This is a genomic window from Halobacillus trueperi, from assembly GCF_003386945.1.
GTDB lineage: Bacteria > Bacillota > Bacilli > Bacillales > Halobacillaceae > Halobacillus > Halobacillus aidingensis.
The window spans coordinates 1-57,516 of the sequence record NZ_QUAE01000010.1; the positions used below are offsets into that span (position 1 = coordinate 1).

General features: G+C 43.3%; 61 protein-coding genes, 1 tRNA gene, 1 rRNA gene, 1 riboswitch and 1 other annotated feature (1 of these 65 only partly in view). Of the genes, 23 read left to right on the forward strand and 40 right to left on the reverse strand.

What is annotated here, in order from left to right; genetic code table 11:
• Positions 1-78, reverse strand: a 16S ribosomal RNA gene (locus DYE48_RS12855); the annotation flags it as partial.
• Positions 79-492: 414 nt separating this feature from the next.
• The gene (locus DYE48_RS12860) at positions 493-1,377 is read right to left on the reverse strand and encodes a nucleotidyltransferase-like protein (RefSeq protein WP_089653767.1); all 885 of its coding nucleotides are present in this window, start codon (positions 1,375-1,377) and stop codon (positions 493-495) included.
• 133 nt (positions 1,378-1,510) lie between these two features.
• Here DYE48_RS12860 and DYE48_RS12865 point away from each other — a divergent pair, with 133 nt between their 5' ends.
• Positions 1,511-1,882 carry a YgzB family protein gene (locus DYE48_RS12865; RefSeq protein ID WP_115823994.1) on the forward strand — a complete coding sequence of 124 codons (372 nt, stop codon included), beginning with the start codon at positions 1,511-1,513 and terminating at the stop codon, positions 1,880-1,882.
• Positions 1,883-1,997: 115 nt separating this feature from the next.
• Here the strand turns inward: DYE48_RS12865 and perR are convergent, their stop codons facing one another.
• The 5 genes from perR to DYE48_RS12890 all read right to left on the reverse strand — a co-directional run bounded on the left by perR (position 1,998) and on the right by DYE48_RS12890 (position 5,102).
• A complete protein-coding gene (perR, locus tag DYE48_RS12870) occupies positions 1,998-2,441 on the reverse strand; it encodes a peroxide-responsive transcriptional repressor PerR (RefSeq protein ID WP_089653921.1) in 444 nt (147 codons plus the stop codon).
• Between the two features lie 122 nt (positions 2,442-2,563).
• Positions 2,564-3,121, reverse strand: a complete 558-nt coding sequence (locus tag DYE48_RS12875; RefSeq protein WP_115823995.1) for a cob(I)yrinic acid a,c-diamide adenosyltransferase — start codon at positions 3,119-3,121, stop codon at positions 2,564-2,566.
• A gap of 1 nt (position 3,122) precedes the next feature.
• Entirely contained in the window at positions 3,123-4,076 is a 954-nt protein-coding gene (locus DYE48_RS12880) for a D-2-hydroxyacid dehydrogenase (protein WP_115823996.1), read from the reverse strand.
• Between the two features lie 80 nt (positions 4,077-4,156).
• Entirely contained in the window at positions 4,157-4,627 is a 471-nt protein-coding gene (gene bcp, locus DYE48_RS12885; RefSeq protein WP_115823997.1) for a thioredoxin-dependent thiol peroxidase, read from the reverse strand.
• Between the two features lie 64 nt (positions 4,628-4,691).
• Positions 4,692-5,102, reverse strand: a complete 411-nt coding sequence (locus tag DYE48_RS12890; protein ID WP_089653777.1) for a potassium channel family protein — start codon at positions 5,100-5,102, stop codon at positions 4,692-4,694.
• A gap of 190 nt (positions 5,103-5,292) precedes the next feature.
• Between DYE48_RS12890 and DYE48_RS12895 the strand changes: the two genes are divergently transcribed.
• The 3 genes from DYE48_RS12895 (at position 5,293) to DYE48_RS12910 (ending at position 8,271) form a co-directional block, all read left to right on the forward strand.
• Positions 5,293-5,379: a YjcZ family sporulation protein gene (locus DYE48_RS12895; RefSeq protein ID WP_089653779.1), complete on the forward strand. Its 87-nt coding sequence runs from the start codon at positions 5,293-5,295 to the stop codon at positions 5,377-5,379.
• A 199-nt stretch (positions 5,380-5,578) separates the two neighbouring features.
• The gene (locus tag DYE48_RS12900) at positions 5,579-6,874 is read left to right on the forward strand and encodes a glutamate-1-semialdehyde 2,1-aminomutase (protein ID WP_115823998.1); all 1,296 of its coding nucleotides are present in this window, start codon (positions 5,579-5,581) and stop codon (positions 6,872-6,874) included.
• 329 nt (positions 6,875-7,203) lie between these two features.
• Positions 7,204-8,271, forward strand: coding sequence for an FUSC family protein (locus DYE48_RS12910; protein ID WP_115823999.1), 1,068 nt, complete (start codon positions 7,204-7,206; stop codon positions 8,269-8,271).
• A 150-nt stretch (positions 8,272-8,421) separates the two neighbouring features.
• Here DYE48_RS12910 and DYE48_RS12915 read toward each other — a convergent pair whose 3' ends face one another.
• From DYE48_RS12915 to DYE48_RS12930, 4 genes are all read right to left on the reverse strand, one after another.
• On the reverse strand, positions 8,422-10,194 hold the full coding sequence (locus DYE48_RS12915) for an ABC transporter ATP-binding protein (protein ID WP_115824000.1): 1,773 nt from the start codon (positions 10,192-10,194) through the stop codon (positions 8,422-8,424).
• 69 nt (positions 10,195-10,263) lie between these two features.
• Positions 10,264-10,791 carry a nucleoside tri-diphosphate phosphatase gene (gene ntdP, locus DYE48_RS12920; protein WP_089653788.1) on the reverse strand — a complete coding sequence of 176 codons (528 nt, stop codon included), beginning with the start codon at positions 10,789-10,791 and terminating at the stop codon, positions 10,264-10,266.
• 956 nt (positions 10,792-11,747) lie between these two features.
• Positions 11,748-11,924, reverse strand: a complete 177-nt coding sequence (locus tag DYE48_RS12925; protein WP_089653790.1) for a gamma-type small acid-soluble spore protein — start codon at positions 11,922-11,924, stop codon at positions 11,748-11,750.
• Between the two features lie 100 nt (positions 11,925-12,024).
• On the reverse strand, positions 12,025-13,074 hold the full coding sequence (locus DYE48_RS12930) for a C40 family peptidase (RefSeq protein WP_115824001.1): 1,050 nt from the start codon (positions 13,072-13,074) through the stop codon (positions 12,025-12,027).
• Between the two features lie 265 nt (positions 13,075-13,339).
• On the opposite strand from DYE48_RS12930, the gene DYE48_RS12935 reads away from it, so the two are divergent.
• On the forward strand, positions 13,340-13,564 hold the full coding sequence (locus DYE48_RS12935; protein ID WP_115824002.1) for a cytosolic protein: 225 nt from the start codon (positions 13,340-13,342) through the stop codon (positions 13,562-13,564).
• Here the strand turns inward: DYE48_RS12935 and mutY are convergent.
• A complete protein-coding gene (gene mutY, locus DYE48_RS12940; protein WP_115824003.1) occupies positions 13,554-14,642 on the reverse strand; it encodes an A/G-specific adenine glycosylase in 1,089 nt (362 codons plus the stop codon). The genes DYE48_RS12935 and mutY overlap by 11 nt on opposite strands.
• 64 nt (positions 14,643-14,706) lie before the next feature.
• On the opposite strand from mutY, the gene DYE48_RS12945 reads away from it, so the two are divergent.
• Positions 14,707-15,696, forward strand: a complete 990-nt coding sequence (locus DYE48_RS12945) for a metal-dependent hydrolase (protein ID WP_115824004.1) — start codon at positions 14,707-14,709, stop codon at positions 15,694-15,696.
• 76 nt (positions 15,697-15,772) lie between these two features.
• On the opposite strand, the gene DYE48_RS12950 is transcribed toward DYE48_RS12945, so the two are convergent.
• On the reverse strand, positions 15,773-16,039 hold the full coding sequence (locus DYE48_RS12950) for a YfhJ family protein (RefSeq protein WP_115824005.1): 267 nt from the start codon (positions 16,037-16,039) through the stop codon (positions 15,773-15,775).
• Between the two features lie 108 nt (positions 16,040-16,147).
• Here DYE48_RS12950 and sspK point away from each other — a divergent pair, with 108 nt between their 5' ends.
• Positions 16,148-16,324 (forward strand): small acid-soluble spore protein K, encoded by a 177-nt coding sequence (gene sspK / locus DYE48_RS12955; RefSeq protein ID WP_370632777.1) that lies wholly within the window; start codon positions 16,148-16,150, stop codon positions 16,322-16,324.
• Positions 16,317-16,460 (forward strand): YpzG family protein, encoded by a 144-nt coding sequence (locus DYE48_RS12960; protein ID WP_115824006.1) that lies wholly within the window; start codon positions 16,317-16,319, stop codon positions 16,458-16,460. The genes sspK and DYE48_RS12960 overlap by 8 nt, the downstream gene beginning before the upstream one ends.
• Positions 16,461-16,494: 34 nt before the next feature.
• On the opposite strand, the gene DYE48_RS12965 is transcribed toward DYE48_RS12960, so the two are convergent.
• Positions 16,495-16,836 (reverse strand): YfhH family protein, encoded by a 342-nt coding sequence (locus DYE48_RS12965; RefSeq protein WP_089653805.1) that lies wholly within the window; start codon positions 16,834-16,836, stop codon positions 16,495-16,497.
• A 91-nt stretch (positions 16,837-16,927) separates the two neighbouring features.
• Between DYE48_RS12965 and DYE48_RS12970 the strand changes: the two genes are divergently transcribed.
• The gene (locus tag DYE48_RS12970) at positions 16,928-17,587 is read left to right on the forward strand and encodes an SDR family NAD(P)-dependent oxidoreductase (protein WP_115824007.1); all 660 of its coding nucleotides are present in this window, start codon (positions 16,928-16,930) and stop codon (positions 17,585-17,587) included.
• A gap of 183 nt (positions 17,588-17,770) precedes the next feature.
• Here DYE48_RS12970 and DYE48_RS12975 read toward each other — a convergent pair whose 3' ends face one another.
• From DYE48_RS12975 to glcT, 3 genes are all read right to left on the reverse strand, one after another.
• Positions 17,771-18,037: a phosphocarrier protein HPr gene (locus DYE48_RS12975; RefSeq protein ID WP_089653809.1), complete on the reverse strand. Its 267-nt coding sequence runs from the start codon at positions 18,035-18,037 to the stop codon at positions 17,771-17,773.
• A 15-nt stretch (positions 18,038-18,052) separates the two neighbouring features.
• Positions 18,053-20,089 (reverse strand): glucose-specific PTS transporter subunit IIBC, encoded by a 2,037-nt coding sequence (ptsG, locus tag DYE48_RS12980; RefSeq protein ID WP_115824008.1) that lies wholly within the window; start codon positions 20,087-20,089, stop codon positions 18,053-18,055.
• Between the two features lie 274 nt (positions 20,090-20,363).
• On the reverse strand, positions 20,364-21,206 hold the full coding sequence (gene glcT / locus DYE48_RS12985; RefSeq protein ID WP_115824009.1) for a glucose PTS transporter transcription antiterminator GlcT: 843 nt from the start codon (positions 21,204-21,206) through the stop codon (positions 20,364-20,366).
• Between the two features lie 188 nt (positions 21,207-21,394).
• Between glcT and DYE48_RS12990 the strand changes: the two genes are divergently transcribed.
• Complete coding sequence (locus DYE48_RS12990; protein ID WP_115824010.1) at positions 21,395-22,213, forward strand: HAD family hydrolase; 819 nt, start codon at positions 21,395-21,397, stop codon at positions 22,211-22,213.
• 21 nt (positions 22,214-22,234) lie between these two features.
• Here the strand turns inward: DYE48_RS12990 and recX are convergent, their stop codons facing one another.
• Complete coding sequence (gene recX / locus DYE48_RS12995; protein WP_115824011.1) at positions 22,235-23,047, reverse strand: recombination regulator RecX; 813 nt, start codon at positions 23,045-23,047, stop codon at positions 22,235-22,237.
• A 110-nt stretch (positions 23,048-23,157) separates the two neighbouring features.
• On the opposite strand from recX, the gene DYE48_RS13000 reads away from it, so the two are divergent.
• The 5 genes from DYE48_RS13000 (at position 23,158) to DYE48_RS13020 (ending at position 27,806) form a co-directional block, all read left to right on the forward strand.
• Entirely contained in the window at positions 23,158-24,063 is a 906-nt protein-coding gene (locus tag DYE48_RS13000; RefSeq protein ID WP_115824012.1) for a TIGR01777 family oxidoreductase, read from the forward strand.
• A gap of 98 nt (positions 24,064-24,161) precedes the next feature.
• Positions 24,162-25,283 (forward strand): amidohydrolase, encoded by a 1,122-nt coding sequence (locus DYE48_RS13005; protein ID WP_089653922.1) that lies wholly within the window; start codon positions 24,162-24,164, stop codon positions 25,281-25,283.
• Between the two features lie 217 nt (positions 25,284-25,500).
• Positions 25,501-26,301 (forward strand): DUF4397 domain-containing protein, encoded by an 801-nt coding sequence (locus DYE48_RS13010; protein ID WP_115824013.1) that lies wholly within the window; start codon positions 25,501-25,503, stop codon positions 26,299-26,301.
• 2 nt (positions 26,302-26,303) lie between these two features.
• On the forward strand, positions 26,304-26,984 hold the full coding sequence (locus DYE48_RS13015) for a class F sortase (protein ID WP_115824014.1): 681 nt from the start codon (positions 26,304-26,306) through the stop codon (positions 26,982-26,984).
• Positions 26,985-27,257: 273 nt separating this feature from the next.
• Positions 27,258-27,806: a GNAT family N-acetyltransferase gene (locus tag DYE48_RS13020; RefSeq protein WP_115824015.1), complete on the forward strand. Its 549-nt coding sequence runs from the start codon at positions 27,258-27,260 to the stop codon at positions 27,804-27,806.
• A 185-nt stretch (positions 27,807-27,991) separates the two neighbouring features.
• Here the strand turns inward: DYE48_RS13020 and DYE48_RS13025 are convergent, their stop codons facing one another.
• From DYE48_RS13025 to DYE48_RS13040, 4 genes are all read right to left on the reverse strand, one after another.
• Positions 27,992-28,675, reverse strand: coding sequence for an RsiV family protein (locus tag DYE48_RS13025; protein WP_115824016.1), 684 nt, complete (start codon positions 28,673-28,675; stop codon positions 27,992-27,994).
• A gap of 158 nt (positions 28,676-28,833) precedes the next feature.
• On the reverse strand, positions 28,834-29,838 hold the full coding sequence (locus DYE48_RS13030; protein ID WP_115824017.1) for an aliphatic sulfonate ABC transporter substrate-binding protein: 1,005 nt from the start codon (positions 29,836-29,838) through the stop codon (positions 28,834-28,836).
• A gap of 18 nt (positions 29,839-29,856) precedes the next feature.
• A complete protein-coding gene (locus tag DYE48_RS13035; RefSeq protein WP_115824018.1) occupies positions 29,857-30,615 on the reverse strand; it encodes an ABC transporter permease in 759 nt (252 codons plus the stop codon).
• On the reverse strand, positions 30,599-31,387 hold the full coding sequence (locus DYE48_RS13040; RefSeq protein WP_115824019.1) for an ABC transporter ATP-binding protein: 789 nt from the start codon (positions 31,385-31,387) through the stop codon (positions 30,599-30,601). Before DYE48_RS13040 ends, DYE48_RS13035 begins: the two co-directional genes overlap by 17 nt.
• A 208-nt stretch (positions 31,388-31,595) precedes the next feature.
• Here DYE48_RS13040 and DYE48_RS13045 point away from each other — a divergent pair, with 208 nt between their 5' ends.
• Both DYE48_RS13045 and DYE48_RS13050 read left to right on the forward strand, forming a co-directional pair.
• Entirely contained in the window at positions 31,596-31,955 is a 360-nt protein-coding gene (locus DYE48_RS13045) for a Lin0512 family protein (RefSeq protein ID WP_115824020.1), read from the forward strand.
• Positions 31,956-32,053: 98 nt separating this feature from the next.
• Positions 32,054-32,413 carry a Lin0512 family protein gene (locus DYE48_RS13050; RefSeq protein ID WP_115824021.1) on the forward strand — a complete coding sequence of 120 codons (360 nt, stop codon included), beginning with the start codon at positions 32,054-32,056 and terminating at the stop codon, positions 32,411-32,413.
• Between the two features lie 158 nt (positions 32,414-32,571).
• Here DYE48_RS13050 and DYE48_RS13055 read toward each other — a convergent pair whose 3' ends face one another.
• From DYE48_RS13055 to DYE48_RS13080, 6 genes are all read right to left on the reverse strand, one after another.
• Entirely contained in the window at positions 32,572-33,246 is a 675-nt protein-coding gene (locus DYE48_RS13055; protein WP_115824022.1) for a TraR/DksA C4-type zinc finger protein, read from the reverse strand.
• Between the two features lie 100 nt (positions 33,247-33,346).
• On the reverse strand, positions 33,347-34,483 hold the full coding sequence (locus tag DYE48_RS13060) for a bifunctional cystathionine gamma-lyase/homocysteine desulfhydrase (protein WP_115824023.1): 1,137 nt from the start codon (positions 34,481-34,483) through the stop codon (positions 33,347-33,349).
• A gap of 5 nt (positions 34,484-34,488) precedes the next feature.
• Complete coding sequence (locus tag DYE48_RS13065) at positions 34,489-35,406, reverse strand: PLP-dependent cysteine synthase family protein (RefSeq protein ID WP_115824024.1); 918 nt, start codon at positions 35,404-35,406, stop codon at positions 34,489-34,491.
• 21 nt (positions 35,407-35,427) lie between these two features.
• Positions 35,428-35,889 carry an S-ribosylhomocysteine lyase gene (locus tag DYE48_RS13070; RefSeq protein ID WP_115824025.1) on the reverse strand — a complete coding sequence of 154 codons (462 nt, stop codon included), beginning with the start codon at positions 35,887-35,889 and terminating at the stop codon, positions 35,428-35,430.
• Between the two features lie 4 nt (positions 35,890-35,893).
• Entirely contained in the window at positions 35,894-36,538 is a 645-nt protein-coding gene (locus DYE48_RS13075) for a class I SAM-dependent DNA methyltransferase (RefSeq protein ID WP_115824026.1), read from the reverse strand.
• A gap of 164 nt (positions 36,539-36,702) precedes the next feature.
• On the reverse strand, positions 36,703-37,875 hold the full coding sequence (locus tag DYE48_RS13080) for a DEAD/DEAH box helicase (protein WP_115824027.1): 1,173 nt from the start codon (positions 37,873-37,875) through the stop codon (positions 36,703-36,705).
• A gap of 749 nt (positions 37,876-38,624) precedes the next feature.
• Here DYE48_RS13080 and DYE48_RS13095 point away from each other — a divergent pair.
• Entirely contained in the window at positions 38,625-39,812 is a 1,188-nt protein-coding gene (locus tag DYE48_RS13095; protein WP_115824030.1) for a M14 family metallopeptidase, read from the forward strand.
• Between the two features lie 58 nt (positions 39,813-39,870).
• Here DYE48_RS13095 and DYE48_RS13100 read toward each other — a convergent pair whose 3' ends face one another.
• The 3 genes from DYE48_RS13100 to DYE48_RS13110 form a co-directional block, all read right to left on the reverse strand.
• The gene (locus DYE48_RS13100; protein WP_089653851.1) at positions 39,871-40,209 is read right to left on the reverse strand and encodes a hypothetical protein; all 339 of its coding nucleotides are present in this window, start codon (positions 40,207-40,209) and stop codon (positions 39,871-39,873) included.
• Between the two features lie 106 nt (positions 40,210-40,315).
• Positions 40,316-41,689 carry an argininosuccinate lyase gene (argH, locus tag DYE48_RS13105; RefSeq protein ID WP_115824031.1) on the reverse strand — a complete coding sequence of 458 codons (1,374 nt, stop codon included), beginning with the start codon at positions 41,687-41,689 and terminating at the stop codon, positions 40,316-40,318.
• On the reverse strand, positions 41,682-42,917 hold the full coding sequence (locus DYE48_RS13110; protein ID WP_089653855.1) for an argininosuccinate synthase: 1,236 nt from the start codon (positions 42,915-42,917) through the stop codon (positions 41,682-41,684). Before DYE48_RS13110 ends, argH begins: the two co-directional genes overlap by 8 nt.
• Before the next feature lie 52 nt (positions 42,918-42,969).
• Positions 42,970-43,182, reverse strand: a binding site (T-box leader).
• A 721-nt stretch (positions 43,183-43,903) separates the two neighbouring features.
• A riboswitch (PreQ1 riboswitch) is annotated at positions 43,904-43,948 on the forward strand.
• An 86-nt stretch (positions 43,949-44,034) separates the two neighbouring features.
• On the opposite strand from DYE48_RS13110, the gene queC reads away from it, so the two are divergent.
• The 3 genes from queC to queE are packed head-to-tail and all read left to right on the forward strand — an operon-like array spanning position 44,035 to position 45,888.
• On the forward strand, positions 44,035-44,700 hold the full coding sequence (queC, locus tag DYE48_RS13120; RefSeq protein ID WP_115824033.1) for a 7-cyano-7-deazaguanine synthase QueC: 666 nt from the start codon (positions 44,035-44,037) through the stop codon (positions 44,698-44,700).
• Positions 44,700-45,167, forward strand: a complete 468-nt coding sequence (gene queD, locus DYE48_RS13125) for a 6-carboxytetrahydropterin synthase QueD (RefSeq protein WP_115824034.1) — start codon at positions 44,700-44,702, stop codon at positions 45,165-45,167. Before queC ends, queD begins: the two co-directional genes overlap by 1 nt.
• Entirely contained in the window at positions 45,160-45,888 is a 729-nt protein-coding gene (queE, locus tag DYE48_RS13130) for a 7-carboxy-7-deazaguanine synthase QueE (protein ID WP_115824035.1), read from the forward strand. Before queD ends, queE begins: the two co-directional genes overlap by 8 nt.
• 44 nt (positions 45,889-45,932) lie before the next feature.
• Here the strand turns inward: queE and DYE48_RS13135 are convergent, their stop codons facing one another.
• The 9 genes from DYE48_RS13135 to DYE48_RS13175 form a co-directional block, all read right to left on the reverse strand.
• Positions 45,933-46,100, reverse strand: a complete 168-nt coding sequence (locus DYE48_RS13135) for a YqaE/Pmp3 family membrane protein (RefSeq protein ID WP_089653864.1) — start codon at positions 46,098-46,100, stop codon at positions 45,933-45,935.
• A 7-nt stretch (positions 46,101-46,107) separates the two neighbouring features.
• On the reverse strand, positions 46,108-46,851 hold the full coding sequence (locus DYE48_RS13140; RefSeq protein WP_115824036.1) for a phosphatase PAP2 family protein: 744 nt from the start codon (positions 46,849-46,851) through the stop codon (positions 46,108-46,110).
• 484 nt (positions 46,852-47,335) lie between these two features.
• Positions 47,336-48,595: an L-lactate MFS transporter gene (locus DYE48_RS13145; protein ID WP_341865618.1), complete on the reverse strand. Its 1,260-nt coding sequence runs from the start codon at positions 48,593-48,595 to the stop codon at positions 47,336-47,338.
• 933 nt (positions 48,596-49,528) lie between these two features.
• Positions 49,529-50,317: an ABC transporter ATP-binding protein gene (locus DYE48_RS13150; RefSeq protein WP_115824037.1), complete on the reverse strand. Its 789-nt coding sequence runs from the start codon at positions 50,315-50,317 to the stop codon at positions 49,529-49,531.
• Between the two features lie 53 nt (positions 50,318-50,370).
• Positions 50,371-51,552, reverse strand: a complete 1,182-nt coding sequence (locus DYE48_RS13155) for an ABC transporter substrate-binding protein (protein ID WP_115824083.1) — start codon at positions 51,550-51,552, stop codon at positions 50,371-50,373.
• Positions 51,553-51,647: 95 nt separating this feature from the next.
• Complete coding sequence (locus DYE48_RS13160; protein ID WP_115824038.1) at positions 51,648-52,709, reverse strand: branched-chain amino acid ABC transporter permease; 1,062 nt, start codon at positions 52,707-52,709, stop codon at positions 51,648-51,650.
• Positions 52,710-52,713: 4 nt separating this feature from the next.
• Positions 52,714-53,598 carry a branched-chain amino acid ABC transporter permease gene (locus DYE48_RS13165; protein ID WP_115824039.1) on the reverse strand — a complete coding sequence of 295 codons (885 nt, stop codon included), beginning with the start codon at positions 53,596-53,598 and terminating at the stop codon, positions 52,714-52,716.
• 1 nt (position 53,599) lies between these two features.
• Positions 53,600-55,483, reverse strand: coding sequence for an AMP-binding protein (locus DYE48_RS13170; protein WP_115824040.1), 1,884 nt, complete (start codon positions 55,481-55,483; stop codon positions 53,600-53,602).
• A gap of 15 nt (positions 55,484-55,498) precedes the next feature.
• Positions 55,499-56,272 (reverse strand): ABC transporter ATP-binding protein, encoded by a 774-nt coding sequence (locus DYE48_RS13175; protein WP_115824041.1) that lies wholly within the window; start codon positions 56,270-56,272, stop codon positions 55,499-55,501.
• A 331-nt stretch (positions 56,273-56,603) separates the two neighbouring features.
• Here DYE48_RS13175 and DYE48_RS13180 point away from each other — a divergent pair.
• Together DYE48_RS13180 and DYE48_RS21410 are read left to right on the forward strand one after the other, a co-directional pair.
• Positions 56,604-56,676, forward strand: a tRNA-Ala gene (locus tag DYE48_RS13180).
• A 191-nt stretch (positions 56,677-56,867) separates the two neighbouring features.
• Positions 56,868-57,516 carry the start of a methyl-accepting chemotaxis protein gene (locus DYE48_RS21410; protein ID WP_115824042.1) on the forward strand. The gene runs 1,376 nt beyond the window's last position, so 649 of the gene's 2,025 nt are visible here — the first part of the coding sequence; the start codon lies at positions 56,868-56,870; the stop codon falls past the right edge of the window.

Below are 57,516 nucleotides of genomic sequence, written 5' to 3' on the forward strand. Positions count from 1 at the left end.
TCGCTTCCCGCGCTCGACTTGCATGTATTAGGCACGCCGCCAGCGTTCGTCCTGAGCCAGGATCAAACTCTCCATAAAAGTTAAGTTTGACTTGCTCATTTGCACACCGAATGTGCTTGTTTCAAATCTCTTCTATAAAGAAGAAATGTTTTGACGTACTGGTTGGTTCGTTCAGTTTTCAAAGATCAATGTTTTGTTTGCCGCTTCAAAACAGCGACTCAATCAATATATCATGTCCAGTTGTTTGTGTCAACAACTTTTTTGTGATTTATTTTTTGTGAGCCGTTCGCGGCTTGCCGCTCTCTTAATGCGACAAGTAATAATTTATCATGTATGTCGTTTTGTGTCAACAACTTTTTCATGATTTTATTTAGCTCGTTGCCGCTCTCTTAATGCGACGCTTATTAATATAGCACGGTGTGAATTCTACCGTCAATAACTTTTTACAAAAAGATCCCCTCTTCTTTTTCCTACTCAGAAGAGGGGATCTTTTCACTGATCTACATATTGGTCAACAGGCTTGTATCTTCTATGGAATATTTGCGGCCCTTTCGTATCCTGAGGCACAACTTCAATGACATGATGGTCTACAAGATATTCAATCATTGAAGATAAGTCCAAGATGTATTCTTGAATTTCAGGATGAACCTTCAGTTCTCCAAACGACCAGGGCTCTTCTCTTTCACTCATGAGCTGCAGCAAATGCTGAGCACTTGCCCTTGACCTTTTACTAATCGAGTGTTCCACTGCCAGGATCATTAACTGTATTCTTTTCTCTGTAGGTTCATCACTTTCAATGAGTTCCTGGTAAAGTTTATAGATTTCTGGTTCAATCCGCTTCACCTGGTTCCAAACCGTCACTTCTGGGTGGAACCCTTTTTCAATAATGGATAACCGCGCTAGATAATGAAGAGAGTTTACCATGCGACTGTAAGAATCCAAATACTGCTCGGAGTCATACAAGTCTTTAGATTCGCTATAACTACGAATCAATTTTGCAAATTCAATCGCCTTCTTTAAATTGCGGGTTTGTTGAGGGAACTCCCGCAAGTGTTCCTTTAGATTCGTCAGATATTCATTTCTCTCAAAAATGACGTTGCCGTTAATGACCCATTCTACAGCTCGACGGTAAGAACTTGTATCGATCCAATGCTGGAGGAGCTTTTCATCCACTATATGCATTGCTGCTGATTTATTTTCAAATTCATAATGTTTAACATACCATAGTTCCTCCGCGTCTCGGACAATAATGAATAGAATGACATCAAAATTATCCGTTACAGGACTAATCGGTTTCTTCTTCTCTAAAATAAGAATGCCCAGCGTATTACTTTGACTGGCTTTTTCTTGATAAATCGGGCGTAATAGATCTTCCATATTCTTTCCCCCACATTCAATTTCCCTTTCTTTGTGTTTATTCGCTATGTTTAGGCAAAATCCTCTTTTCCTATTATATTTGCCTAAAGAAAATATGCTATACTACGTGGTAGATAGTAAGGAGGGACCCTGAGTGGCGTTAAAATACAGCAGCAAAATCAACAAGATTCGTTCCTTTGCTTTCTGGCTGATCTTCCTTGGCATCGGCGTGATGTACATCGGGTTGTTATTCAAAGATACGATGTGGGCAATGGCTACATTCATGATATTGGGCGTGGGGTTTGTCGGCCTCAGTACAGTCGTTTACTTCTGGATCGGCATGCTTTCAACAAAAACCGTCCAAATCGTTTGTCCGTCCTGTGATAAACCGACGAAGATGCTCGGTCGTGTGGATGCGTGCATGCACTGCGATCAGCCTTTGACGATGGACAAGTCTTTAGAAGGAAAAGATTTTGATGAGAAATATAATAAAAAGCGATATCAGAAGGAAACTCAAGGACAGTAATTAATGAACGATCCAATGATTTCAAGCAAAAAAACTCCGCTGCACATGCAGCGGAGTTTTTTTATATTTAGCTATGGTTTATCAATAAAAAACTGAAAGCCTAGCGCTTCCAGTTTTAGTGAGCGTTATTCGATTGGCATTCTGTACATGTTCCATAGACTTCCATGCGATGATGACTTACATTAAATCCAGTCACCTGTTCAGCTAATGATTCCACTTCGTTCAAACTTGGATAGTGGAAGTCAACAATTTTACCGCATGATTCGCAAATCGCATGATAGTGATCGCTTGTATTACAATCAAAGCGGCTTGAAGAATCACCGTAAGTAAGCTCCCGTACGAGTCCAATTTCCCTGAATACACGGAGATTGTTATAAACCGTGGCTACACTCATATTCGGAAATTTACTTTCTAAAGCTTTGTAAATTTCATCAGCTGTTGGGTGAGTCATAGAATTCAGCAGGTATTCAAGCACCGCATGACGCTGTGGAGTAATTCGTACACCAGAGCCTTTCAATGTATCAATGGCATCTTGGAGTCGATGGTCTGACACGGTCATGCACCTCGCTTTCATAAACTGATTCTTGATTTATAATATTATTAAATTAGAATCCTTACAATTAGTGTAACCTTTCCTTAAAGGAATTGTCAATATAAAGCACTGCTCAAAAAGTTGGTATCTCATACATCCGGGTCTAAAGGCGTCTCTGTTCCACCAAGTTGACGATTCACATATCGAGCAGCTACGAAGAGGAAATCCGATAGACGATTCAAATAAGAGACGACGAGCTGGTTATCCAATTCTTCTTCTAGTGCCACCGATATCCTTTCTGCCCTGCGAACCACCGTCCGGGCAAGGTGAAGAGATGCGGATGCCTGATGCCCGGAAGGCAGTATGAAATTTTTCAAAGGCTCAAGTGCCTGATCCCATTCATCAATTTGTTTTTCCAACTCATCAATGTGCTCTTTTTTCAGCTTCCACATGACATCTTTACCTTTAGGTGTAGCCAGTTCTGCCCCGACATGAAAAAGGACCGTCTGGATTTTCTGGAAGGTTTGTAGAAAAGCTTCCTTATCCGTCCAATTTTCATAATTCAAATGGCTGAGAGCAAGACCGATCATCGAGTTCGCTTCATCACATGTGCCATAAGCCTCTACTCGGATATCATTTTTAGCTACACGTTGACCATATATGAGAGAAGTTTCCCCTTTATCCCCTGAACGTGTGTAAATCCTCATCTTAATACCCCCGTTTTGGATCAATAATATTTCGTAATTCTCCATCTCCACTTATAAAAACAGACAGATTCTTTTCAAAAAGATCGAACCCTCTTGGGACATAGTGAGGAGAGATCCCTGATAAGTGCGGTGTTACCGTTACATTTTCTTCCCGCCATAGCGGATGATCTTCAGGTAAGGGCTCTTCCTCAAAGACATCGAGCACTGCGTGTGAAATTTCTTTTTGACGCACCGCATTTAATATCACTTCCGAAGAAACCAAATCTCCTCTTCCCATATTGAGAAAAATAGCACGCTTAGGCATTTCTTTAAAGTGTTTCTCCTCAAGTAAATACCTTGTCCCAGGTGTACTCGGAAGCGTAGCCACCACGAAGTCCCCGAGAGGTAGAACCAGATCCAACTGTTGCACAGGGAACGTCTGGTCGAAGTGCGGTTTCTTTTTCCCTGACTTGGATACACCGATCGTTTTTATTTGAAAGGCTTTTGCTAACCGGGCCACTTCTTGCTGAATAGCGCCTGTTCCGAGCAGAACCATCGTACGTCCGCTTATTTCATTCATTACCGGGCGGCGACTCCATTCTGCTTTCTGTTCTTGTTGGATGAGGGTTTTCGCTTTACGGGATACTTGCAGCAACATGGAAATCGCGTACTCTGCCATAGGTTGTGCATGTATCCCTCTTACATTCGTTACGAGTATGTCTCTTTTGGCAATTTCATCAAAAGGCATTAGATCCATTCCTGCAGATAAGACCATAATCCACTTCAGCTTCTTAGCTGACTGTATCTTTTCTCTATCCAAATCTTCTCCATATGTAATGAAGACGTCCGCTTCCTCAAGATAATACTTGGCTTCCCCCATTCCATGACAGAAAATGAAAGCTGCCTCAGGAAAACGGGTTTGAAGCCTCAGTTGGATTTCATCAGGGACTCTTTTAATGGCAGAAACGATCTTCATGAAATCAACTCCTTCCCCTTTACTTCTATATTAGACGATAAAGAAACCATAGTCACTTGTAGACTATGGTTCGGTGGATTTTACGATAGGTTTTCTCTAATATATTCCAGAGCTGATTCGACGTGACCCTGAACTTTAACTTTTCGGTACTCTTCAGCAAGATTGCCTTCTTTATCAATGATAAAAGTGGAACGTTCGATGCCATAATATTCTTTGCCGAAGTTTTTCTTCAGTTTCCACACACCAAACTGTTCAGCTACTTGATGATCTTCATCTGCAAGCAGAAGGAATGGCAGATCATGCTTGTTGATGAATTTTTCATGGGATTCCACTGGATCAGGACTGACACCTAAGATGACTGCATCCAGATCTTCGAAGCTCTCGTGATGATCACGAAAATCGCAAGCCTCCGTCGTGCAACCAGGAGTCATGTCTTTTGGATAAAAATAAAGGACTACGTTCTTCCCTTTATAATCAGAAAGGGATACGGATTCGCCGCTGTTTGCTGGTAGTGTGAAGTCTTGTACTTGTTTTCCTTTTTCAACTGTCATGATAAGACCCTCCTAAATGGTTTCTACCATTTAGGTTACCTTAAAAATAGACAAACTTCCAACTTCAGCGTTCCTCTTTATGCTTCAACCAAACTTTCGCAACAAGTGCAGCCGGTAGAGTATACCCCACCATTGCCTCGATGATTGCAATCCATTTTCCGATCCCTACAGGCGTCAAATCTCCATAACCGACAGTAAATAAGGTAACCCCACTGAAGTACACACTTCTTATCATATCGTGAATCCAATAACCTTGGATAAACGGCACGTCTGCCTTGTAAACTTCTACCCCTTGGAGGATCAGGGCAGCATAAATAATTCCAAATCCAACCATGACAATCGTATATAACATCATGACGGACACAAAGAGTTGAACAGAAAATATTTTGTGCTCAAATTCGAGGGAGTGAAAAATCTGACGGAGACTCATTCCAATCAGTGCGAGGGAAAGAGTAGAAATAATGATCGTAATCATAGATAAGCCCCTTTTAAAACGAGTAAACAAGCCCTACTTGTTCATATGAATGCAAGGGGTCTTTTATGCTATGCCTCTTATAGATCGAACTGGTTGAAGGTCTATTTTTCAGGCAAAACCGGGCGAACGCACAGCCCGCGGATCAAAGTCTGCATAAGATACAGTAAACAATGGAAAGGGGGAATTGTGAATGAGTTACGGATATGGCGGAGGCTTTGCGCTAATCGTTGTTCTTTTCATCCTTCTAATCATCGTTGGTGCAGCATTCCTATACTAAGAACAGTTTTCACTGAGGCTTAAGTGTCCTCCGTGTTACTTTCCTCGTAATCGATCGGACTACTGTTTCAACGCTCTAGAGTGAAGGAACCTTTCAAAGGATGCTTTCCGGGTCCCTGGATCTGGGAAGCACCTTTGTGATTCAGGATGGACAAGCATGCTACAATAAACGTTGAAAAAGATTGTTTAGGAGGTAACTTATGAATTTTTCTCAATCGGAACACTTATATAAAGAAGCAAAAGAACATATCGTCGGGGGCGTCAACTCTCCTTCCCGAGCGTATAAAGGCGTAGGCGGCGGAACTCCTGTTTATATGGACCGAGCAGAAGGATCCCATTTCTTTGATGTCGACGGAAATGAATACATTGATTACTTAGGAGCGTATGGACCAATTATCACGGGACATGCTCATCCGCATATCACCGAAGCCATAACCAAAGCTGCGCAGAACGGTGTACTGTACGGAACACCGACCGTCCTCGAAAACCGCTTTGCTAAAATGCTCAAAGAAGCCATTCCTTCATTGGACAAAGTAAGGTTCGTCAATTCAGGTACAGAAGCAGTGATGACGACCATTCGAGTTGCCCGCGCCTATACCGGCAGAAACAAAATCATTAAATTCGCCGGATGTTATCATGGACACTCTGATTTAGTCCTCGTAGCAGCAGGTTCTGGTCCATCGACTCTAGGGACGCCAGATTCTGCAGGTGTACCTGCATCGATTGCACAAGATGTTATCACCGTTCCTTTTAATGACATCGAACCATTCAAGCAAGCCCTTGAAAAATTCGGCGATGAAATTGCAGGTGTGCTCGTTGAACCGATTGTAGGAAACTTCGGAATCGTGGAACCAAAACCAGGTTTCCTTCAAGAAATAAACGAACTTACCCACAACGCCGGCGCTTTAGTCATTTATGATGAGGTTATTACCGCTTTTCGTTTTACATACGGAAGCGCTCAGCAACTATTAGATATAGAACCAGACATGACAGCAATGGGTAAAATCATTGGTGGCGGCCTTCCAATTGGTGCTTACGGGGGCCGCGCGGACATCATGGAACAAGTCGCTCCACTAGGACCTGCCTACCAAGCGGGGACGATGGCAGGTAATCCTGCTTCCATGTCTGCAGGTATCGCTTGTCTTGAGGTACTTCAAGAACAAGGGGTGTATGAAGAAATGGACCGGCTCGGTGCGCGTTTGGAAAAAGGAATTCTAGAACATGCAGAGAATCACGGCGTGCAAATTCAAATCAATCGTTTGAAAGGCGCGTTGACTGTATATTTCACAGATGAGAAAGTCGAAAACTACGAACAGGCAGAAAATACAGACGGAGATCGATTCGCTCGCTTCTTCAAGCTCATGCTTGCTGAGGGAATCAATCTCGCTCCATCGAAATATGAAGCATGGTTCCTGACGACCGCTCATACGGATGAAGATATCGACCAAACATTAAAAGCCGTCGAAAAAACATTCAGGACCATGGCCAACGATTAATCTCCCTCTCCCCTATACCATAGGGGAGATTTTTTCACTTGTTTTTTCTGAATATTTAGTTGATTATATAAAACCTTCATGCTATTATATATACATAATTCTGAATATTCCCACGAATTATGATCTTTGTTTCATTTCTTTCCCTTTTCATAGGTTCCAGCTTAGGCTGGTTCCCCTTTGGCTTATGCGTATGACGCATAAGCTTTTTCTTTTGTTCTCCTCCATATAAAATGATGTATAATGGGAACATCCGGCTTTTCAATATAAAAGTCTCTTTTGAACGATTTTTCTTAATAAGATATTTTTACGGTTAAAGGATGATGTCTTCCATGAAATTAGGCGCACGAATGATGAAGACAGGATTAGCTGTAGGGATTGCCCTTTATATCGGGCATTTGATCGGTTTCGTCTCCCCTCTACTCGCTGCGATCGCTGTCGTCTTTTCCATTCAACCTTCCATTTATCGATCTTATCAATCCATCATTGAGCAAGTACAAGGCAACACAATCGGTGCGTTGATTGCCATTATTGCCGTCTTTACTCTCGGCAACGACCCGTTCATCGTAGGTTTTGCAATCATTCTTGTCATCGGGGTGACAACGACATTAAAAATGAACGAAAACACGATAGCCCTAGCCGTTGTAGCTGTTATTGCCCTGATGGATTCGACGGACCAAACCTTTTTATACTTCGCAGGTTCCAGGTTCACTTCCATGCTGCTCGGGATTCTCGCGGCATTTATCGTCAACCTTGTCTTTCTCCCACCGCGATATGAAACAAGGCTATTTACGAAAATTGACCGTGCAACCAACGATATTTTGCAATGGCTGAGAGTGACTACAAGAAACTTATCCGATGAACCTGCCCTTAAATATGAAATCACAAGAATCCAGGACGATATGCGTTGGATTGACCATACCTATCTTCTTTATTCAGAAGAAAGAACTTATTTCAAAGGGAGTCACTTCTCTAAAGGAAGAAAAATGGTGCTCTTCCGTCAATTGATTACAACGACAAAAAAATCTTTTGATGTCCTGAAAGCTTTTTACCGATTGGAACACAAAATTGAACAAATTCCAGAACAGTTTCAAGATGCGGTGGTACAAGAGCTCGATAAATTAGTCAATGCGCATGAAAAATTAATTCTGAGTCTTAAGGGACGTATTAAGAATACTCATAAACAATCGTTGAGACGAATTGAAGAACCTGACATCCCTTTGCTCGTTGAACGACTGATGAGCGTTTATGAAAAAAGCAACAATCCTGATAAACTGGTATTCCTCCCCCTTGCCTCGCAATTGATGGAATACCACTATCAGTTGGAGCGACTCAAGAAGTTACTGAAAAGTTACCAGGCGCACCATCAAGATGACTTTATCCAAACATCAGAAAAATAGAACCTCAAAGCCGAGTATGCCTAGCATACTCGGCTTCTTTTATCCCTCTACCAACACAGCTCCCTATTCTGTAAGACTCACATATTATTGAAAAACTCTTCATGCAAGAACGATAAAAAGAGCTCAAGGTTTTGAACCTTGAGCTCTTGATTACGTTCCCATATATTCTTGTTTATGATCATCCAGTTCCTGCACTTGGTACAGGTCATAATAATGGCCCTTCTTCTTCATTAACTCCTGGTGAGAGCCGACCTCTACGATTTCACCATTTTCAATGTGGACGATCCGATCCGCATGGGTGATAGTAGAAAGTCTATGAGCCACGATAAATGTTGTCCGTTCAGAAGCTAAACGTTCAAGAGCATTTTGAATAAGGTGCTCACTTTCCAAATCAAGAGCAGAAGTCGCTTCATCTAATACGAGAAGCGGTGGGTTTTTCAAGAATACCCGTGCTATTGCCACCCTCTGTTTTTGACCACCAGATAATTTCACACCTCTTTCACCGACCAATGTATCGTAGCCATTCGGAAGTTCCATGATGAAATCGTGGGCATTAGCCGCTTTAGCAGCCTCGACCATCTGTTCATCGGTGGCTTCCGGGTTCCCCATTCGTATGTTCATCGCAATGGATTCACTGAAGAGGATATTATCCTGTAGCACCATCCCGATGTTATCCCTGAGAGACCTGGCTTCAAAGTCTCTAATATCTGTTCCATCAATAGAGATTCGACCTGCAGTGACATCATAGAATCGAGGGATCAAACTAATCAATGTCGACTTTCCTCCCCCACTCATGCCGACAAAAGCGATGGTCTCTCCTTGTTTAATGTCCAAGTTAACATTTTTAAGGACGAGGGGATCTTCTTCATCATATCTAAAGGAGACATCCTCTACTTTGACATCGCCTCTTACATGTTCAATTTTCTTTGCCCCCGGTTTATCGACAATGTCATATTTTTCATCCACAAATTCAAAAACACGATCCATGGAAGCAATGGATTGTGTAAGCACGGTCGCTGAATTCACGAGGCGCCGAAGTGGATTATACACCCGATCCATATATCCGACAAAAGCAACCATTGTACCGACGGTCAAGGAACCTGTTATGACTTGATACCCTGCAAAGGCAATGACTAATAATGGAGCAAGATCTGTAATCGTATTGGTCACAGAATAGGTGTAGGCGTTCCAGTTTGTATGGGTGATCGCTTTATCCAGGAAGTTCTTATTCTTCACATCAAACTGTTCCTGTTCATGATCCTCCAGAGCGAAACTCCTCGTCACAGGAACCCCCTGTACCCGTTCATGCAAATGTCCCTGAACTTCTGCAAGAGCCTGTGAACGATCGCGGGTAAGCTTTCGTAACCTCGCATAAAAATATTTGACCGCAAAGCCGTAAAAAGGGAACAAAGCAATAGATACCAATGTCAGCCACGGATCCATCGTCAACATGATAATGATCGCGATGACAATCGTAATCATATCGAGCCAAATGTTCATAAGGCCTGTAATGACGAACGTTTTCGTTTGCTCCACATCATGAATGACACGGGAGATGATTTCCCCTGTTTTCGTTCTAGAATAAAAGCGTAAACTCAAACGTTGGATATGGTCGAAAAGCTTCTCTCTAATATCATATAAGATGTTACTCCCAATCCATTGCGCCAAATATTGTCTGATGTATTCGATGGGCGGGCGCAAGATGAGGAAAACGAGAAAGGCTCCACCTAAAATGAGAAACAATTGATCTAGTCGTTCTGCCTGAGTCATGTCTTCCGCATTGATGATATCATCAATGACATATTTAATAATGAGCGGCATTAACAAAGGGATAGAAAATTTAACGATTCCTATAAGTACAGTGAGGATGATTTTCCCTTTGTAAGGCTGCACAAATCGCAAATACCTTTTTATACTGTCCAAAACAACACCTTCTTTCTAAACCATTCAAACAACAACGAAGCGCACTTTTTATAAGTGCGCAATCGGTCATTATCTATACGTTAAATACCTTTCATACCACTGATCGATGAATTCTGGAGAAAACGGTCCTTTACGCTGACGAATCCATCTGATTAAAATATCAATGTTGTTATAGAGGATGCGATCCAACACATGAGGATAGTTCATCCGTTTTTTATGAATTTCATATTCATCTTCATCGAGTATTTTATAGGTCATATCAGGGAAAATTTTCACATCCAGGTCATAATCAATATATTTAATGGTTTCATCTTCATAAACGAAGGGAGAACTAATATTGCAGTAGTAATATACTCCATCATTTCTTAACATACCGATAATGTTGAACCAATATTTAGAGTGAAAATAACAGATGGCCGGTTCTCTGGTGATCCATCTTCTGCCATCGCTTTCTGTTACTTCCGTACGGTCATTGGCACCGATGATCACATGTCTTGTCCCTTTCAATATTGTGGTACTATCCCAAACTCGGTGTAACTGCCCATTGTGCTTATAGCTCTGGATTTCTATCCGTTTACCTGCTTCTGGGCCGGGCATACAATCCCCCCTTCCCTTTCTATTCCATTTCACCTTCTATCTATTATAACGACAAATGAAGTGGATTGAAAACAATTGGACCAGTGCCAAGAGTATCACGAACAAAACACCCCCTTTCTTCCACAATAGCTCCCTTTTCTGGAAGACTCAGTTTCAAGATAACCGGGGTTCGTTTGCCGTATTCGGAGTCAGGGGTTGTTGGGAAGCTACTCGCTTTCCTGTGGGGGAGCGCCGAGCTTCCTCAGGCTATCGCCTTGCGGGATCTCGCCTATCTCCTTCTCCCACGGGAGTCTCGCAGCTTCCCAACAACCCCATTCCATGTAAGGGAGAAACGAACCCCTATACCGAGAAGGAGTTTCTCCCACTCTTCTCTCCTAAGCATGCATAAAGCGCTCTGTATCAAGCTTTTACGTTGTGAATGCCAGCTGTGGAGGGGGTTATATTATCCACTTCTCTCAATCATACAAGCTTATTTTTCCAGAAGTGGTTTCGAGAATCTTCCATGGCAAAGGGGCGGAGGGGAATGGGGAGACTCCTACCTTAAGTGTGCAGGCGCCTCGATCAGCGGCGTATGGACTGGACTGAGCTGGCGGAGATAAAGGAAACACGAAGAACGGAGTAATTCGATGTTGACTTATCGTACAGAAGCGAGGGAAGTCTCACTAGCCGCTAGGCGCCGGAACCGGATATTGAAGAGGAAAAAAGTGCTTGGTGAGACCCCGCAGAGCGAAGCTCGAGGAGGCTCACCGCGCTCCCGCGGAAAGCGACTCATTCCCCGCAGCCCCATCCACTCAACAAAAGTCTCGAAACTGAGTCTTCCACAATACTGCCATATTGTTGAATAACATTATAAAGATATGTAAATAAAAGAAGCCGCCCGCTAAAGGGGCGACTTCTTCAATCGGGGGATTGATACAGGCTAAAAGGCAGCCTGGCCAACCTACCAACGACTCAGGTTATTTTTTCTTAGCCTGAGATTTTTGGTTCTGCTGCTGTACGTGCTGAGCGTCAGTTTGTTGAGCGAATTCAGCACCGTATTGGGATTTCCCTTGTGCAGCTTGTTGGTTTTGTTGTTTCACGTGGTTAACGTCTGTACCAGCTGCTGTTTTGTTTTGTTTCGGTTGCTTAGCCATGTTTATCACCTCCGCAAAAATTATTGTGCACAGGAGATGGGTATTTCATTCAAAAATCTTCTCAAAAAATAAACCGCTCCTTAAAAAGAGCGGTTTTGGATTAATGGGATAATCTTTTCGTACCGATATAACGTTGACTCCAGTAGTTACTGGACAATGAACTAATCTCAACCCCATTTGTAGATCCAGTGTGGATGAAACTGTTATTACCTACATAAATCCCGGCATGGGAAGCACCTGGCTTATAAGTTTCAAAAAACACAAGATCTCCAACCTGACGATTTGAACCACTTACAGAATCCATCCTGCTATCTGCATATATAGATGCAACGGTACGTGGGATGCTTAAGCCTTCCTGAGCAAATACGTATTGAAGGAAACCACTGCAATCGAATCCTGCCGGACTTGTACCTCCCCACTGATATGGTGTGCCTATATGCTTTTTCGCTTCCGCTATAAGACCAGAGCTTGACGCGGTGTTATTGTTCGTAGAAGTTTGCGTCGGTGAAGGAGTAACTTCACCGGCCACTTTTAACTTTTGCCCTGAATGAATAACATTACTGGATAGGTTATTCAAGTTCTTAAGATGAGCGACAGAAATTCCGTATTTAGTAGCAATCACCCATAAGGAATCTCCACTCTTTACCGTATATGTATCATTTGTTTCTTGTTTTGGCTCAGCCTTCTGTTCCTCGGACGTTCCTTTTTTAACAGGAGCGGATGGTTTTGGACTCACTTCTCCTGTAACGGTTAAATTCTGCCCCGAATAAATCACGTTACTTGTCAATCCATTCAACTCTTTCAGTTCTGACACCGACAAACCATAACGATTAGCAATGGCCCATAGAGAATCTCCACTCTGCACTTTATAAGTAGTGGCTGAAACGGTTTCTGTCTTTTCTGGCTGTGTTTGCGGTGCAGCATCAGTCCCCTTTTCGACGACCAAGGTCTGCCCTACACGGATAAGGTTTGAATCAAGTTTGTTCCATGATTTGATTTCGGAAACGGATGCATCGTATTTCGTGCTGATCCTCCATAACGTTTCCCCGGATTTGACTTTATGTAATTCATCAGCAAAAACGGAACTCCCCCACAATGACGCTCCAATCAAAGACCCACAGACAGCGGTTACCACTTTCGTTTTATTCATCTATAAAACCCTCTCATATGTATGGTATAAGTCAAAATGGATAATCGTTATGTTCTATTACTAATTATTCACAAATGACACCGAATTGTAAATAGTCTAAAACTTCGCCAAACGAGGTCATTTTTTGTCTTATCCTTGTCACATAAAGGATTGGATGGTTACGTTACATTTACGTTACAAGTTTGTTACGTTTTATTAGGTGACTTTTTACATGTATGAGGAGGTCAGATGTACATAAAGTATCTAAGAAGGAGGATGAAATGGTATGTATGTAGGACGAGATTTATCCGCTTTATCTATGGAACCGAAACAACAGTGGCAGGAAAAAGAGCTTGGTTACTTTCACTATGCACTTTCACAGTCTTCTCCGTATTTGAACTCGGAAGGAATCACCCTTTTACGTGAAATCAATGAAGAAATTAAGCGCCGCGGAGGCTTAGAGCAGCAAGAAGCTACTTGGACCAGCGGCACTCATCCTGTCATCGATTAATATGAGGGTGAGCTTTCTGATGGGACACAGGAAATGGATAGTCTTCCATGTCTTCAGGTGCAATGAATATTGCACGCTCATGGTCAAGCGTTCCTTCTTTTACAGTAACCTTGATGACTTCCATTTCCCATATCAAATGAGAAAATACATGTTTGATGCGATCCACAGATTCCCCAACTTCCACCTTCAAACCATATTCACCATAAAACCAATGTGCAACCGCTTCATGACCTACGTCTTCAAGAGGAACCATCGGGTACTGCCATAAGGAAGCGAGCAGACCTGTGTCCGGTCTTTGCTCAATAAGTACATCTCCCTTTTCGTTTTGCACGAGAAGCAGTAAATATGGAGATTTCTTCTGTTTCTTTTTAGAAGCTTTAACCGGCAGCTCTGTTTCCACTCCTTCATCAAAGGCTCTACAGTGCTCTTGGACTGGACATAGCATGCAGGAAGGGGTTTTGGGTGTACAGACAAGGGCCCCAAGTTCCATCAATCCTTGATTAAAAGAAGAGGGATCCTCATCAGATATCAATTCTTTTACAAGCCCTTCAAAAAGCTTCCTCGTACTTTGTTTGCTAATGTCATCTTCAACATGAAGAATTCTGGATAGGACCCTCATCACATTCCCATCCACTGCCGGTTCCGGTATATCATAGGCTATACTTAAAATAGCGCCTCGCGTATAGGGGCCTACGCCTTTAAGGTTGCCTAATTCTTCAGCATCAGCGGGAACGACTCCCTCGTACTCAGATACAACCTCTCTCACAGCGTTTTGCAAATTTCGCGCACGGGAATAGTATCCTAAGCCCTCCCACGCTTTCAAGACCTCCTGTTCATCTGCCTGAGCTAAAGCGTCAGGTGTAGGAAACTTATCCATGAAATGATTAAAATAGGGAATGACCGTATCAACACGTGTTTGTTGGAGCATAATTTCTGATACCCACACACGGTAAGGATCTTGATTTTCCCTCCATGGGAGAATCCGCTGCTCTTCTTTAAACCAATGAATCAGATCCTTTCTGTAGGATTCCTTGTCGAAGTTATTTAAAATATGTTTAATTCTTTCGGCTCTTTTCATCTTTCTTCACCCTTCGTGATAAACTACTGTTGGAACGTCCGACCTGCCAAAGGAGGTATGGAACTTGGATACAGGCACACATGTCGTCATGGGCGTCGCATTAGGGGGACTGGCTACGCTTGATCCTGTTGTCAATGCAGACCCCGATCTTTTCAATGCGGTTCTAATAGGAACAATGATCGGATCACAGGCGCCCGACTCAGACACGGTACTAAAATTAAGGAACAATGCGGTCTACATTCGGCACCACCGCGGCATCACACATTCCATTCCTGCTGTGATGCTCTGGGGGATCAGCATTCCCAGCATCATTTATCTGTTCACTCCTGAGGTGAATTTTCTGCACCTTTGGCTTTGGACTTTTCTTGCTGTCATACTGCATGTGTTCGTTGATGTATTTAATGCTTATGGTACCCAAGCGTATCGCCCTATTTCCAAAAGATGGGTCGCTTATGGGTTCATTAATACATTCGATCCGTATATTTTCACTCTTCACATTGCAGGGATTGTCGCATGGAACTTAGGGGCAAGCCCCGGAACTTTATGGCTGATCATATATTTTGTCATCGCACTCTATTACCTGAAAAGGTACTTTGACAAAAGAGAACTTGTTCGTCTGATTCATGAAAACATCAAGGATGTTAAACAAATTGCGACCTCCCCTACAATGAAGCAAAATGTTTGGAGGATTGCCATCACTACGCCTACTAATTATTACGTGGGAAGGGCGGAAAACGGACATTTAACTATCCTTGATACATTCACCAATAAACCAATCGATTATGAAGATCCCGTCATTCAAAAAGCTTTGACCGATCATAACATCAAAGCCTTTTTATCATTTTCTCCCGTGTACAGGTACGAGATGAGCTACTATGATGAATATACAGAAGTAAGGTTCATTGATCTTCGGTATCGCTCACGGGGACGTTACCCGTTTGTTGCATTGGCTCAAATTGATGATGAGCATGGAGACAATTTAAAAATTCTCAATTCCTATACAGGATGGGTGTTTACAGAAGAAAAACTCCAGAACAAAGTAAGCCCCATGTGAACGTATTGTAAGCGGGAGGAAAACATAAAGAAGGAGTCTCTCAAGATGAGAGGCTCCTTTTCAAATCCTGTGTTTTTTAATGAAGATACCCTTTTTTCTCAAGCATATTTTTGTATTTGGGATTTGTAGCGACAAACTCATGAAGCTTCGGGCCATAATGGTGGATCCACTGCACAACAATCTGTTCAGTCACCTGTTTCCCTTGGTAATCATGCCCAGCTTTTGCTCTTGTTGATTCAAAATCTTCCCATAACAGTTCCACCCATGTTCTTGCTTCGTCTATGGTAAGTTCCGGATTCTTCTCATATAATTTTTCAGCTAAACGCTGGTATATTTCATTCATGTGACCACTCCATATTTGGCAATGTTTACACTGCCATTGTAACACATACAGGCGCAAAGAAGGTACATACTAATATTGTCTCTTCATTGAGACTCCTGAGGAGGGTAACTGATGCGTAATAAGGCAAAGAATTTCCCTAATGTAAAAATGACGCATGCACCGGATGATCAAAGCGAATATCTAGCGAAGCGTCCAGACGGTACGATCAATAGCAAACCTCAAGAGAGAGCGGCTAGATCGAGACATCGTGATGTCAACGATGTAGGGAGGAATTACCATGGGTAAACGTAATTTCAAATCGAAGGCCTCTGCCAACTATTCACACCGCAGCATCAAACATTTAAGCAGCCGTGTGAATGGGGAAACAGAACAAACGCAAGCAGACCAAATCACTGAAATCCAAATGCGTAAACGTAACTAAAAATACCGGGCACGTGTGTACGTGCCCGGCTTCTTTAAATGTCGTCCAATTTGTGCCCTAACATAGAAATCGGCAAAGCTTCTTCGTCGTCGCTTGCTTTCTCCCCCTGTTTAGTTTTCCTGTATCCCCATGCAAACACGCCGTTCATATATTCAATATAAAACGTGTGCTCCGGATCTCCATCAATTTCGTAGGTTTCCCCAGCTTTAAAATCACCCGGGTTCATCATATAGGATTTAGCCATAATGATTTTCCGTTCATGAACAGCAAATTCGTTTACCATTCCTAATTGTTCCGCCTTTTGAGCTTTTTCAGTCAACTCCGCAATTTCAAGGCGCAACTCTTCTTGTGTATATTCACTATATCTTTTTTCCATAAAATAAACCTCCTCTATTGAAGCTCTCTTTACATTCTAGCAGGGTTTGTTCACAATGAATATAAAGCAATACAGATAAGGAGAGATGAGGATGAAGAATGTTTGGATTACAGGAGCTGGAACAGGCTTGGGACGTGCTCTTGCCCTGATTTACGCAAAGAACGATTATAAGGTATTCCTTTCAGGAAGAACGGCTGAGCATTTACAGGTCACTCAAAACGATATTATAAAAGAAGGCGGAAAAGCAGAGGTTCTCATTTGTGATGTGACGGAACAATCATCAATCAGAGAAGCTGTTAAACAGATCGATTCCTTACATGTATTGATCAACAACGCTGGTCTTGGACATTTCGGGGAGCTATCGTCCTATACCGAAGAAAAGATAGATCAACTTCTCAACACAAACGTCAAAGGGACCATGTTGACCACCCAACTTGCATTTCCGATGTTAGAATCCACAGAGGGTCGTGTATTGAACATCATCTCAACCGCCGGCCTACGCGGGAAGAAGAACGAAAGCATCTACTGTGCAAGTAAATTTGCTGTACGCGGATTTACTGAGAGCCTGCACAAAGAATGGGAAGACTCACCTATGACTGCGACTGCCGTATACATGGGAGGTATGAACACTCCATTTTGGAACGAGACGGATCATGTGGCAAATCCAGATAAGTTAAAAGGTCCAGAACTTGTGGCTGAACAAATCTTTGCAGAGGATGACGGTCGAAACGAAATTTTCATCGATCGCTAATCGTAAAAAGAGAACAATTGCTTTTAAATATGAAACGAGCGCCTATTTGGACCGGTACACTCGTTCTTTAGCGCGATTCCCACACGTCCTTTGGCGCGGTCCATCCGTCCTTTAGCGCGATCTCAATACGTACATAAAAAAGGCTTGCCGCAACGGCAAGCCCTTTTTTTATGATCAGTGAGATTACTCTCCAAGACCTTCTTCTTTTGCTTTTGCTACAACAGCTTCTACAGCTTCCGCTTCGTCAGAACCTTCCGCCTTGAACGTTACTTCTGCACCGTTCGGGATTCCTAGAGACATGACGCCCATGATGGACTTCATGTTTACAGATTTACCTTTATACTCGATGTTTACATCGGATTGGTATTTCCCTGCTACTTGTACAAGTGCTGTTGCAGGACGTGCGTGTACACCGTCAGCTGCTGTAATTTTCATTGTTTGTTCTGCCATGTTAAACTCTCCTCTTTATTCGTTAATTTCAATGATGTCTGGATCATTGTGATTGACTTGACCTGATGCCTTAATGTTTACAGACTGTCCTTCTTGAAGGTTCGTAAAGACAATCGGCGTTACGATGGATGGAGCATTTTCTTTCACGTAATCCAGATCCACTTCCATCAATGCCTGACCTTGCTTCACTTCGTCTCCTTCAGAGATCTTAGCTGTAAATCCTTCCCCTTTTAATCCGACCGTATCGATTCCGATGTGGATCAGGATTTCCATGCCGTTTTCGGCTTCAAGGCCAATGGCATGTTTTGTAGGGAATACGTTCAGGACTTTACCATTAATCGGTGAAACAATATTACCATCTTCCGGCTCAATTGCAAAGCCATCGCCCATCATCTTACCAGAGAATACTTGATCCGGCACTTCTGTGATCGGCATGATCTTACCTTTGATAGGACTTACAAATTCCAGATCACCTTCAGTGACCGGCGCTTCTGCAGCTTTTTCTGCGTTCTTCATTTCAGAAGCATCTTCTCTTGATCTTGGTGTTTTCCCATCAATGATGTCTTGCATTTGGCCACGCAAGGTATCGGATACTGGTCCGAAAATGGCCTGGATGTTGTTCCCGACTTCCATTACACCGGAAGCACCAAGTTTTTTCAAGCGATTTTTGTTTACATCATTTTTATCATTCACGGAAACACGTAGTCGAGTGATACATGCATCCAAGTGGGCGATATTCTTTTGTCCACCCATAGCTTCTAGAATTTCGAACGGCAGATCGCCGACTTCGCCATCTTCATCTGCATCTTCTGCTTCATCTTCACGTCCAGGTGTCGCCAGGTTGAACTTGAGGATTGCCCAGCGGAAACCAAAGTAGTAGATCACAGAGAATACGAGACCAACGATGATGACCCACCACCAGTCGGTACGGTTTGGAAGAACACCGAACAGAATGAAGTCAATCAGACCACCTGAGAAGGTTTGTCCAATTTTAACGCCAAGAATTTCCATTACCATGAAGGAGAAACCAGCAAATACAGCGTGAATCGCGAACAATAGTGGCGCAACGAATAGGAAAGAGAACTCAATTGGTTCTGTGATACCTGTCAAGAAAGAAGTCAAGGCTGCAGAAGCCATGATTCCTCCGACCACTTTTTTACGTTCAGGTTTTGCTGTGTGATAAATCGCAAGTGCAGCAGCTGGAAGACCGAACATCATGAATGGGAATTTACCAACCATGAATGTTCCTGCAGTAAATTCAACACCGTCTCTCAACTGTTCGAAGAAGATCGTTTGGTCTCCTCGGACAATCTCACCGGCAGCGTTCGTGTAAGAACCGAATTCAAACCAGAATGGTGAATAGAAAATGTGGTGCAGGCCGAATGGAATCAAGGAACGCTCAATCAATCCGAAGAAGAAAGCAGAAACGGTCTGGTTCCCCTCCAACATTAAGTGTGAAAGAGCATTCAATCCTGTTTGAGCAAATGGCCATACCCACAGCATGATAATCCCTAAGAAAAGGGAAGAAAAAGCTGTGATGATGGGTACGAAACGCTTCCCGGCAAAGAACCCGAGAAACTGCGGTAATTCAATATTGAAGAACCGGTTATAAAGAGCAGCGGCCAAAATACCAACGATGATACCGCCAAATACTCCTGTTTGAAGCGTCGGTATACCGAGCACTTCCGCATAAGCAGGATCAGAGGTCATATCGGCATCAACATTACCGAGTACCCCCATAACCACATTCATGATCAAATAACCGATAATGGCAGCAAGACCTGCTACCCCATCCCCTTTTGCTAAGCCGATGGCAACACCGACAGCGAATAACAACGGCAAGTTGTCAAATACAATTCCTCCGGCTTCAGCCATTACTTGCAGCAGTGTCTGAACCCAAGGTGTTCCGAAGAATGGCACTTTATCAACAAAGTTGTCTTGAGCAAAGCTTGTACCAAAAGCAAGAAGAATACCAGCCGCAGGCAAAAGTGCGACAGGAGTCATCAAGGCTTTACCAACTTTTTGCAGTGTGCCGAAAGCATTCTTGAACATTATGTTTTCCTCCTTTTTATTTGTGACGCAAGCCTCTGGCCCCATAAAATCCATTTGTCAGAAAAATAAAACGTTTTCAACAAAAAAGGAACGTTAAGCGTCCTATTGAGGACGCCGATTATGGATAATAGCTTCGTCCCGCTATTCACCAGCAGGACAATAAAAAAGCATGAGCACAAGAGGTGAATGGGGTTCCATAAGGATAGTCCTATCCCTAGGATAACCACTTCACCTTCATGTACTCATGCCTGATCGTGTCAGTAACACGTACGTTTTAGGTTTTATGGGTTAAACGCTGTAAATGGATCGTCAAATAAATCGCTTCCGACTCATCCACAGGTTTATTCAGTTGCTTTTGCATCACTTTTATCAATTTCCAAGCTAAATTATAGCACACAGGATATTCTTCTTTCAACATATTAGCCAAACGAATTTCATCTCCCACGTGTTCCTCTTGATAAACTCGGTCGATGGCCCTGTGCAAATGCTGAACAAGTCTGTGGTAGTCCACACTCTTTTTATCAATTTGAACGTCCATCGTATCCTCCACAAGCTGCACAAGATGTGTGATGAGCTGGTTATGACGGTTGAGTTCCCTTAATGTCTTGTCCGTTACCGCACTGTGAATATGGAGAGCGATGAACCCTACCTCTCCTTCTGGAAACTGAATGCCCATTTTATCGTAAATCATCGTCACGACTTCCATCGCAATTTGATATTCCTTCGGATAAAGGGATTCAATTTCAAGTAAGAATGGATTCGAGAACTGAAGGTCCTTTTTTGCTCGATTGATAGCGAATGCAAGGTGATCCGTCAGCGCGACGTGAATATGTTGGTTGAGCTCTTGTCCCATTCGCGATTCGACGTGATGGAGGATATCACTCATGAAGTCAATCAAATTCTCGTCGATGTAAGGCAATAAACTCACATACTGTTCTTTTTCCTGTTCATTACTCAGCAAAAATGTCTTGTCGGCTTTTTCGGAAGAAATTTCGTCTCCCTTCTTCCGGTTAAAACCGATTCCTTTCCCAATTAATACCACTTCTTCATAAGTTGGGTGGGAAGCAATGACTACATTATTATTGAGCACTTTTTTTATCTTTATCTGCTTTTCCATAATGGTCCCCCACTTAAATTACACTAAAAGCGTTTTCAGTCATCTCATAACCTCTATCCTATATTTGATTTGTTTTTTTTACAAGTGGGAGGCTAAGGAATAAGCTTCCCTCTTTGTGTGAAAGCGATTACGTCGTGTACAATCATTTAGGTGCTGGGAAACGCCCCGCAGAGAAAGGAGACGAAACAATGATCAAACTATTTGTCACAGACCTGGACGGTACCCTTCTTGGTGTCGATCATTATATTAAAAACGAAGATATTGATGCATTAAAACGAATGGTGGAAGATGGCCCCCCTCTTGCTGTCGCCTCCGGACGTATGGACCATGAAATTGCAGAGGTTCTAAAGCGTGTAGGTGTAAACGGTCACCGTGTCAGTCAAAATGGAGCTTTTGTATTCAACGATGAAGATACACCAATCCATGCCAAAACGTTTGAATCAGAACTTGCCCAACGAATCATTCAGACCATCGACCAAGAACCGATGATTAAAACAGTTTCTACAGCAGATGAAACGTTCACGAAAGAATCGAACGCTTTTGTGGATATGATTTCTGAACAGATGTTTCACGAAATCATCGTCAAACCTGAATTGAATGAACAGGTCGGCCAAACGATTATCCCTTCAAAAATTGCGTTGCACGGGAAAGAAGCCGACGTCATGAAAGCTGCGGCAAGAATCAAAGAAATGTTCGGAGAAGAAATTGACAGTTTCATTTCTCATGAAACATGTGTCGATATGATGCCTAAATCGATCAACAAACAAAGCGGACTCAGGCAGTTAATTGAAGGCCTCGGCATTCAACCCGAAGAAATCGCGTGTGTCGGAGATTCTTTCAATGACTTGAGCATGTTTGAAATGACCCCTCACAGCTATGCCATGTCAACAGCTCATGATCAGGTGAAGGAAAAAGCAAGTACAGTTGTCGATCATGTGCATGAGGCGATTGAGGACTTGGATAAAAAAGGACTTTTGAGTAAAAAAGAACAAGCGGCTGACATTTAAGTCAGACGGCTTGTTCTTTTTTTATTCCTTCACATACTCATCGATAAAACGATCAATAAGATCGAATGTAAAACCTTTCCTGTATAAACCGGATTTGACTTTCTGCTTCAATTCATACCCTTCAGCTTTGGACTGAAATTTGCGAAGCAGCTTTTCCCCCTGATAAACGACTGCTTCCCATTCTGTGTCTTCATCCTCATCTTCCGGCAAGTTAGCAAGCACTTCCTGAATGACGTCTCCCTGAAATCCTTTTTGCATCAGCGTCTGTTTTACATTTTGAACTTGCTGACGATAAGATTTCCGGCCATCGTTCTTCAATTTCTTTTCCGCAAATTTCAACGCTTTATCATATTGCTTATCAAAAGAGTAATGAGTGATGGCTTCATCCGCTTTCACAGCAGAAACCCCTTTTTCCAGCAATTCCTTTTTCAAAAGAAGCGGCCCTTTGCTGGAAGTCATGATTCTTGTCCTCACCAGGGAATTTGCGAACTCCTGATCATCCAACAATCGTTCCTTGTTCAACCGTGAAACGATTTCTTCGATATGCTCCGGGTCCGTCTCTTTGTCTTTCAAATAATCACGGATCTCTTTTTCCGAACGCATGCGATAGCTTAAATAATTGATCGCAAGGGTATAAGATTTATGAAGCGTATCGGTCTGAATCAGTGCGTTGATTAAGGCATCATCAAGTTCCATGTTCTTCTGGAGACGATATTTCACGAGAACGTCTTCATCAACACTGAACCCGTACTCTTCTCCATTTCCTTTATCCAGGAAGATATTGTATCGATTCTTATGTTTTTTCTGTGTCGTAATTTTCGTAAGTTTAGCCATCCGCTTCACCTCTTTGACCATATTTTATCATGGAATTCGGCTTGCGTATCGTCAAACCGAACCAAATGGAGTAAACTATTGACAACCTCACACTCACAGGAGGAATGAACATGAAAATCGCCATCACAGGAGGTACTGGTTTTGTTGGTACCCAATTGAAAGAGAAGTTCGTACAAGAAGGGCATGACGTGTACATATTGACACGAAGTCCGAAGAAGTACAAAGGCACGAATCAAGTGACTTATGTCGGTTGGTTGAAAGAGGAATTCCATCCAGAAAAAGAGCTTCCTGTTCTTGATGCCATTGTAAATTTAGCAGGGGAATCATTGAACAGTGGCCGTTGGACAGAGGAAAGGAAGCAGTCCATTTTAGAAAGTCGAATAAAATCGACAGAAGGTGTATTAGACTTGATCGATGCACTGCCAGAAAAGCCGGAAGTGCTCGTTAACGCCTCCGCTGTAGGATATTACGGACAATCAAAAACTAAGACATTCACAGAAGAAACAACCGAACCCGGGAATGATTTTCTAGCCAATGTTGTGGAGGAATGGGAAGCTCGCGCTTCACAAGCAGCCGAAAAAGGGGTTCGGACGGTCTATGTCCGCTTCGGCATTATTTTAGGAGAAGAAGGAGCGCTCCCTAAAATGACCCTCCCCTATAAAATGATGATCGGTGGTAATTTAGGTTCAGGAGAGCAATGGATGTCTTGGGTCCATATCGATGATGTGATCGGGCTTGTTCGTTTCGTAATCCAAAACAAAGATATTCACGGCCCTTTAAACGGAACAGCGCCCAACCCGAAAAGAAACAAAGATTTCGGCCAAACCCTTGGGGATGTATTGAATCGCCCCCATTGGATTCCGGCTCCCTCCTTTGCTCTGAAAGCTGCACTGGGAGATATGAGTACACTTCTATTAGATGGACAATGTGTCATTCCTAAAAAAGCGATGGCCTCTGGGTACACGTTTCACTACCCGGAATTACAAACTGCACTCTCATCCGTTTTAAATAAATAAACTTGCAATGAGCAAAGCTAAGCTTTGCTCATTTTTGTTATCCAAAAGGCTTTTTTAAAGTATAATAATGGTATATCGAAGGGAAAGGCTGTATGTCTATGAACACTGTTATAAAAAATGTCCATATCCACCCCATTACATCTCCTTCTATAAAAAATGGATATGTCCATGTGGTTGACGGAAAAATACACGATTACGGTGAAAACATCGAGTTACCGAAGCAAGCAGAATTTATCGACGGCAAAGGGTTGGATTTATACCCGGGATTCGTTGATGTCCACACCCACCTCGGCCTTTATGATGAGGGAACGGGCTGGGCTGGCAGTGATGCAAATGAAACGATTGAGGCCGTAACCCCACACCTGAGAGCAATCGACGGGGCCCACCCTCTTGACCCTGCATTTTTTAACGCGAGGAAAGCGGGCGTTACCACAGCCCATATCATGCCCGGGAGCGCAAATATGATCGGTGGTACGACCTCTGTTATCAAAACGGTAGGACATACGATTAATCATATGATCCTCAGACAGACGGCAGGCCTAAAACTTGCTTTAGGAGAAAACCCTAAACGAATCCACTCCCAGTCTAAAAATGCTTCCATCACTCGACTAGGCATTATGGGGACCTTAAGGGAGACCTTTTATGCCGCTATGAAAGATCCCGATCCCGGCCTTCGTGTAAAACCGATTCTCATGGCATTGAACAAAGAGATTCCTGTTAGAATTCATGCCCATAGAGCGGATGACATCATTACAGCCTTACGGTTTGCAGACGAGTTCGACCTCGATTTGAGAATCGAACATTGCACGGAAGGACATTTGATTGCCGATCAACTAGCAGGTAGAGAATTACAAGTCTCTGTCGGCCCCACTTTTACGAGATCATCTAAGATCGAGCTTAGAAATAAAACTTGGCAGACATATAAAATTTTGCATGATCACGGAATCCGTGTGTCGATTACAACTGACCACCCTTATACACCGATACAATACTTAAACATTTGTGCAGCACTCGCTGCTAGAGAAGGTCTGGACATCGAGGACGCTCTTCGCGGGATCACGATCACCCCCGCTAAGAACCTTGGTGTCGATGACCGGGTCGGTTCGATTGAAAAAGGGAAAGACGCTGATCTCGTATTATGGAGCGGGCATCCATTCGAGTATTTGTCTAAACCCATATGGACGATGATTGACGGAAAAATGGTATATTTCCAGGAATAGTGAAGCACTCTAACACCGGAAGGATTTTCCGGTGTTTTTCTATGTTCCCAAAAACATATTGAGCATAGCCAAAGGTTTGAAAGTTGTACAAAGGGTGTATATGATTGATATACAAAACTTGTACAAGAGTTTCATAACGCGTTGTGAAAACCCCCATTGTAGAAATTGCCGGTCTAACGCTCGGCAATGGATATAAAAAATTTTAAGGAGTGGGAACATGAAAAAATTGTTTTCGTCATTAGCTGTTGTTGTTTTGATCTTGGGAATCTTCGCACCTTCTGTGTTGGCTGACAGTCACGATCAGAACGCCATGCTACGCGTTCTACACGCATCCCCTGACGCCCCTGCTGTTGATGTCTACTTGAATGATGAAGCTGTTGTAGAAGGTGCTGAATTCAAAGCTGCTACTGATTACATGGAAGTGCCGGCCGGCGAACATACCGTAGAGATTTATGCAGCTGGAACAAAAGGTGAACAAGATCCTGTCATTTCTACCACAGTGAATGTAGAGGCAGGTATGGCTTATACAGCTGCAGCGATTGATAACTTAGAAAACATTCAATTGAAGGCCATCCAAGATTCTATGGAAGCAACGGAAGGTATGGCCAAAGTCCGTGTCGGTCACTTCATTCCTGGTGCACCAGCCGTTGATGTAGGTCCAATTGGTGGAGATGCTTTATTCTCCGGTGCAGAATTCCCAATGGTCACCGATTATATGGAAATTGATCCAGGTTCCTACGACCTTGAAGTACGTACAACAGATGGAACACAGTTGATTGACCTTTCAGGTACAAACCTTGAAGCAGGAAAAGTTTACAGTGCTTTCGCTGTTGGAACAGCAGATAACCCAGAAGTATTGCTTCTCCAAGACTCTGCCGCTATGCCGACAATGATGCCTGCTACTGGTTTAGGTGGAACAGCTGACTCCTCATCGAATGCTTGGATGTATGCTGCTCTTCTAGGTGTACTAGCCATGGGTGCTGGCTTTATGCTGACACGTAAACGCTCAGAAGCCTAAAAATGGTAAGAAAACTTTTCCCTTTAGCCCTGGGTCTCCTCGTATTTTTCATCAGTTTCCAATGGCTGAATGAAGAACCTGTAGAGGACCCCAGGGTTCTTTCTACATCTGAAACAACACGCACCCAAGTTGTAGAAGTTAAAAAGGAATCTATAGTCACTGATCAATTAGAGAAGGCACCAGTTAAACAAAAGTACAAGCCTGCTGTTCATGCGTCTTCCGAACAATATGGCATCACACCTGACCGGATTGAAATTCCTTCGATAGACGTGGATGCCTCGATTCAAGCTCTTGGTTATACACCGGATGGCGGTATGGCGGTTCCAAAAAGCTTGACTGATGTCGGATGGTTTGAACCAGGGACGATGCCTGGAAACCAGGGGAACTCTGTCATTGCAGGACATGTGGATGGAAATAGCGGACCAGCCGTTTTTTATGACCTTAAGGATTTAAATCCAGGTGATGAAATTCATGTGTACGATGAAAACACCAAGTTGACGTTTGAAGTAAGCAGAATCGAATCTTATCCCTATAAAGATGCTCCCATCAGGGAAATTTTCGGTCCCGCAAACACACACAATTTGAACCTCATCACATGTACAGGTCCTTATGATGATGAAGCTTCTACTTATTCAGAACGATTAGCTGTATTTACTGTTTTAACAGATCGACAGGAACTTTAAAAATTAGTAAAAAAATCCACGTCCATTTTACAAAGATTTTATTCACTTTTTTGATTGAGTGGATTATTATAAGTTTAGATGATATTTTATAAGCTTTTGGTGTAGGGAAGGCAAATGGTGCGCCACCAGTCATGACACTGGTTCTAGTGGGTTCGATTCCCACCCCGAATTTTTGTGAGCAATTGATAAAAATTCGAGGGTGGTACGAACCGGCCAGTAACGCCTATTTCCTATGCGTTCGGACCACCCTCCTCATTCAAGGAGGGATTTTTTATGCTAAAAAAGCGTGACTTACATGACGCCCCGGTTTTATTTGAGTTGATGAGCCATCCTGAAGTGTTTCCTTACGTCCGTCACAAAGCATCTTCCAGTGACGAGTTTTACTTTTTGACCAAACAAACCATAGAAGCTGAAGATCGGGGGGAATTGGTTTCACGTACCATCCTTGATGAGTGGGGGCAGCCCATTGGAACCATCAACCTATTCGATATACAGGAAAGCAAAGGCTTTTTAGCTACATGGATCGGTCAGCCTTATTTCGGCAAAGGATACAATCAAATGGCCAAAGAAGCGTTTTTTGAGGAATTGTTTTTCCAATTGAATATAGAAGCTATTTTTATGAAAATCAGACGTACCAACGTCCGTTCGATGAAAGCTGCTCTCAAAATTCCCTATGTATCCATTGGAAACGACTCTTATCCAGAAGTGTTTTCTTGGATCAACCGCACAGATGATGTCTATGATCTGTATGTCATTACAAAAGATCAATATTTGTTTCATTACTATGGAGAGCAAAATGAAGAAGAAATGTTGGAAGCATAAGCAGCGCTTATGCTTCTTTTCTTTTTATGTTATTAACATTATCCACACGGTTGTGCACAATGTGAGTAAACGATTCAAACAGCCGAAATACAGAGGTTTTAAACTACATCCCTTTGTGGGTAAAACTCCCTCCACCAAATGTTAATTATGTGGATATCCTTTAAAAAAACGCACTAATACACGATTCAATGTGTGGATAATGTATAGGAAGGTAAAGGAGGCACTTTTTTCTCTAATTCTTCCTTAAGAATTCCTTTTAAAGGGATTGAAATCTCAGGAGTTCCATGGACGCCAGCAGCGACTTCAAATTTATTGAATACGAGCACAAGGTGGTCATCCTTCACATAAAAAGCGGTATTATCTCTTACACCAGCAAACGGCTCTTGCAAATACATCTCCGGATCAGCTTCCAACGCTTTCTTCACTTCCTTATTTAATCGATCGATATACACGAGGTCTTTTAACTTCTTTATTGATCCCCCTCGGTCATCTTGAAAATTGATGGAAGTGACGGTTGAATTGTAGCGATTCCCCCTGGATATGTGGGAGGTCATCACAACAGAATAAAAGGCCTTTTCTTTAAATACCGATGTTTCTTCATAATAAAGATAAGGAACACCCATCATTTCTCCAGCCCCTCTCTTTACGTCTCTCAACGTATCTTCAAGCTTTTGGACGATTTGAAAATTAACGGTATCTTGAAGGTCTCTACTTTCCAAATGCTCAAACCTTGGATAATCGACATGGACTTCCCAATCTTCCGTCACTTTATCTTTATGGACGATTTTATATTCGCTTTCAGCCGTGACCGACTGCCCTGAAACCAAAAATATTCCAATGATGAATAAAGCGATTGAAAAACGCTTCAAAAAGCATCCCTCCTGTACCTTTTAGTTTGACCTAAATTACAAAAACTAAAGGGACGTTTTTGAAGATTATCTCTTCTTATGCTGTTCGACCTCAGGTGAGGTAAAGTGATGGGAAGCAAAAAAAGAGACAGGAGAAAATCCTCCCGCCTCTAATCTATTCAATCAAGAAAGCTTGTGTCCACCAGACCAGTCAAGTCCGGCTTTTCTTTCAGAAACTCAAGATCATAAGAAGCATCCGCGAACTTCTGAAGGTTTTCTTCTTTCACTTCATACGTGAAATCAATACGCTCCCAGGCACGGTCGATAACTTCTTTTGAAAGTTCTTGATCCGTGATATCTTTGATTTTATTAATGGCGATCTGTTTCGCTTCTTCTGGATTTTCATTAATAAAGTCTGTTGCTTTTTTATGAGCTTCTACTATACTTCCCACCATATCAGGGTTCTCATCCACAAGTTTTTGAGAAGTGACAAACACGGCTGCCGGCAATGTTTCACCAAAAGCAACATCCGGTGTGTCGACAAGGACTTTACCGCTTCCTTGTTCCTCTATAGAAGATGCCCAAGGTTCAGGTACTGTGGCCACATCAACATTTTTCGTCTCAAACAAGCTTGCATATGTCGCTGGCTTTCCTGTGACATGCTTCATTTCTCCATCAATTCGGTCGGACGTTAAACCGTATTCCTCTTTCATCATCGTTTCAAATTGCACATCATGTGTACACCCTACCCTCGGAGAAACAAAGGTCTTTCCTGCCAAGTCTTCCGGAGATTCAATATCCGCTCCTTCTCTAGCCATGATGACTGTGCCACCCGTCGATCCTGCTGCCACGACATTGATTTCCGCTCCACTTGTGAAGTGGTTCATCGCTGGTCCAGGTCCTACAAGTCCGCCCTGGATGTCTCCCGTTTCAATTGCAGTCATGAAAGAAGAGCCATCTGGGAAGTATTGGTAGTTCACTTTTGTACCGTCCGGCAATGTTTCAGAATACAAATCCTTCGTTTCTGCCACCATACCCGCTACGTGGTTGATATTCGGAAAGTAACCAATCGTAATTTCTTCTTTGCTTCCACCTTCATCAGAGTTCGCTCCTGCATCACTCCCACAAGCGGCAAGAACCAGACTCATGACGGTAAGAGCGATAATCGATAACCATTTTTTCATCTTCTCCTCATCTCCTATCTATGTTTTCAATAAACCCCAGCGTTTTCTTACATTTCTCTCTAACTTAGAAAAGACAACTTGATCGACGACTGCACCGATGACACCAATGATAATAATAATAGCAATCACTTGGTCCATGCGTGCATAATCCTGAGCATACCGCAAAGAGTAACCCAATCCAGGACCATTGCTTAACAATTCCCCAGCCATGAGGGCTCTCCAGCTAAACGCCCAAGCGAGCCTTAACCCTGTCATAAAATAGGGAATACTTGATGGGACTTCCACTCTGAAAAACAGTGGAACCCCATTCGTCCCCATCGTCCTCGCCGCACGGACTAACTGCGGAGGGACACTATAGATGGCCGTCCGTACGTTCAAAGCCATGACGAACGTACCTCCAAGGACGACAACGAATACAACGGCAAATTCAGAAAAACCGAAAAGCATGATCGCAAGCGGCACCCAAACAATGCTCGGAATACTCTGTAAGGCGATGAGGTACATGCCAGCGGTTTCATCCGCCTGTTTCGATTTTCCGAGCAGGACCCCTATTACGGTCCCAAACAAAATAGCAAGGGATAAGCCCATAAATAAATGACGGAAACTCGCGCCCAATGCTTTAATGAAATCACCATCAGCAAAACCTTCGTACAGAGCGCCGGCCACTTTGATTGGTGATGGAAACACGATATCTTCAAATACACCGATGGAATACACTAACTGCCATAAACCTAAAACAACAACTAAAAATCCAATCCTCTTAATAGCTAGCTTCATGACGAAGTTCTTCCCTCAATACTTTATTGATTTCACCTTCCAGCAAATCCATCACCTTCCGCTCTAGCTCGATGACTCTTTCATCGTCCCTTTTCCTAGGCCGTGGAAGGTCGATGGAAAAGTCAGCGATAATCCGTCCTGGTCGTGTACCCATGACGACGACCCGATCCGATAATTTAATCGCTTCCTGAATGCTGTGGGTGACGAACAGAATGGTCTTTTGTGTCTCCTGCCAAATCTTCATCAGTTCTTCATGCAGAATATGTCTCGTCTGTTCATCCAGGGCCCCGAACGGTTCATCCATGAGTAACACTTTAGGATCCATGGCAAGGGCTCTTGCAATCGCTACCCGCTGCTGCATCCCTCCAGAAAGCTCATGGGTGTAATTTTCTTTAAATCTGCTGAGGTGGACCATCTGTAAGAAACGATCCGCTCTCTCCTCCGCCTCTTTTTTTGACCCATGCCCCTTCAAAGGAAAAAGAACATTTTCCTTTACATTCAGCCATGGAAAAAGCGACGGTTGTTGAAAGACCATTCCTCGGTCAGGTCCAGCTTTCTTAATTTCTTCCCCTTCCAACCGTATGGATCCCGATGTGACATCTTCAAGGCCTGCAACCATTGAAAGGAGCGTTGACTTTCCACACCCAGAGGGACCCAGGAGTGAAACAAATTGATTCTCTTCAATATTCAAATCGATTTCAGAAAAAACCTCAAAGCTGCCTTCTTCTTTATCGTTAAAGGTTTTTCCAACTTCCTCCATCTTCAAAAACAATACGCCACACCCTTATCAATATAATTCCTATAGAATTAGTAGGTTTTATGATTATATGATTAGATTATACAGTTGAACAGAATATTGTGTCAATGAACTCTTCTCATTCCTTCTGTTGGATCTAAATACATACATGTTTCACTTCATTTATAATGTGTTAAACACGTAGTAAGGAATCAAAAATTCTTTAGAAAGGATGGTCGATCCAATGGATCAAATTATCTTTATTCAAACCGGAACAGGGATAGATGTTCATGGTCAAGATGTGACAAAGGCATCCGTTCGTGCCATCGAGAATGCCATCCATTCGAATTCTATGCCGGGCGTCCAGGAAGCATTGCCTGAAGGGTCTATGGAAAATATGAAAACCACTGTCAAACTAGCCTTGCCCTGCGATATTGATGAATTAAACCATTCCAAAGTCAAAGAGGCCATCCCATACGGGCAGGTTGAAATCAAGTTATTGGATGGCGGAATGCGCACGACAAGTGGCGTCACTTTGAATCAAGAAGGAGATCATAACGACCAAATGTATATTGTTAATGCTTCCGTAGAAGTCGGATATTGACCATCAAAAAGTCAGGGAATCGTCCCTGACTTTTTCCAAACATAGAAGCAACCTTACGCATTGTGATAGGATGGATAGAAAGAAAAGGGGGAATAAAAGTGGAACATATGATGTTTATTCAAACAGGAATGGGAACAGATGTACATGGTCAGGATGTGACAAAAGCTTCAATCAGGGCTGTCAAAAATGCCATACATACGAACTCCATGCCAGGGATCCGTTCTGTCCTTCCTGAAGGGTCTTTAGATAATATGAAAATTAATGTGAAATTAGCTTTACCCTGTGATTTTGAAAAATTAGATTATGATAAAGTCAAAAATGCCATTCCTTACGGGGAAGTTAACTTAGAAGTGATGGAAGGCGGTATGCTCACTACGAGTGGCATCGTCCTGGAAGATAAACAGGATAAAAATGACCTCATGTATATTGTCAACGCAGCAGTAGAAGTCGGATATTAAGAGTAAAAGGATTCAATCGTACGAAAAAGCAGCCGACGAAATGTTGAGCATTTACCAAAGCCATCCGCGCATAGAGTCCAAAGGTATCTCACAAAAAGCCCTATCCATGGGACTGTTCCATACAAAAAGCCAGGGCACCTGCCCTGGCTTTTTGGTTCTTAGTAATGATCTTCTGCTTCATCCTGACTGTCCATATATTTGTCATAATGCTCATTGCGCTGAAAGCTTACTCCATCAGGCCCTGTATACCCATTCATATCTGTAGATACAAAAGGCTCGAATTCTTCTACATACCCCACACCATCTTGGTTATCCATTAATGATGAATCGTCATAGGTCATGCTGCTTTGATTAAAAGAAGCGACTTGTTCATAAGCATTTTGCTCATTATACTCCGGATCATCAGCGTTACGTCCATAGTTATTTTCTAATTCTGTAAGCACATCTTCTTCAACAGGTCGATCGCCGGATATATCTTGGTTGGAAGAAGCCTTGGCAATGGTCCGCGCAGTCGGCATCGCCTCCAATCTTTCCTTTGGAATTTGTCTCCCCGTTTCCTCACAAATCCCATAGGTGCCCTTCTGCATCTGCTTAAGTGAGTATTGAATATCTGATAATTCTTCTTCCAAATGCCCAAGTAAGGCAATATCTTTTTCCCGCTCATAAAGTTCAGTACCTGAATCAGCCGGATGATTGTCATATTGTGACAACTCTCCAGACGCCATATCACTTGCGAAACCTCTTTCTAAACCAAAATGATTGTTGTCAATCAAGCGTTGTTCGATTTCTCGTTTGCGATCTTCCAATTGCTTTTTATAATGGGTATAATCCATGTCATTTTCACTCCTGATCGATGATCCTTTTTAGTTTGGCTCAGGTGATTAGGAGCTATACAAAAAGGAGCACTCCTTTACAGAAGTGCTCCTTGTCTTATTATTTTCTTAATGCCTGTAAAAAATCTTCCTTCAGATCTTCGATATCTTCAAGGCCGATGGATACACGGACAAGTCCATCTGTGATACCTAGTTCGGCACGTCGCTCTTTTGGAATAGAGGCGTGGGTCATCATTGCAGGGACGGAGATAAGACTTTCGACTGCTCCGAGACTTTCTGCCAATGTGAAATATTTTACGTTGCGGAGAACTTGATCGGCTTTCTCTCCACTACCGACGTCAAAACTGATCATACCGCCGTTACCGCGCGCTTGTTTTTGATGAACGTCGCTTCCTTTATGATGGTCCAGCCCCGGGTAATAAATGTCTGTCACTTCTGGAAGCTCTTGTAGAAACTCGACGAACTGTCTTGTGTTTTCTTCAATTTCTTCCATACGGATTCCGAGCGTTTTGATTCCCCTCATCAGCAGCCATGAGTCCTGGGGCCCTAAAACACCACCTGTAGAATTCAAGACAAAATGAACATCTTCTGCAAGCTGTTCACTGTTCACTACGACAAGCCCAGCAACGACATCACTATGTCCTCCAAGATATTTGGTTGCACTGTGCAGAACAATGTCAGCACCAAATTCGATCGGATTCTGCCAATATGGCGTGCTGAATGTATTATCAACGATAAAGGTCAAGTCTTTCTCCTTCGCTAGTGTGGATACTTTTTGTACATCTGTCACTTTAAGCAACGGATTCGTCGGTGTTTCCACATAGATCGCCTTTGTGCGATCTGTAATCGCTGACTTGATATTTTCAACATCACTCGTATCAATAAAGCTCGCTTCTAATCCAAATCGCTGGATGACTTTTGATACAAGCCGGTATGTTCCACCATATACATCATCTGTAAAAATCACGTGGTCTCCATGATCAAAAGTCATAAGAACAGCTGTGATAGCTGCCATACCTGATCCGAAGGCGAACCCTTTATGCCCTCCTTCTAAATCCTTGATCAGTTCTTCCAACGCAAAACGTGTCGGGTTTCCCGTACGTGAATATTCATACCCCCGGTGCTGACCGACCCCATCTTGTTTGTAGGTACTTACCTGATATATAGGGACGCTGACAGCCCCGGTCTTTTCATCTCCTGTAATTCCACCATGGATGAGCTGTGTTTTTTTTCTCATGTTCATCACTCCTCATAGATCCCTTGACTTAAATATCGTTCACTACTGTCTGGAAAGATGGTTACGATTTTTGCTCCCGGCTTTGCCTTTTCAGCTTCTCTCCATGCAGCTTCAAAGGCCGCTCCCGATGAACTGGCTACAAGCAAACCTTCATTTAAAGCCAGTTCTTTTACACGACGAAAAGCAACCTCATCTGAAATGGTATGAATCGCATCAAAATAATCGGGATTCATATAAAAAGGCAGAAACTCCATCCCTATCCCTTCTGTTCGGTGTGGGCCAGGTTCTCCTCCATTCAAGATGGAGCCTTCCGGTTCAACAATCACGGTTTTAACATTTCCCATACGCTCTTTTAAATAACGGGACGTCCCCATGAATGTTCCACCTGTACCAGCACCAGCGACAAAAACATCCATTTCTCCATTCATATCCTTAAATATTTCCGGTCCGAGGGTTTCATAATAGGCCTCTGGATTCGCTTGATTATGAAACTGCTGCGGACTGAAGGAACCAGGAGTTTCCTCAGCCAATTGATTTGCTTTCTCTATGGCTCCCTTCATTCCTTTTTCAGTAGGAGTATTTACGACTTTAGCCCCTAAGGCTTTCATCAAGGTTTGTTTTTCCTGACTGAGCTTCTCTGGTGTTACAAAAATGACGGTAATTCCTTTTCCGATGGCAGCAAGTGCGAGGCCAATCCCTGTATTTCCAGCCGTGGGTTCGATAATGGTTCCCCCCGGTTTTAACCTCCCACGTTCTAACGCATCCTCAATCAATTTTAAACCCAGACGGTCTTTGATGCTCCCGCCTGGGTTCATGAATTCAAGCTTAGCGAAGATTCTAGCTTGATTCGGGATTTCGGAATGAGTGAGTTCGATCATCGGTGTCTGACCAATTAATGATTGTATATTCTTCACGTAACCCATCGCATCCTCAACTCCCGTTATTTATTGAAAAACTTCCGTCCATTCCTCACGTTTTTCAAGTAATTCTTTTGCCAGCTCCTGAGCTCCTCCCAAGCTGTGACTAGCAGCAAATCCGCATTGGACTTCGTTGCATGCAGGAACTTCGTCAGCTTCCAACACATCCTGAAGAGTCTTCTCGATTACATTAAGCACGTTATCATAGCTGTCATCATTCAGAATGGCAATATAGAAGCCGGTCTGGCAGCCCATCGGTCCAATATCGACAATGCGATCATGGTGATTCCGGCTGTTTTCTGCCATCAAATGCTCGAGAGAATGAAGGGCTGGCATTTCCATATGTTCCTGGTTCGGCTGCTTGATACGAAGATCATATTTGTAGATTTTATCTCCGTTCTCTCCTTCTGTTACTCCTACGAGACGTACGTATGGGGCACTAACTTTCGTGTGGTCAAGATTAAAGCTTTCAACATTCATTTTTGGCATGTGATCATCCTTCTCCTTTTTCAGCCTGAATGAGCCAGGCGTATTTGTTCAGTTGTTCAAAATTCACCTCAAACCCGTTGAGGACAAACATCTCTCTTAGTTCTTCTAGAAATGGGTAGTATTCTTCCTGCAAATCCTGCGCTAAATTTAAAAATCCTTGTTTTTCTGCGGATTTGATTAACTGTTGTTTATGTTCTTCGTCTTTAAAGATGGTATCTATAAAAACTACTTTCCCATCATTTTCAAGACGATCTCGAAAGCTCTGAATGGCTTCGACTTTCTCACTGGTCGTCAAATGATGAAAAGCGAATGAACTGATAATGGACCGGATGGGTGTTAAAAGTTTTGGGTAATCCAGAAAGTTGCCATCATAAATAGCTGCTTCCGGGCACTTAACTTTAGCGATTCTTCGCATTTCAGAGGAAGGCTCAATGCCAAGCACGACCTTGTTCTGATCGATGACCTTTCTCGTCAAATTTGCTGTACCCACTCCGAATTCCATGACCGGGGATACGGAAAGCTCTGCTAAGCGTGCCAACATTTCATCGTACCCTTCAAACACTTCACGATATTCCGGATCTTTACCAGCCACTGTATCGTCATATGAACTCGCCCATTGGTTGAACAGGTCGACGAATTCCATCCCCATAAATTTCATCTCTCCTCATTATTTATAATTCCAATGCGTTAACTCGGAATTATGTTTATAATGTATCATATTTCATAACTCCCCTCAATGTTATTGTTTTTTATCAGTAATTTTTTTAATGAAAAAAACAAAAACCAGAGTCTAGAAGGGACTCTGGTTTTTGCTTATCTTCTTCGTTTTTTATGTCGGGAAGTTTTTTCTTCCTCTTTTTCTTTTTTTCCAGGGGAAAGATGCTCCATAGACCTTCTTTCTAACTTTTGTTTGATATGCTGTTCAATTTGTTTAAGAGCAGCCTTATCTTTAGACGCGGCAAAAGTAATCGCCAACCCTTTGCCTCCCGCTCTTCCTGTTCTGCCAATCCTGTGAATATAACTTTCAGGGTCTTGTGGAATATCATAGTTGAACACATGGGTGATTCCTTCTACATCCAGGCCCCTAGCCGCTACGTCTGTAGCTACAAGGTACTGAATTTTAGCATCACGGAAACGCTGCATGACTTTCTCCCTTTTGGCTTGAGAAAGGTCACCATGCAGCTCATCGGATTCATATCCTTTGGCGGTCAAGGCGTCATTCAGTTTTTTCGCTCTGCGTTTCGTTCTACAGAAAATGACCGCAAGAAATGGTCGGTGTTCACTCATGATTTGAATAAGAGCATCTTGTTTAGCTCGATCGGTCGTTTCATATAACAGTTGTTTGATGTTAGAGACCGTCACTTTCTCCTCTTTCACTTCAATACGCTCTGGATACTGCGTAATTTTTTTTGCTAAGGAATGGACTTGTGAAGTGATTGTCGCTGAAAATAACATCGTTTGCCTTTCTGCTCCACACTGTCCAATAATCTCTTGCACATCAGGAAGAAATCCCGCTTCCAACATTTGATCGGCTTCATCAATGACAAGCTGCTGAATATTGGTCAGTTCAACAGTTTCTCGTCTCAAATGATCCAACAAACGACCTGGAGTCGCGATGACGATATGGGCTTTTCCATTCAATTTGTTCGCTTGTTTAGCTACATCCTGCCCACCATACACCGCAAGGACATGGGTTTCATCATTTTTCAGCTTGTCCACTTCATGAGTGATCTGCAAAGCTAATTCTCTTGTCGGGGTGATGATTAAAGCTTGAACCGTTCCCAAGGACGCGTCTACCTTTTCTAAAATAGGCAAAACAAATGCGAACGTCTTCCCTGTCCCTGTCTGTGCTTGGGCAATGATGTCTTTTCCATCCATTAGAGGCGGAATCGCACGTTCCTGTACGGGAGTCGGAGAAGCAATCCCCTGCTTCTGCAGCTTTTCAGTCAACTCTTTCGATATTCCTAATTTTTCAAATGGTTTCATCTATTATTCACTACTTTCTATAAAATTAATTCCGTCATTCATCCCACATAAGCTCCCTTTAGTAAGACTCATTTTCGAGATAACCGGGGGTTCGTTTGCCGTATTTGGAGTCAGGGGTGCAGGGGTGGTTGGGAAGCCACTCGCTTTCCTGTGGGGGAGTGGCGAGCTTCCTCGGGCTAACGCCCTGCGGGATCTCGCCTATCTCCTTCTCCCACGGGAGTCTCGCAGCTTCCCAACTACCCCATTTCGATATTAAGGAGAAACGAACCCTTATACCAAGAGGGACGTTTTCCACACCATTCATAAGGCGTCACAAAGCGCTTTATATCAAGCTTTCACGCTAGGAATGCCACCAAGGCATAGTTTTATATTATTCATTTCGCTTGAGCATACAGCAGACTTCCTGAGAAATGGTTTCGAGATACTCACATGGCTAAGGGGCGGAGGGGAATGGCGAGACTCCTGCGGGAAAAAAGTGCTTGGTGAGACCCCGCAGGACTCAGTCCGAGGAGGCTCACCGCGCTCCCGCGGAAAGCGAGTCATTCCCCGCAGCCCCCATCCACTCAACAAAAGTCTCGAAACTGAGTCTTCCACAATCCTGCCAGTTAGCTGAATAAGACCATTCCCTTATTGTACCTCAAATAGGGTAGTTATGTTGGGATTCATGAAAATTGGTCGAGAGATGTTTGTTCATCAATTCAACCATTTTCCATATAGTTATAAAAAGGACTGTAAAAAGGGGGGCTCTTATGGACGTTAAAGTAAGAAGTGGTGATTCGTTATGGTACTACTCGAACCTTTTTAACGTACCGTTGGATTTAATCATAGATTCTAATCCACAAGCGGAACCATCTTCGCTTCAGATTGGACAAACCATTCGTATCCCCGGCTATGAAACGAGTCAATATCGGATACAATCCGGAGATACTTTTTGGAAAATCGCCAGCGAGCGTCGTATTTCATTAGATGCGATTGCTTTATTAAACCCTTCCGTCAATCCTAGAATGCTTCAAATCGGTCAGGTTTTATTCCTTCCCGTTCAAGTAACCTATAGAGTTGTAGATGGAAACCGTCCTTATGATTTCAACGTGCTCACAACTGATTTGAATGAACTTTACGAACTCTACCCGTTTGTCAGAAGAGAGACGATTGGAAGTAGTGTGATGGGAAAAGATCTTGTTGAACTTCAAATCGGCCGTGGTCCGAAAGTTGTGCATTGGAACGGCTCGTTTCATGCAAATGAATGGATTACCACAGCAGTGATCATGCAATTTCTTAATGACTACTTGCTGGCCTTAACAAATAAAGAGACCATTCGAGGGCTGGAAATCGACCCTTTTTACAATGAAGTGACACTCTCCATTGTTCCCATGGTCGACCCTGATGGTGTAGACCTCGTTTTGAACGGACCGCCTGAAGGGGAATTTGGGGAGTTGGCACTAACTATCAATGACGGGAACACTGATTTCTCTGGCTGGAAAGCAAATATTCGCGGAGTGGATTTGAATAACCAATACCCTGCCAAATGGGAAGTGGATGCAGCAAGAAAACCAACCTCCCCTGCGCCAAGAGATTTCCCTGGCTATCAACCGTTGACGGAGCCTGAGACGGTTGCAATGGCTGAGCTTGCCGGTGCCCGTAATTTCGAAAAGATGCTTGCTTTCCATACACAAGGAGAAGTAATTTATTGGGGATATGAGGGGCTTGAACCTCCTCGCTCCATGACGATTGTCAACGAATTTGAAAGAGTCAGCGGTTACAAACCCATCCGTTATGTAGATAGCTTTTCCGGCTATAAGGACTGGTTTATACAGGATTTCCGACAACCTGGCTTCACTGTAGAACTTGGGCTTGGAGTAAATCCTCTACCTCTTGAACAGTTTGATGAAATCTACCAGGAAACAATGGGGATCTTTTTGGCAAGTTTGTACATGTAGACCCAATGGAAAGTTTCTAACAAAACCCCTGCGGAGACTAAATTCCGCAGGGGTTTTGTTAGAAATCTTTTTTGTCCATATGACCATTGTGATCTTTGATCACTTGAATGGCCCGATCGTACTCCTCTTCTTTTACAGAAAAATGAAGCACGTGGGTCAAATGCTTTTTATCAGATAGTGCACTATCACGATCATGCTTAGGGGAGACGACCTCTGTAAAGTTGAACGTTCCTCCACCTGAATTCGTTGAACCTGCCACAGGGACAATTGGGGTCATATCTGTATCCTCAGGAATCGCTTCTACTGTATCCTGATCAACCGATAAAGATTGCAACGATGCTTTTGCACTTTCTGCATCATTTTCTGTTGAAAAGTAAGCTTGAATGGTTTTCGCCATACGATCATCCCTCTCTATAAAAGGTAGTATGGTTATATTATCCTTCCCTCCTCATTTTCAAACCCTTGACGAACTTCCAGGTGGGCCAAAGAAAAGAACAACTCTCCTAAGAGAGATGTTCTTTTGCCAATTGGATTTGTTTATTCACTTGCTCGAACCCTGTTCCACCCTCACTGTTACGGGCAGCTACGACTTGGTTCGGATTCAATTTTTCAAAAATATCCGCTTCAAAAAGTGGGGAGAAATCCTGGTATTCCTCCATGGTCAGATCCAACAAATATTTTTCTTGTTGAATAGAATACAAAACAATTTTCCCGATCACTTCATGCGCTTCTCTGAACGGCATGCCTTTGACTGCCAAATAATCCGCTATATCTGTGGCATTCGAATAATCTTCATTTACAGCATTCTTCATTTGATCCCCTTTAACATGCATCGATGCAAGCATCGGCGCTAACAAAGACAAGGCTCCTTCAAGAGTCTCAACCGTATCGAACATTCCCTCTTTGTCTTCCTGCATATCTTTGTTGTAAGCGAGAGGCAGCCCTTTCAGTAAGGTGAGCAATCCCATCAAATGCCCATAGATTCTTCCCGTTTTTCCACGGAGGAGTTCTGGAACATCAGGGTTCTTCTTCTGAGGCATGATGCTTGAACCTGTACAAAAGGCATCATCCAATTCAACGAATTGAAACTCCTGGCTTCCCCATAAAATCAGCTCTTCGGACAAGCGTGAAATGTGTGTAATCATAATAGAGGAAATAGATAAGAACTCAAGGATAAAATCACGATCACTGACGGCATCCAATGAATTCGGATAAGGCTGATCGAACCCTAAAGCATCGGATGTCATTTGTCTGTCAATCGGGTAGGGCGTCCCTGCAAGAGCCGCAGCCCCAAGCGGAGACCAGTTGATCCGCTTCAAACTATCCTGCAAACGTTCCTTATCCCGTTCAAACATCCAAAAGTAAGCCATTAAATGGTGGCCAAAAGAGACGGGCTGGGCACGCTGCAAATGGGTGTACCCCGGCAGAATGGTTTCCACATGCTTTTCCGCCTGCTCCACCAAGGACGATTGAACCGCCTCTACCAGCTCCATCAACCCTTTCGTTTTTTCACGTAAATAAAGGTGCATATCTGTCGCCACTTGATCGTTCCGGCTTCTTCCGGTATGCAACTTCCCTCCGACCGGTCCGATCTCATCAATGAGCAGTTTTTCTATATTCATGTGAATATCTTCGTGCTCCACAGAAAAAGTGACGTCTCCTTTCTTCACTTTCTCTTTGATCGTAAGCAGCCCTTCCTTGATTTGCATCACTTCACTCATTTCGATAATGTCACACGCACCGAGCATTTCCACATGAGCGATACTACCTTCGATATCCTGTAATGCCAGTTTTTGATCAAAAGTGATGGAAGAGGTGTACTCTTCCACCAATTTATTTGTGGGCTTTGTAAACCGGCCGCCCCATAGTTTAGTCATGCTGGCTCACCACCGCTTGGTCCAGTAACTTCTCTCCTTTATGAACGTCTGCATGGACTTTTGTCGGCAGTCCCCACAACTTAATGAATCCGACAGCTGCATTATGATCAAACGCATCTTCTTTCGAATAAGTGGAAAGTTCTTCATTATATAGACTGACCGGTGATTTCTTACCAATCACTGTATGGTGTCCCTTGAACAACTTCACTCTAACGGTTCCTGTGACAACCTGCTGTGTCGAATCAATGAATGCAGATAGAGCCGGTTGTAGTGGTGAATACCATAGACCGTCGTATATGATTTTGGAAAGCTGCTGATCAACATTAGCTTTATATTGGGAAACCTCTCTTGTTTGTGTCAAAAATTCCAGTTCTTTATGGGCATTGATCAAAATCATAGCTCCAGGGTTTTCATACACTTCTCTCGATTTAATTCCTACAAGACGATTTTCTGTATGATCAATTCTACCAACCCCATGTTTGCCGCCAAGTTCGTTCAAGTACTCAATTAAAGGAACAAGATCCATTTTTTCTCCGTTCAATCCGACTGGCTTTCCTTCTATGAAATCAATCTCAATGGTCTCCGGCTGATCAGGCGTCTCTTCAATCGGATTGGTCCAGGCATATGCCGCTTCCGGAGCTTCTTTCCAAGGATCTTCAAGAACTCCAGCTTCACAAGCACGCCCCCAGATGTTTGCATCAATAGAGAATGGGTTTTCTAGATTGACAGGAACCGGGATTCCTTTTTCTTCTGCATAAATGATTTGTTCATCACGTGTCATTCCCCATTCACGAACAGGAGCAATGACTTCAAGATCAGGATTCAATGCCTGTATGGAAACTTCAAAACGCACCTGGTCGTTTCCCTTTCCTGTACAACCGTGAGCGACAGCGACCGCTCCCTCCTGCTCTGCCACTTCAACGAGCAGTTTAGAGATGAGCGGGCGGGAAAGAGCAGAAGATAATGGATACTTCCCTTCATATAGAGCATTTGCTTTAAGAGCCGGCATCAAATATTCTTCAGCCAATATCTCTTTGGCATCTACCATAATTGCCTTGATCGCTCCTACATCCAGCGCCTTTTTACGAATGGTTTCCAAGTCTTTCCCTTCACCAACATCCAATCCTAAAGCGATCACATCATACCCATACTTTTCTTGAATCCACTTAACAGAAATCGATGTGTCCAATCCACCGGAATAAGCTAATACTACTTTTGGTTTTGTCATATTAATAACCTCCTCGTTTATTGTCCATAAAAAAATCCGTCTCCTACCTGGGGTAAGAGACGGATTTTGAATCATCCGCGGTGCCACTCTCATTGTCTGTATGTCAGACCAACTCGAAGCTGATAACGGGGGCTCCCGGTTCTGGCTACTTTATTCACCGAACATCTCAGAAGTGCGTTTCCGTATCAATCCGTCACCAGGCTTCCACCGCCCCCGGCTCGCTGTCGACCAACTTCATACGTACTCTCTTCGTCCACGAATGTATTTTTATAATGAATTGTTTATAATTATACAAAATCATAAGCAGAAGTCAACACATAAAATACATTCATAGAAAAAGTTTTTTTCAGATTGCCATTTTCATAGCCCTATATTCAACTAAAGATCCCGATTGTGGAAGACTCAGTTTCGAGACTTTTGTTGAGTGGATAGGGGCTGCGGGGAATGGCTCGCTTTCCGCGGGAGCGCGGTGAGCCTCCTCGGACTGCGTCCTGCGGGGTCTCACCATACACTTTTTTCCCGCAGGAGTCTCGCCATTCCCCTCCGCCCCTTTGCAATATAAGTATCTCGAAACCACATCCGGAATAAGCTGCTTTTATGCACATGGTAATTGGAGGGAAATCAACTCCCAAGGACGCTATTACGTATGCGGAAAGGTTGTTATAATGCGCTTTATACTTAAAACACCAGGATAGTGGAAGGCACCCTCTCACAGTGAAGGGGTTCGTTTCGCTCCTGCATCGAATGGGGTGGTTGGGAAGCTGCGAGACTCCCGTGTGAGAAGGAGATAGGCGAGATCCCGCAGGACGTAGTCCGAGGAAGCTCGGCGCTCCCCCACAGGAAAGCGAGTGGCTTCCCAGCCACCCCTGACGCTCAACACAGCAACGCGAACCCTTGAAATCCTGCCATAAAGAAAGTGCAGGGTTTCCAGGGGCATATTGTCGTGTTAAGATGAGTAGGGTAAATTAAATAAAGTCTGCTTCAGAGCAGGAGAGGTTCTAGCGACACCCTCTATAAAAAACTAAGGATGGAACTGTACCTTGCCTTAGGTGCGGTTTTTTTAATGGTTTTGGGTGTGTAGAATTCTCTTTTTCGATGATGAAAGGAGAATTTTTTTATGGAAAAAAATAAAAAAGCTGTGGTTGTATTCAGTGGTGGACAGGACAGTACGACTTGTTTGTTCTGGGCATTGAAGAAGTTCGATTCCGTTGAAGTCGTTACTTTCGATTACAACCAACGTCATAAAGAAGAAATTGAAGTGGCGAAAGAAATCGCTGGAGATCAGCGGGTTCGCCATCATATCCTTGATATGTCTTTACTTAACCAACTTGCCCCTAATGCTTTAACAAGGGATGATATTGAAGTGAAAGATGGAGAAGATGGGGAACTTCCTTCTACCTTTGTACCGGGAAGGAATCTATTATTCTTGTCTTTCGCCACAATTCTTGCGCGGCAAATCGGCGCGAAACATATTGTGACAGGGGTTTGTGAGACAGATTTCAGCGGTTATCCAGACTGCCGCGATGTCTTTGTTAAATCCTTGAATGTCACACTGAATCTATCGATGGATGATGAATTCGTTATTCATACCCCACTTATGTGGCTGGACAAAGCAGAAACGTGGGAAATGGCTGATGATTTGGATGCCTTTGACTACGTCCGTGAAAAAACGTTGACTTGCTACAACGGTATCCGAGGGGATGGCTGCGGGGAATGCCCGGCTTGTGAACTTCGCAGGAATGGCCTTCATACTTACCTCGCTAAAAAAGAGGTGACCAAATAATGTACGGGTTTACGATTGTTGAAAACTTGCAGAAAATGGATCAGGACATCAAACAACATGAGTTGAAATACCACCAAAAGCGTGTACTCGTCAGCAAAGAATTCACTTTTGACGCTGCTCACCACCTACATTGTTATGAAGGAAAATGTAAAAATCTCCATGGACATACGTATAAAGTGATTTTTGGCGTCAGCGGCTTTGTTGATGATATTGGTCTTGTCATCGATTTTGGTGACATCAAGAAAATTTGGAAAGAACAGATTGAAATCCATCTCGATCACAGGTATTTGAATGATACACTCCCGAACATGAATACAACAGCTGAAAATATGGTCGTTTGGATTTATGAAAAAATGGAAGAAGCTTTGAAAGAGGATCCGAATAAGTGTCGTGTTGAATTTGTAAAACTTTACGAAACACCGACAAGTTTCGCGGAAGCAAGACGGGAGTGGATGATGGATGAATAAATTCCCCGTTCTCGAAATATTTGGCCCTACCATCCAAGGCGAGGGAATGGTTGTCGGGAGAAAAACGATGTTTGTCCGTACAGCCGGATGTGATTACAGTTGTTCGTGGTGCGATTCCGCTTTTACATGGGATGGAAGCGCCAAGCATGACATCGAGCGGTTAACTTCCGAAGAAATTGTGACTCGACTGATCGACACCGGTGGAGAGCAATTCGATCATGTCACGATATCAGGGGGTAACCCTGCCCTCTTAAAAAATTTACATGAGCTTATCGTCCCTCTTCATGAAAGAGGAATTGAAGTGGCCCTTGAGACACAGGGCAGCCGTTGGCAGGAATGGTTCACTCAAATTGATGACCTGACCATCTCTCCTAAACCACCCAGCTCCGGGATGAAGACGGATTGGAACATTCTCGATGATATCTTAATCCGCTTGGAAGGCGCTGACCGACTTCAAAACACGAGTATAAAAGTGGTCATTTTTAATAAAAAGGACCTGAGCTATGCTGAAAAAGTCCATGAACGTTATCCCAATGTGCCCTTCTTTTTACAAGTCGGAAATGATGATTTGGAAGAAAACGAAGCAGGAACATTAGCCAGCCACCTCCTTGATCAATACGAATGGCTCATTGATCAAGTTGTCGCCTCATCCAAGCTGAATAAAGTCCGCGTTCTCCCACAAGTGCATGCACTTGTCTGGGGGAATAAACGAGGAGTATAAAAGAAAAAGCCTGACAGCATCACACATGCGGTCAGGCTTTTTGCTTATCCACGTTTTTTGCTGTCGTAATGACCCTTCACTACTACGGCCGCGTGGACCGCTCCTGGAACATAAAAAATCAAAGTTAAAATTAAATTCAATAGAGCCTTTAGTGGTTTTCCTGTAAACAATACAGCTAAAGGTGGTAAAAATATGGCTAGTATATACAACATGGTTAAATCATCCTTTCTCTTGCTTCCTTTCAGTTTTCCCTTTTGAAAGGGTTTGAACACTCCCTGATTGTCTCCTTCTCTGATTCCATATCGTGACTTCCAGTGCCGCTATGCAAACGAGCAGCCATGCAAGACCGAATAACATGCCTCCAACGACATCCGTAAAAAAGTGCACTCCTAGATAAACTCTAGAAAGACCGATAAGTGCAATTAACATTCCAAGCGCTATATTTACCGTCCATTTCCAAGGCTTCTTCAAAGGGCTGATTACGATTAAGTAAATGAGAAAGCCGTAAAAAACGACGGATCCTGTTGTATGTCCACTCGGGAAACTGAAACCCGTCCCATCATATTCCGCCAGCACTTCTGGACGTTGGCGCTCGAAGGAAACCTTCAGCAATTTGGTCAAAGCACTGATGCCGATCATGACGATGGCAAAATAAATACCTACCCACCGGCTGAACGGAGAAAAAAACAATAAAAAGATAAGTAATGCTACAGAGGCTATGGATATGAATAAAACGGATCCCAAGTCTGTCGTCCATCCCCAAAACGTATCCATCCACGGGGTAGTAATTGACCTCACTACATCTGTCGCTGCCTGATCCACAAAGAATTTTTCCTGTTCAAGGACATCTGCCGCAAGTTCAGTAAAGAAATAAACGGCTCCGCCTACCAATGCGAAGCCCGCCAAAATAATAATAATAGACGCTTTCGAAAGGTCTGAAAGCTTCGTTCCTGAAAACAACATCACAATTCCTCCTGACTGCCAATGACTCTTAATTCAACCCTTCCCCTAATCGCTATCGATTAACCTTGAAATACAATCCTCATTGCTCTATGGTCGCAAATCAAGCTTCTTTTATGATAAACAAAATGAACCGTTCCTATTGCACGTAAAACTAGACCTGTGACTAGTCTTACCTTTTCATCATAAATGAAACCATGAGCATCATTCATAATCGAATGCGCGCCCGCTTCTCCCTCTTAGCCAATCAATCAACAATCATCTTCCTTGTAAAAAGATAAGCCATTAAGAGTATGATTCACCCTTCCATTGATAAGAACCGAGGAAAAACAATGCAGGAAGGATAATCTCATTCATTTGTAACCACTGTTTTCTGTACAACTTTCTGACTTTTCCTTCTGTTCATCCGTCCTTTTTTCATTTATAATAGATGATTTCAAAAACGAAAACCCGGATGCTGTCCATGCATCCGAGTTTCGTTTTTAATTTATGCTGTTTTCTCTTTGTTCATTAATGCTTTTCGCTTTTTCTGTTCATCGACCTTGGTCAGAATAGATACCACCAAGGCGATGACGAATAGACCAGAGAAGAAAATGAGGCTGTTCTCATAGCTTCCTGTCGTATCTTTCATCCAAGCTGCAAAGATAGGACCAGCAAGTCCGGCAGCCGCCCAAGCGGTCAAAATATAGCCATGAATGGCACCAAGCTCTTTTGTTCCAAACAAGTCCCCGATAAACGCGGGGATGGTAGCAAAGCCGCCACCATAACAAGTGTAAATAATAGAAAAAGCAATAACAAAAATCCAAGTCGCGGTTGTCCAAGGAAGAACAAGGAATAAACCGATCTGCAGAACAAAGAAAGTAATATAAGTATTCGCACGACCTATATAATCGGAGGCACTTGCCCAACCGATTCTTCCGAGTCCATTGAAAACCCCCATCACACCCACGAGAGTGGCTGCAGTGGCTGTCGATACCCCGACACTTTCCTCCAACAATGGTTTAGCTGCAGAAATAACAGCGATCCCACACGTGACATTAATGAATAACATTGTCCAGAGGTAATAAAAACGCTTGGTCTTTAATGCTTCCTTTGCACGCAAGTTTGCTAAATCTTGATTTTCCGTATCCGTTTCCTTATCTGGATCATAGCCTTTAGGTGTCCAACCTTCTGGAGGGCGGGACATGTAAAGGGATGAACCAATCATAACGACAAAATAACTGATTCCCAAAATATAAAAGGTAGCTGCAATTCCAACTGAATTGATAAGAAAATCCATTAATGGACTGGCAATAGCGGCTGCAAACCCGAAGCCCATAATCGCCATCCCCGTTGCCAAACCTCTACGGTCAGGGAACCATTTTACTAATGTAGAAACAGGTGCGATATAACCGACACCTAAACCTATTCCTCCAAGAACCCCGTAAAATATGTACAGCATCCATAATGATCCTGCGCTTACAGCGATTCCTGATCCGGCCACACCAATCCCGAAAAAGATGGCAGCTGTGATTCCGGCGACCCTCGGTCCATACTTTTCCACAAACCATCCTAAAAAGGCTGCAGATAATCCTAAAAATAAAATTGCAATACTGAAGGTCAGCTGAACTTGACTTGCTGTCCAGCCAAATTCTTCGCTCAGTGGGCCTGTAAAGTTACTCCAGGCATAAACAGAACCGATAGATATATGAATCCCTACCGCTCCTAAGGCGATCAACCATCTGTTCTTCACTTTTCTTTCTGACATTTTTTCACCTCTTTTTCATTAATTACCTGTCTTTTTCCTATAATCTCAAATTCTAAACAAAATTCCATTTATTATGACACATTCTGTCCATATTCTTCCTCACTTGAATTATTTCCTGGACAATAAAAAAACACCTCCTATCCAGGAAGTGTCCATTAAGTATAAGCTCCCGATTGTGGAAGACTCAGTTTCGAGACTCTTTTGGGTTTCTTTGCTGGGTTGAGCGTCAGGGGTGGTGGGGAAGCTACTCGCTTTCTGCTGGAGCGCGGTGAGCACATTCAGCGCGTCCTTAAAGGCAGCCTTGCCTAGTTGAAATAATGAATGACAATTCCTGGCCATGGATACGGGGTCAGGGAAACGACGATTTGCAGTGTTTTGGAACAGTTTGTACAAAAAAACACACGTTCGTGTTTCCATTCGCTTTACATGCGGACGTTTCCCAGACCCTGTTCCCTCCCCTTATTTGTGCAGGATCTATGGTTAAAACAACTCTATAACTGCTTAGGTGAACTGGTCTTCATTACAGAACTCAGTAGGTTACTGTTAGAGAGATTTCGAGAACCTCATTTAGTAAAGGGGCGGAGGGGAATGGGGAGACTCCTACCTTAAGTGTGCAGGCGCCTCGATCAGCGGCGTATGGACTGGACTGAGCTGGCGGAGATAAAGGAAACACGAAGAACGGAGTGATTCGATGTTGACTTATCGTACAGAAGCGAGGGAAGTCTCACTAGTCGCTAGGCGCCGGAACCGGATAACTAAGAGGAAAAAAGTGCATGGTGAGACCCGCAGGACGCAGTCCGAGGAGGCTCACCGCGCTCCCACGGAAAGCGGCTCATTCCCCGCAGCCCCCATCCACTCAACAAAAGTCTCGAAACTGAGTCTTCAAGAATCCTGCCATATAGTTGAAGATTACTATTCTACAAAGCTCACCTTCTAAATCCAGCGTTGTTTTTTTCGGTAGGATTTTACGTCTCTGTAATTTTTACGTCCCTCTTCATTCATACCTAAATAGTGTTCTTGTACTTCCTGGTTAGAAAGCAGTTCTGATACAGGAGCTTCCAAAACAGAGCGCCCGTCCTCAATGATATATCCATAATCAGCGATGGAGAGCGCTACATTCGCATTTTGCTCAACGACCAGGATGGACATCCCTTCTTCTTCATTGATCTGTTTAATGTTTTGAAAGATCTCTTTGACGAGAAGCGGGGCAATCCCAAGAGACGGTTCGTCTAACAACAATAGCTTTGGTTTCGCCATGATTCCTCTTCCGATGGCGAGCATTTGTTGCTCACCTCCTGAGAGCAGTCCTGCATGACGGGAACGTAATGTTTTCAGTTTTGGAAAATAATGATAGACACGATCCGTATCTTTCTTTATGTTCCTTCGATCTTTTCTGGTGTGAGCGCCTGCTGTTAAATTTTCTTCGACTGTGAGATGCTTAAAAACTCTTCTTCCTTCCATACTTTGAAAAATACCTTTTTGAACAATTTTATCAGGACTCATTGAAGTCAAATCTTCTTCTTGATACGTAATTCTCCCCTTCGTCACCTGCCCATTATCTCCCCCAAGCAAACCTGAGATCGCCTTAAGCGTCGTGGATTTCCCTGCTCCATTGCTTCCTAACAAAGCGACGATGTCTCCATCCGGCACCTCGATAGACATCCCTTTTAAAACTAGAATCATCTTCGAATACACCACTTCAATATTATCGACTTTCAACATAAGGCTTTACCCTCCTTTTGAAAAAAGGGGCCTCACCATGAGACCCCTCACTCTTAATCTTCATAACTGAAATAATCCGTGATGACTTCAAACTTCCCATTCTTTACTTCAGCCAGACGCACTTGGTTCGTACCCGCATGGTTGTCTTCTGAGAAAGTAACAGGTGCAGCTAGACCACCTAAGTCCATGTCTTTGATTTGTTCGATTCCTTTACGGATGCCTTCTCCGTTCAACTCTTCAGCATTTCCTATCCCTTCAGCCATAATTTTAGCTGTGACCCAGCCTTGAACGAATTTTTGACTGACATCTTCAAGACTTTCTCCCTTGGACTCCAGGTACTCTTCCATTTCAGCCAGCCCTTCCAATTCTTCATATGGGAAAGCGTGAGTGACGACTCCTAACATTCCTTCTGCCGCGTCCCCGGCTATTTCTACAACTCCTTCTCCAGTCGCCCAGTTCAAACCGATGAATTGGGTATCAATTCCCAGCGTCTGAGCTTCCCGTAAAATCGTCGCTGTCGCCCCCCATGTTTGCTGAATGATGGCATAGTCTGGAGCTGCCTCTTGCATATTCAACATTTGGGACTGTGCTTCTGTCGCCGTCACCGGAATAACTTGTTCATCCACCACTTCGACACCGACTTCGGCCGCGTAGGCTTTAATATCCTCAATTGGTGAACGCCCGAAAGCAGTATCATTATAAAGGAGAGCGAGGGTCGGATTGTCTCCTTCGTGATTCTCCTTGATCCACTGCACAACAGCTCGTCCCTGGTCAGAGTATGTAGCTGCTGTCAAAAAGTTGTATGGACTCTCCTCTAAATTTTTCAGGTTTTCTGAGTAGGAAGCAGAGAAGTATGGAAGTTGATCGTTCGCTACTTGCTGACGAAGTGCTTCCGTATCCGCCGTTCCCCAACCGAGAATGGCTGATACATTGTCTTTATCACGGAGCTCTTGATACAAACGCTGTCCTTTCGCCATGTCGTAGGCGTAATCATCACCAATGAGTTCGACTTGAACACCATCAATTCCGCCTTGACTATTCAAATATTCATAGTAAGCTTTTTCACCTTCTGAATATGGAGTCCCAACATCACCCGTACCGCCTGTAATATCAAAGAGCGCTCCAATTTTCACGGTGTTTCCGTCAGAAGCTTCGGCGTCTCCACCAGCCGCTCCTTCATCTCCACTACAAGCAGCCAGCATCCCCATTAACAGCATGAAACACAACAAAAGCATCGTTGATTTTGCGTACGTTTTGATCAAATCCTCGACTCCCTTTCTATTTGTTATATAGTTTAGAGTAAAAAGGCAAAGACCCTTCCCTCCACTTGCTAATAAGAAAATGGCCAAACTTTGAAGTAATTTTTGATGTTACTCCACATATGCGCCAACCCGCCTGGTTCAAAGATGAGAAACAGGATGATGGCTGCACCAAAAGCAAGTTCCTGGAAGGCTGCTAATGTGTTTTGCATATCCGGCATATAGACAGCGAGATAATCCATGATAAAACCGAGGCCTACAGGCAAAAGTGTAATAAATATGGCTCCAAGAATGGATCCAAGAATACTCCCGAGGCCACCGACTAAAATCATCGCCAAATATTGAATCGAAACTGTGATGCTGTATAGTTCAGGGCTGACAATCATCGTGTAATGAGCGAGCAATGCGCCGGCGATCCCAACAAAAAAGGAGCTGATTGCGAAGGAAAGCACCTTGTATGTGAACAAATTGATGCCCATGATTTCTGCTGCTACGTCACGATCGCGAACAGCTAAAAAGGCTCTGCCCGTACGGCTTCGGAATAAATTCAGGGCATATACGATGGTGAAAAGCAAAATGATGAGACACAAATAGTAGTAGCTGCTTGCAGACATCAAAGAAAACGATCCAATGGATGGTCGTTGAAGGACCATTCCAGAGGTTCCACCTGTCAAACCTGTCCACCGGCTAATAATGAACAAGATGATGAATTGAGCCGCTAATGTCGCAATTGCCAAGTAAAGTCCCTTAAGTCTTAGAGACGGAATTCCGAATAACGCACCTACAGAAGCTGTGATAAGACCTGCTACAGGCAAAGCTACCCAAAAGCTCAACCCTAACGTACTTGTCAAAATGGCGGATGTATATCCTCCTACACCTAGGAAGGCGCCGACCCCGATGGATATCTGTCCAGTGAATCCTGTCAAAATGTTCAATCCGATAGCGCCTATGGAAGCAATCGCACATAAAGTCGCAAGACCGATGACGTAATTATCAGCCAGCAAAGGAAACAGAAATGCTAGAATGGCCAGTCCAAGCATCCTGATTTTCACCCGTTTGATTGAAAAAATAGCCATATCCTTCTCGTACCTAGTTTTGTAATTGCCACATTCCATGACAAATGGATTTTTCACATCCTCACACCCTTTCCATTCCACCTTTTCCAAAGAGTCCATATGGTTTGATCATTAGTATCAAAATGACGATGATGAACGGAAACACTTCTTTCAATCCTCCACCGACAAGGGGGTCGATATATCCACCCGCCATACTTTGCAATATTCCTATTATAAATCCACCAACAATGGCTCCAGGGATACTATCCAGTCCTCCCAGAATGACCACAGGTAAAACGGTAAGGCCGATCACGCTCATCGTTGCGTTCACTCCGTTTATATTTCCAAGCAGCACCCCGCCGACAGCAGCAACGATACAAGCAATCGCCCAGGTGATAGCAAATACTCGTTTCACATTGATTCCCATACTGGCGGCTGCCTGAAGGTCATCCGCTACCGCGCGCATTGCCACCCCCATTTTTGAGAATTTAAAGAAGATAGTAAAAGCAAGGAGCAGAGCCATAACAATAATGAACGACCATAAATAGACAGGTGTAATAAGAACTTCACCAAAAGTCACCGGAGTGTTCGGAAAGAGGTTTGGATACACGCGCGTCTGGTGTCCCCATACCATATGGACCAACCCTGCGAGCAGGTTACCGAGACCAATCGTCGCCATAATGACCGAAATGGTAGGTGCATTCAGTAACGGTCTTAGTACGACCCTCTCAACCAATAACCCAAGTACACCACACACGCCCAGGGTAGCCGCAAGAGCCACTAAGAAAGGCAATTTCAAAGCAGTGACAAGTGTCAAACAAATATATGATCCGATAAGTACGAATTCACCATTTGCCAGATTCAAAGCATCGCTAGCTTTATAGATGAGGACGAACCCTAATGCTACGAGCGCATAAATACTTCCTACTACAATTCCACTGACGAGCATTTGCATAAAGAAAGTCAACTCAAGCCACCCCCTGTGATCGATCTAATAAGATGACGGGCACGATTTCCCCCTCGTTCGTTTGTTCAGAATATAGATTTGACAGTGTATCGAACTGTCCGCCATCATTATATAACGCAGTTAAATAACGCTTGTAATTCTTTTCCACAGTTCTCCGTACCGTTTTCTGCGTGGACGTCATTTCCCCATCACTCAGTCGTAACTCTTCAGGAAGGATGACGAACCGTTTGATTCGACTTTCTTCAGGTAAAGATGCCATCATTTCGACGACTTGGTCCCTGATGAGTTCTATAACCTCCGGATTCATCGTCAAATCCCGGTAACTCGTATAAGAGATTTGATTCTTTTCTGCCCAACGCCCCACGCTTGCTCGATGAATCGTGACCATGGCCGTCAAATATGAACGACCTTCGCCGAAGACCAAAGCTTCTTGTAAGTAGTGACTCTTCCGAAGCTCGGTTTCGATTTCACTGGAGGATCGTCCATCTGTTGAATCCAAAGCCAATCGCTCCTCCATTCTTCCACGGATTTCGATTTCTCCTGAATCTAGGATTTTGCCGTAATCTCCAGTAGAAAATTCCGTGACAGGATGTCCCCCGAAATAACCAGCGAAAACTTGTAGACCTTCCACTTGAATTTCTCCTCTGGACGCTATACTCATAGATAAACCAGGCAGTGGTTTTCCCGCACCTTCAGCCGACCATTCCTGATCTCTCTGAATAGAAGCATAGCCTGTCGTTTCGACCGTTCCATACGTTTGTTTCACATTGACTCCTAATCCTTGGAAAAACTCAAAAGCATCCTTATTTAACCTGCCGCCCGTCACGTAAGCTCTTCTTAAACGGGAAAGTCCTAAATGGTCACGAATGGCACTGTACATAAAGAAGTCATTCAGTGAGTAACTGATTTTCGATAAAAAAGAGACTGAACGGTTGCTCAATTTTGCTCGTGCGTTTTTTTCTATGCCGGATTCGGTAAGTTTATATATTTTTTTCTTCCATCGTGTGGAATCATTCATTCGAATTTGGAAGCGTGTCAATATGTTCTCAAATGTTCGTGGAGGTGCTTGGATCAAGTGTGGTCCGATTTCTCTTAAATCGTTTAAAATGGTAGAAGGTTCTTCAGGAAAATTGATGGTCATCCCTCTCGTCAAGGACAATCCGACCGCCATCACTTGTTCACAAATCCAAGCGAGAGACAAGAAGGATAAGTAGTCATCATCAGCTTTTACAGGGTCTACTTCATGTATAGATAAAGCCGTTTGGATCAGGTTGGTATGCGTGAAAGTAGCGGCTTTCGGGTGACGTGTCACCCCAGAAGTGAACGTAATGAAAGCAATATCCAACGGTTTTACTTTTTGGATTTGATGCTCAAAGAAAGACGGATCTTCACTAGCTCGTGTTCTACCGATGGACTGCACGTTTTTTAAATCCATAAGCTTGTCATGCGAATAGGACCGGAGACCTTTTTCATTATAGAAAAGAATGGATTCAATGGTTGGAAACGAATCGATGATATCAAGAAGCTTGTCCACCTGTTCCTGGTCCTCAACCACTAAGATTCTCGGTTCACATTCGTGTAAGCAATGGGCCATCGCGTCAGACGAAGCATCCTGATAAATCCCCACAGGGACTGCGCCAATCGATTGGGCCGCAAGTTCTGTAACAATCCAATGCGGTCGATTATCCCCTATGATTCCGATGCGGTCTCCTGCTTGTATCGAAAACTCTTCTTGGAATCCAAGGGCTAGTGATTCTACCTCTCTGTAATATTTATGCCAGGTCCATTCTTTCCAAATGCCCAAATTCTTCTGGCGGAAGGCCACTTTCCCCCCTTCTTTATCTGCTTTTTCAAACAAAAGCTGAGGCAGCGTTCGGTGCGTCATTCCACAATCCCCTCCTTATGTGGTCACTTCTTGTTCACCCAAATAAGCTTTGATGACTTCGGGGTTCTTCTGAATTTCTTCAGGTGTACCAAACCCGATTCGTTTCCCAAAGTCCAGGACAGCAATTTTGTCAGAAAGATCCATGATGACCCCCATATCGTGTTCAATGAGGAACACCGTAATTCCATTCAGTTCATGCATATCCAATATGAACCGGGCCATGTCTTCTTTTTCAGCACTATTCATCCCGGCCATCGGTTCATCAAGCAAAATCAATTCAGGTTCAAGGGCAAGCGCGCGTCCTACCTCCACCCTTTTTTTCAATCCGTATGGAAGTGTACCGACTGGGGTATGACGGATATCCTGCATCTCGAGAAATTCAATGACTTCCTCCACCGACTGACGATGGACGACCTCTTCCTTCTCCGCACCACCCCAGTAAAGTCCACCCGTAAAAATTCCCGCTTTCATTTTGACATGACGTCCGAGCTTCAAATTATCCAGAACAGACATATGTTCAAATAAAGCGATATTCTGAAATGCACGTGCTATGCCAAGAGAAGTCCTTTTGTATGGTTTCATCCCTAGAATTTCTTTTCCGTTAAAACGGATTGAGCCTGCTGTCGGTTTGTACAGTCCGCTTATACAGTTCAGCATACTCGTCTTCCCTGCTCCATTCGGACCAATCAACGAAAAGATCTCACCCTTTTCCAGGTGATAGGACACATCATCCAAAGCTTTCACACCACCGAACTGCAACGATACATTTTCGACCTCTAGGATAGGCAAAAGTGAGGATCCCCCTTTTATGTAAGCGTTATCATCGTTATAAAAGTATTATATAACCTAAAGAAGAGAAGTCAACATAGTTTTTGTAATTTTATGAATATTAAGTATATTGTTAGATTATGTAAAACTTCCTTGCTTTTGATTTACCAAGGTTGGAATCGGTCCCTAGTTCTACCATCCTTAATTCAAAATTTTTCAAATGATTTTACAATCCCCCTCCCCTACTTAATGGCTTCCTTCGTTCTAATAACAACTATTGGAAGAAGAATACAAAAAACTCTTGATTTTTTCCATCTGTCTATATACAATAATAATTGTCGAAAAAACATATGGGGCATTAGCTCAGCTGGGAGAGCGCTTCGCTGGCAGCGAAGAGGTCAGCGGTTCGAGCCCGCTATGCTCCACTACTTTGAGCCACCATTTCTACTACATGAAATGGTGGCTTTTTCTATCCTCACTTTTCATAAACAAAAGAACGCTTATCTTATAAAATATGTCACTGTCTATTGAATTTCACTTTTACCGTCCGATAAATGTATAGGAACGTTGCTGTTAAGGAACAGCAACGATTTTACATAAGAATCGGAGGTACACCATGTTAAGAAAAAGAAAAAAGAGTAAACAAGGATCCTTTTGGAATCGAACCTTGCAGAGGCAGATTTTGATCCCATTCCTCACTTTGATTACCGCCGCTGGCATCATCATTGGTTATGCGAGCTATACATTCGGCGTTTCCATTACGACCGATGAACTCACCGATAATGTGGAGAAACAAATGAACTCATTAAATGATTCATTCGAATTGTTTTTCCAATCTCAAGAAGACATCGTCAATCATTATTCTCAGGAACAAGCATTCATCAATTATGCTTCTGAAGAAGACCGCGTCATCCGGCGTATGGATGACATCCGCTCTTCCAACGAAATCATTAAAAATGCCTATATGGGCATCGAAGAATCTGGGGAGACAATTACTGATTCCACATTGACTTTACCATCTGAGTTCGACCCTAGAGAACGCCCTTGGTATAAAGATGCGGTCGCAAACGAAGGCGGTCTTATATGGACAGCTCCCTATATGGATACAAATACCAACGAAACGATTATGAGTGTAGCCCGCGCGGTTATGGATGACAATGAAGTGATGGGCGTATTCTCTATCGACCTTAATATGAACTCGCTTCTTAATCTTGTGGAAGGTGTGAAGATCGCCGATACCGGTTACGCAGCGATTTTTGATGAAA

Coding starts and splice junctions, on each gene's coding strand:
- DYE48_RS13155 (WP_115824083.1), bottom strand. CDS start 51,552: ATGCTTTTGTTGTGTTTCATGCTGTTAATGGGGATGCTGGCTGCTTGT.
- DYE48_RS12880 (WP_115823996.1), bottom strand. CDS start 4,076: ATGAAGATCGTTTCTGCCATTAAAAGAGTCCCTGATGAAATCCAACTG.
- DYE48_RS12890 (WP_089653777.1), bottom strand. CDS start 5,102: ATGATTACGATCATTATTTCTACTCTTTCCCTCGCACTGATTGGAATG.
- DYE48_RS12910 (WP_115823999.1), top strand. CDS start 7,204: ATGAAATTAGGCGCACGAATGATGAAGACAGGATTAGCTGTAGGGATT.
- DYE48_RS12925 (WP_089653790.1), bottom strand. CDS start 11,924: ATGGCTAAGCAACCGAAACAAAACAAAACAGCAGCTGGTACAGACGTT.
- DYE48_RS13170 (WP_115824040.1), bottom strand. CDS start 55,483: ATGACGCACCGAACGCTGCCTCAGCTTTTGTTTGAAAAAGCAGATAAA.
- DYE48_RS13055 (WP_115824022.1), bottom strand. CDS start 33,246: ATGGATTATACCCATTATAAAAAGCAATTGGAAGATCGCAAACGAGAA.
- DYE48_RS13000 (WP_115824012.1), top strand. CDS start 23,158: ATGAAAATCGCCATCACAGGAGGTACTGGTTTTGTTGGTACCCAATTG.
- DYE48_RS13060 (WP_115824023.1), bottom strand. CDS start 34,483: ATGAGAAAAAAAACACAGCTCATCCATGGTGGAATTACAGGAGATGAA.
- DYE48_RS12950 (WP_115824005.1), bottom strand. CDS start 16,039: ATGAATGAAATATACCAGCGTTTAGCTGAAAAATTATATGAGAAGAAT.
- argH (WP_115824031.1), bottom strand. CDS start 41,689: ATGACTAAACTATGGGGCGGCCGGTTTACAAAGCCCACAAATAAATTG.
- DYE48_RS12930 (WP_115824001.1), bottom strand. CDS start 13,074: ATGAATAAAACGAAAGTGGTAACCGCTGTCTGTGGGTCTTTGATTGGA.
- DYE48_RS13080 (WP_115824027.1), bottom strand. CDS start 37,875: ATGAAACCATTTGAAAAATTAGGAATATCGAAAGAGTTGACTGAAAAG.
- DYE48_RS13110 (WP_089653855.1), bottom strand. CDS start 42,917: ATGACAAAACCAAAAGTAGTATTAGCTTATTCCGGTGGATTGGACACA.
- DYE48_RS13010 (WP_115824013.1), top strand. CDS start 25,501: ATGAAAAAATTGTTTTCGTCATTAGCTGTTGTTGTTTTGATCTTGGGA.
- ntdP (WP_089653788.1), bottom strand. CDS start 10,791: ATGCCCGGCCCAGAAGCAGGTAAACGGATAGAAATCCAGAGCTATAAG.
- DYE48_RS13030 (WP_115824017.1), bottom strand. CDS start 29,838: ATGAAAAAATGGTTATCGATTATCGCTCTTACCGTCATGAGTCTGGTT.
- DYE48_RS12965 (WP_089653805.1), bottom strand. CDS start 16,836: ATGGAAAAAAGATATAGTGAATATACACAAGAAGAGTTGCGCCTTGAA.
- perR (WP_089653921.1), bottom strand. CDS start 2,441: ATGACCGTGTCAGACCATCGACTCCAAGATGCCATTGATACATTGAAA.
- DYE48_RS12970 (WP_115824007.1), top strand. CDS start 16,928: ATGAAGAATGTTTGGATTACAGGAGCTGGAACAGGCTTGGGACGTGCT.
- DYE48_RS13070 (WP_115824025.1), bottom strand. CDS start 35,889: ATGCCAAAAATGAATGTTGAAAGCTTTAATCTTGACCACACGAAAGTT.
- DYE48_RS13005 (WP_089653922.1), top strand. CDS start 24,162: ATGAACACTGTTATAAAAAATGTCCATATCCACCCCATTACATCTCCT.
- DYE48_RS13135 (WP_089653864.1), bottom strand. CDS start 46,100: ATGTTGTATATACTAGCCATATTTTTACCACCTTTAGCTGTATTGTTT.
- DYE48_RS13095 (WP_115824030.1), top strand. CDS start 38,625: ATGGACGTTAAAGTAAGAAGTGGTGATTCGTTATGGTACTACTCGAAC.
- DYE48_RS12900 (WP_115823998.1), top strand. CDS start 5,579: ATGAATTTTTCTCAATCGGAACACTTATATAAAGAAGCAAAAGAACAT.
- DYE48_RS13045 (WP_115824020.1), top strand. CDS start 31,596: ATGGATCAAATTATCTTTATTCAAACCGGAACAGGGATAGATGTTCAT.
- DYE48_RS12895 (WP_089653779.1), top strand. CDS start 5,293: ATGAGTTACGGATATGGCGGAGGCTTTGCGCTAATCGTTGTTCTTTTC.
- glcT (WP_115824009.1), bottom strand. CDS start 21,206: ATGGAAAAGCAGATAAAGATAAAAAAAGTGCTCAATAATAATGTAGTC.
- DYE48_RS12990 (WP_115824010.1), top strand. CDS start 21,395: ATGATCAAACTATTTGTCACAGACCTGGACGGTACCCTTCTTGGTGTC.
- mutY (WP_115824003.1), bottom strand. CDS start 14,642: ATGAAAAGAGCCGAAAGAATTAAACATATTTTAAATAACTTCGACAAG.
- bcp (WP_115823997.1), bottom strand. CDS start 4,627: ATGACAGTTGAAAAAGGAAAACAAGTACAAGACTTCACACTACCAGCA.
- DYE48_RS12935 (WP_115824002.1), top strand. CDS start 13,340: ATGTATGTAGGACGAGATTTATCCGCTTTATCTATGGAACCGAAACAA.
- DYE48_RS12975 (WP_089653809.1), bottom strand. CDS start 18,037: ATGGCAGAACAAACAATGAAAATTACAGCAGCTGACGGTGTACACGCA.
- recX (WP_115824011.1), bottom strand. CDS start 23,047: ATGGCTAAACTTACGAAAATTACGACACAGAAAAAACATAAGAATCGA.
- DYE48_RS13145 (WP_341865618.1), bottom strand. CDS start 48,595: ATGTCAGAAAGAAAAGTGAAGAACAGATGGTTGATCGCCTTAGGAGCG.
- DYE48_RS13150 (WP_115824037.1), bottom strand. CDS start 50,317: ATGTTGAAAGTCGATAATATTGAAGTGGTGTATTCGAAGATGATTCTA.
- DYE48_RS13065 (WP_115824024.1), bottom strand. CDS start 35,406: ATGGGTTACGTGAAGAATATACAATCATTAATTGGTCAGACACCGATG.
- DYE48_RS13020 (WP_115824015.1), top strand. CDS start 27,258: ATGCTAAAAAAGCGTGACTTACATGACGCCCCGGTTTTATTTGAGTTG.
- DYE48_RS13100 (WP_089653851.1), bottom strand. CDS start 40,209: ATGGCGAAAACCATTCAAGCTTACTTTTCAACAGAAAATGATGCAGAA.
- queD (WP_115824034.1), top strand. CDS start 44,700: ATGTACGGGTTTACGATTGTTGAAAACTTGCAGAAAATGGATCAGGAC.
- ptsG (WP_115824008.1), bottom strand. CDS start 20,089: ATGTTCAAGAATGCTTTCGGCACACTGCAAAAAGTTGGTAAAGCCTTG.
- DYE48_RS13140 (WP_115824036.1), bottom strand. CDS start 46,851: ATGTTGTTTTCAGGAACGAAGCTTTCAGACCTTTCGAAAGCGTCTATT.
- DYE48_RS12960 (WP_115824006.1), top strand. CDS start 16,317: ATGGGTAAACGTAATTTCAAATCGAAGGCCTCTGCCAACTATTCACAC.
- queC (WP_115824033.1), top strand. CDS start 44,035: ATGGAAAAAAATAAAAAAGCTGTGGTTGTATTCAGTGGTGGACAGGAC.
- DYE48_RS13035 (WP_115824018.1), bottom strand. CDS start 30,615: ATGAAGCTAGCTATTAAGAGGATTGGATTTTTAGTTGTTGTTTTAGGT.
- DYE48_RS12875 (WP_115823995.1), bottom strand. CDS start 3,121: ATGAGGATTTACACACGTTCAGGGGATAAAGGGGAAACTTCTCTCATA.
- DYE48_RS13015 (WP_115824014.1), top strand. CDS start 26,304: ATGGTAAGAAAACTTTTCCCTTTAGCCCTGGGTCTCCTCGTATTTTTC.
- DYE48_RS12860 (WP_089653767.1), bottom strand. CDS start 1,377: ATGGAAGATCTATTACGCCCGATTTATCAAGAAAAAGCCAGTCAAAGT.
- queE (WP_115824035.1), top strand. CDS start 45,160: ATGAATAAATTCCCCGTTCTCGAAATATTTGGCCCTACCATCCAAGGC.
- DYE48_RS13075 (WP_115824026.1), bottom strand. CDS start 36,538: ATGGGGATGGAATTCGTCGACCTGTTCAACCAATGGGCGAGTTCATAT.